We start from the raw sequence: 57671 nt of genomic DNA, 5'->3' as shown, positions 1-57671 counted from the left end.
GAAGGGCAAGCGGGTCGGCGACTTCCTCGCCGGGACAGTGGTGATCCGGGAGCGCGCGCCGGAGGTCACCACCGCCGCCATCAGCATGCCTCCTTCGCTCGCCGGCTGGGCCGCGCAGCTCGATCTGTCGAACCTGCCGGACGACCTCGCGCTCGCCGGGCGCCAGTACCTCGGCCGCTACGGCGACCTCGGCGAGGCCGCGCGTGAGCAGCTCGGCCACCGGCTCGCGATGGAGGTCGCGAACCGCATCGGAGCACCGGTACCGGCCTGGGTGCCGCCATGGGCGTATCTGTCCGCAGTGCTGGTCGAGCGCCGGAACCGGGAGTACGCAGGGCGATACGCCCGGCCGTCCGCACCCCAGCAGGTCCCGCCGCCACAACAACCCCAGCCGCCAGCCGCCCCGCCTGCCGCGCCAGCTGGCCCGACACCGCCGGACAACGACAACCCGTTCACTCCGCCCGGCTGAGCGCGCCTGGAAGGTCGCGGCGGACCAGGTCCTCTATCGTCTGCAGCCGTGCGCACACAGCTCGCCCGCTGGGGGACCGTGCTCGTGTCGGTGGGGCTGTTCGCCGTGCCGGTCGGGCAGGTGGACGCGGGTTCCACACTGGACGTCGAGATGAAGGTCGAACGGGCAGGCGGTCTCGCGGTGACCGAGACCATCACCGCGCCTCCCGGCCTGGAGCTCTCCCGGGTGACCTCGCTGGTCGAGCCCGCAGGCGACGGCCGCGAGCGCCGGTACCGGGTGCGCGGGGCGGTGGTCGCCGGATCCGGCAGCGTCGAGGTGGCCGACGACGAGCTCCGGGTGGTCGTCAGGGGCAACGCCACAGTCTCGTACACAGTGGACGGAGCGGTGGCTGGACTGCCGGGAAGGCAGGAGGTCCGCTGGCGAGTCGCGGACGGCTGGAACACCGGCCTCTCGTCGGTACGTGCCTCCTTCGTCGCGCCGGTACAACGCGCCTCGCCGATCACCTGTCTCGCCGGAACTCCGGGGTCGGGCAGGCAGTGCGGCCTGGCTGAGGTGGACCACACCGGCGTCGTACGTGCCGAGCAGGCCCCGCTGGCAGCGGGGGAGCGGATGGTGCTCGCCGTCGGGCTGCCCTCCGCCACCGTCACGACGACGGCCGAGTTCGTTCCCACCGGCCGCACCTGGCCATGGCTGCTGGCGCTCGCGCTCGGCGGCCTGCTCGCGTTCGCGCTCGTGGCCGGTGGCCTCGTGGTCCTGCTGGCTCGCAGGCGCGACGCACGCGCCTTCGGCGTGGCCGAGCCGGTGGAGGTCCTGCTGCGGGACGGGGATCGGGTGCGGTTCAGCTCGCCGGACGGCGTGCTGCCCGGTCAGATCGGCACCGTCATGGACGGCGTCGTGGATGTCGCCGACATCAGCGCGACCGTGCTGGATCTGGTGGTACGGCGCTATCTCGACGTGCGCTCCGACGACGCGGACAGCTGGGAGATCGTGCTGCTCAACGCGGCCGATGCGGATCTGCACGACTACGAGCGGACTCTGCTGGCAACCCTTCTGCCCGATCCGGCCCGTGCCCTTTCGCTGTCCCGGTCGCACGGCAGGGATCTTGACCTGACTCCGGTCATCGACGCCATGTACGACGACGCGGTGCGGCAGGGCTGGTTCTCCCGCAGACCGGACCGTGGCAGGGGACTGCTGCCACCCCGGACCGCGCGCGGCAGGCTGCTCGCAGGACAGGTGCGGGGCTTGCTGGACCATCTGAATTCCCTCCGCCCTGCCGGCCTTCCGCTCGCGGACCGGGAACTGGTGTTCACCCGTTCCCTGCCCTACGCCCTGGTACTCGGCTGCGTCGAGCACTGGGTCGCTGCCTTCGCCGAGGACGAGCGGCTGGCCGGGCAGGGCAGGGACCTGAATGCCTTCCTCGTCGATCTGTCCGGTGTCCTCGCCGAGTCCGAGCACCTGACCGGGCGGCAGAAACGGCGGAGTGCGAGGTCGCGGTGAGGGGTGGCGTGCGGCCGGCGAAGTTCCGCTGTCGCGGCGGCGGGGCGTTACGAAGCAGAACCGGAGTTCTCGCCTGCGTGCTCATCGCCCTTCTCGCGGTGACCCCGGTTCCCGCGGCAGCGTGGCCCGCGACGCCGCCCCTGCCCACGTTGCCGCGCAGCGTCGAGGTCGAACTGATCGTGCGGCGGGACGGCGCGCTCGCGGTGACCGAGGTGGTCTCGGTGCCACGGGGAGAGCGGATGGTGCGGGAGGTGTCCCTGCGAGTTCCGGTCGACGAAGCTCGGGAACGGCTGCTGACCGTGCGCGATGTGCGCATCGAGGGGACCGGCCAGGCCGAGACGTTCGCCGACCGGTTCACCATCCGGCTCGGTGGCGGGACAACGGTCGTCCGGTACACCGTGGACGGTGCGGTCGAGCATGGAGGTGCCGGTCGCGCGTTGGTCTACTGGCAGCCCGCCGGTGACTGGGACACGGATCTGGTCCTGGTGCGGGGTTCGTTCGCCGCGCCGCGGATCCCGGCGGCAGTGCGGTGCGCGGTGGGAGCGCAACCGGCCGGATTCGGCGACCGGCCGTGCCTCGCCGCCCAGATCGGGCACGACGGGCTCACCCGGTTCAGCCAGCGTGACCTGCCGTCCGGGGAACGGTTGCGGCTCAGCGTGGAGTTACCGGCTGGCACCGTGCCCGTCGATCCACGGATCCGGCCCGCGGGGACCCTGGCCGGGGCGTTCCTGGCCACCCCGGCGGTCCGGTGGGCATGGGGCGCGCTCCTGGTCCTCGTGGCCGGGGCCGCGCTTGTCGTCGGACGCGCCAGACGCGGGGATCGGCGCGTCACGCCGCGTGGCCCCGGGCCTCGGCGGGGCTTGCCGCCGGGGCTGCGTCCGGGACACGTCGGCCCGCTCGTCGTCGGCCGGGTTGACGCCGTGGACCTCGCAGCGGCGCTGCTCGACCTCGAAGCACGGGCACCGCGGGGCGAGTTCGAACCCCTGTTGCTGCGGCAGGTGCGTGCGGGGCACCGCCTTGATCCGCCCGCGCTACTGGCCGCCGCCCGCGCCGACCTCGTGCGACTGGGCTACCTGCGCGGCAACCGGCTGCGCGGTGCGGGGCTCAGGGTGATCGGCTACGGCATCTTTCTCACCCTGCTGCTCACACTGACCAGTGGCCACGCCCAGCTCGGAGTGGTGCTCGCGCTGGCGGGCGCGACGGTGGCCGCGGGAGCTTCCCTGCTGCCGGAACGCACGGCGGCAGGCCGAACGGCGTTGGCGCAGGTCTTGGCGCATCGGGTGGTCGCCGCCGAATGCCCGCCAAGCCGGGCCTGGGCCGTGGCACTGGGCCTGCGGGAGGGCAGGGGTGACACCGCCTCCGTCGCGGAGATCCGGCAGCTCGTCGGCACCCTGACCGTGAGCATCGCCGCCGCAGGCCACACCCCGTAGGGTGGCCGCATGGCCGTACCCGAGCTACACAGACTCACTCTCGACAACGGCCTGCGGGTCGTGCTCGCCCCCGACCGCACCGCACCGGTGGTCGGCGTGAGCGTGCACTACGACGTGGGCTTCCGCTCCGAGCCGGAGGGGCGAACGGGATTCGCTCACCTCTTCGAGCATCTGATGTTCCAGGGCAGCGAGAGCCTGGAGAAGCTGGCCCACTTCAGACACATTCAGGGCAGCGGCGGCACGTTCAACGGCTCGACGCACCCGGATTACACCGACTACTTCGAGGTGCTGCCCTCGGCGGCACTGGAGCGGGCGCTGTTTCTCGAGGCCGACCGGATGCGGGCGCCCAAGCTGACGCAGGAGAACCTGGCCAATCAGATCGATGTGGTCAAGGAGGAGATCCGGCTCAACGTGCTGAACCGGCCCTACGGCGGGTTCCCGTGGATCCTGCTGCCGCCGGTGCTCTACTCGACGTTCCCGAACGCGCACAACGGTTACGGCGACTTCACCGACCTGGAGCAGGCCACGCTCGAGGACTGTGCGGCCTTCTTCGACACCTACTACGCCCCGTCGAACGCCGTACTCACCGTCGCCGGTGACATCCAGATCGACCACGCACGGGAACTGATCGAGAAGCACTTCGGCGACGTGCCGGTGCGGCCCCGGCCCGCGCGGCCGTCGTTCGCCGAACCGCGCCCGGAAAGGGAGCTGCGCGAAACGCATATCGATCCGCACGCACCGCTGCCCGCGCTGGCGGTCGGCTACCGGATGCCGGACCCGGTCAACGAGGTCGACGGCTACCTGGCCCACCTGGTGCTGGCCGGTCTGCTCGCCGACGGTGACGGATCGCGGTTGCAGCAGCGGCTGGTGCACGCCGAACCACTGGTCACCGACATCAATGCCGGTGCCGGACTGTTCGGCCCGTTCGAGGCCCGCGACCCGGACACGTTCTCGGTGACGGCCGTGCACCCGCCAGAGGTGTCCGCCGACCAGGTGCTGGGCGCACTCGACGAGGAGCTGGACAGGCTGGCGGCCAACCCGCCGGACGAACAGGAACTGGCCAAGATCACGGCCCGCTGGAGTGCGAGTCTGCACGCCGAGCACGACCGCCTCGTCTCGCGGACGCTCGCACTGGGTTCGTTCGAGCTGCTCTACTCCGATCCCGCACTCGTCTACGGGATCGCCGATCGTATCGCCGCCGTAACCGCCGACGACGTGTCCGCCGCGGCCAAGGGCCTGCGCCCGGATTCGCGCGCCGTGTTGGTGGTTCAGCCAGAGGGGGGAGCCCAGTGACTTCAGCTACGCACCGTACGGCCGAGGAGATCGGCCGCACGTCACACGGGCCCCGCGAGGTACCGCCGCTCGGTGATCAGGGCGTGGCGGCAGATCTGTCGCATGTGGACACGGTACTCGGAAACGGTCTGCGGGTGCTGGCCGTACGCAAGGCCAATGTCCCGTTGGTGGAGCTGCGGCTGTCCATCCCGTTCGCCGGCAGCGACCCCATGCATCCGGCGACGGCGGAGGTGCTCGCCGAGACGCTGCTGACCGGTACGGCACGACGCGACCGCGTCGCCATCGACACCGAACTCGCGCTGATCGGCGGCGAGCTCGGCACCGTGGTGGACCCGGAACGACTCGCGATCAGCGGCAGCTCGCTTGCCGAAGGCCTGCCGACGCTGCTCGACGTGCTCGCCGACATCCTCACCAGCGCGTCCTATGCGGACACCGAGGTGCGCAGGGAGGCCGAGCGCATCGGCGAGCGTCTGGCCGTCGCCAGGACACAGCCGAGGGTGATCGCGCGGGAGGCGCTGCAGCGCCGCCGCTACGGCGACCACCCGTACACCAGGGAGATGCCGCAGGCAGAGGACGTCGCCGTGGTCGAGGCCGCCGGCGTGCGGGAACTGCACACGGGCGCGGTGTTGCCGCGCGGCGCGACGATGGTCATCGTCGGTGACGTCGACCCGCAGTCGGTCATCGGCGATATCGAGAAGGCGTTGCGGGACTGGGCATCCGAGAGCTCGGCCTCGGTGTTGCCGCCGCTGCCCGAGGTCGAGGGCGGAGCCTTGCTGCTGGTACCGCGCGCCGGTGCTGTGCAATCGCAGATCCGGCTGTCCGGGCAGGCGCTGCCGCGCACCGACCCGCGTTATCCGGCACTGCAGCTGGCGAACCTGACCTTCGGTGGGTACTTCTCCTCCCGGCTCGTGGAGAACATCCGGGAGGACAAGGGATACACCTACGGGGCTCACTCCGGGTTCGAGTTCACCGGCAACACCGCGACCGTGCAGGTCGACGCGGACACCGCCAGTGAGGTCACCGTCCCGGCGCTGCTGGAGACCCGCTACGAGCTCGGCAGGCTGGGGCTCGTCCCGCCGTCGGAGTCCGATGTGGAGTCTGTGCGGCAGTATGCGATCGGCTCCCTGCTGATCGCCACGTCCTCGCAGCACGGCCTGGCCAACCAGCTCTCCGCGCTGGCGTCGGTCGGGCTCGGTGCGGACTGGCTCGCGGCCCACCCGGCGCGCCTCGCCGAGGTGACGACGGAGGAGGTCGCGGAGGCGGCGCTGGACTTCTTCGCGCCCACCCGGTTCACCGGGGTGGTCGTCGGCGACGCCGCGAGCCTCTCCAGGAAGCTGGCGGCGCTGGGCGATGTGGTCGTGGAGGAGTGACTGACGCGTCGCGCGGGAACGTCGGCCGCGTGTTGGAGATGAACACAGAGATGGATTCAGAGTGAGCGCTCCGTTCGAATTCGGTGCGCTGCCCGCACTGTCACGTTCGGGCGCGGACCGGCAGGAGACTCTGCGCGGAGATCGGGAGCGGCTGCGCGACCGCTGGCCGGACGCTCGGGTGGTGCTGGTCGGCCAGGCCGGCCGGGCCCCCGTGCGGAAGGTGTCCGATCAGGACGGTGGGCAGTTCGCGCTGAGCACCCGCAAGGCGCAGTCCTTCGGTGACGAACCGCCGGAGGACGCGCTGTTCCTCGGCGAATGGGACGGCGCGGACTACTGGACACTGCCGGGTGAACCCGCCGACACCGGGGAGACGATCCGGGTGCGCGGCGGCTGGGGGTACTGGGAGGAAGTGCCCTCCGCGGACGGCGAACTGTGGGTCGAACTCCGGGGCCACGGCCACAAGCTGGACGATGCCTCCGCCGGACTGCTCACCACCGCGGTGGCGCTGCGCAGCTGGCACCGGCGGGCGCGGTTCTGTGCGCAGTGCGGGGAGACCACGTCACGGACGCAGTTCGGCTGGGCGTCCTGGTGCGCCTCCTGTGAGCGGGAGGAGTACCCGCGCACCGATCCCGCGGTGATCTGCCTGGTGCACGACGACGTCGGCACCAACGGCGAGCACGTGCTGCTCGCCCGCCAGCCGATTTGGCCACGCGGGCGCTACTCCGTGCTGGCTGGTTTCGTGGAGGCCGGCGAGTCGCTCGAGGGCTGTGTGCAACGGGAGATCCGTGAGGAGGTCGGTGCCGAGGTGTGGGGCATCCGGTACCTCGGTAGCCAGCCGTGGCCGTTCCCTCGCTCGATCATGCTGGGGTTCGCGGCGAGGGCCGACGCATCGGCCCCGCTGTGGCCAGCGGACGGCGAGATCGAGGAGGCCAACTGGTACAGCAGGGCCGAGGTGCGCGCCGCACTGGCGGCGGACGAGGTCCACGAGCCCGGATTCGAGCCCGAGCCCGGCGCCCTGCTGCTGCCGGGTAACTCCTCCATCGCCAAGGTGATGCTGAACGCGTGGGCCGCCGCCGAAGCGTGATTCAGAGTGTGTCGCGCTCACCGACTGCGTCGAGGGCGAGCTGGACGATTTCGTCCGGGCCCAGTGCGAGATCGACGGTCAGCCCGTCCTCTGTGGCGGCGAGCGGTTGCAGGTCGGCCAGCTGGGAGTCGAGCAGGGACACCGGCATGAAGTGTCCGGAGCGGGTCTCCATCCGCTTGGCGATGAGTGCGCGGTCGCCGTGCAGGTGCAGGAACCATGCCGGTCCGCCCGTCCGCAGGATGTCGCGGTAGTCGCGTTTGAGTGCGGAGCAGGTCACCACTCCACCGGTCTCGGCGTGCTCGCCGATCCAGTCCGCGATCGCGCGCAGCCACGGCCACCGGTCCGTGTCGGTCAACGGCGTCCCCGCGGTCATCTTGTCGATATTGGCCTGCGGATGGAACGTGTCGGCCTCGGCGTACTCCACCCCGAGCGAGTCGGCCAGTGCCGTGCCCACGGTTGTCTTGCCGGACCCTGAGACGCCCATTACAACGATCACGCGCATGGCAGCAGAGTCAACCCCAAAAGTAGTACTTAATCAAGGCTTAAAACGTACTTAATCCGGTCCAGCCGTGTAATCTCCTCGATCCGGGGGAGCTGGCGCCCGGTGATCGGAGGGGTACCCGTGGCGGACGCACGGCATGCGCGAATGCTGGACGAACTGGGCGTCGAGATCGCCTGCGGCACGCTCCAGCCCGGCACCGTCCTGCGCGTCGAGCAGTTGCAGATCCGGTTCGACGTGTCCCGCACGGTCGCCCGCGAGGTGGTCCGCACGCTCGAGGCCATGCGCCTGACCACCAGTAAACGGCGCGTCGGCGTCACGGTTCGCGATCCGGCGGAGTGGAATCACTACGACCCGAGGCTCATCCGCTGGCAGCTCGACGGCGAGGGACGCGCGGCGGCGCTGCGCAATCTGACCGAGTTGCGCTCCGCGGTGGAACCCAGTGCGGCCCGGTTCGCGGCGCTGCGGGCCGGACCGGAGCAGCGCGGCAGGCTGAGCGCGCTGGCCGACCATCTCGCGGGCACGGCGAGGGCCGCGGATCTGCGGGCCTTCCTCGACCACGACATCGCCTTCCACCACCTCGTGCTCACCGCCTCGGGCAACCCGATGTTCGGCCAGCTCTCCGAGGTCGTCGCCGAGGTGCTCACCGGCAGGACCGGACACGGGCTGATGCCGCCGCGACCGCAACCGGCCGCGGTCCGGCTGCACGCCGAGGTCGCCGTCGCCATCGCCGCGGGACAGGCCGACCGGGCCGAACGGGCGATGCGGGACATCGTCGTGCAGGCCCGCGAGGAAATGTTCGAACTGATCGAGTAGACCTCGTCCCCGCGCCTCCCGCGAGTTCGGTACGGTCGTCGCAGTACTGGGAGGTGGCCGCGGGCGAATCGGGGGCGGCCGGAAACGGCGAGCGGGGAGCCACAGGTGAGTGCGGCGCGAGCTATTGGACTGCTGCTGGGTGTGCTCGCCGACGGTGCGATCGGTGATCCCCGGCGGGCCCAACCCTCGACCCGTTTCGCGGCGCTGTCCCGAGCCGTGGAATCCCGTGTCTACGCCGATCATCCGCTGCCCGGTGCGCTGCACACCGCGGGCCTCGCCGGAGCGGCGGTGCTCGCCGGTGTCGCCACCGAGCGATTCGGCCGCCGCGGCCCGGTACTGCAGGCCACGGGCACCGCGGTGGTCACCTGGACAGTGCTCGGCGGGGCCCGGCTCGCCGCGCAGGGCACCGAACTCGCACGTGAGCTCGAGACCGGCGACCTCGACGGAGCACGGCACACACTGAGCGGCCTCGACCAGCGCCGCACCGCAGGACTCGAGGTGATCGGGCTGTCCCGCGCTTCGGTGGAGACCGTCGCCGAACACACGTCCGACGTCGTGGTCGCCCCACTGCTGTGGGGCGCGATCGCGGGTGCTCCTGGGCTGCTCGGATCACGCGCGATCACGATCCTGGCTCGCGGCGCGGGCAGGCGCGTGCCGCGATACCGGCGGTTCGGCTGGTGTGCCGCCCGGCTCGACGAGTTCGTGAACCTGCTGCCGACCCGGGCTGCCGCCGCGCTGACTGTCGCCGCGGCACCGGTGGTCGGTGGTTCCGCATCGGCGGCGTGGCGCGCCTGGCGCAGGGACACCCTCGCCCACCCCAGCCCCAACGAGGGCAGGGTGGAGGCCGCGTTCGCGGGCGCACTCGAGGTCCGGCTCGGTGGGCGGACGGTCTATGAGCACGGGGTGGAGGAACTCCCCGTGCTCGGCGACGGCCGCAATCCTGACACCGGGCACGTGACCAGGGCGGTCGAGCTGTCCAGGGTCGTCGGCTGGCTGGCCGGACTCAGCTCCGCCGTACTCGCGCTGCTGGTGGGGTTGCGCCGTCGCCGCAGGAGTTAGGGCGTGTCTGACGGATCCGCTCGCACGGAGGAGATCCATCAGACACGCCCAAGTGCGGCGAACCGGTCAGCCGCCGACGTACTCCGCGAGGTGCTTTCCGGTGAGGGTGGAGTGCGCGTCCACGAGCGCCTGCGGTGTTCCCTCGAAGACGATCCGGCCGCCGTCGTGCCCCGCACCGGGGCCGACGTCGATGATCCAGTCGGCATGCGCCATGACCGCCTGGTGGTGCTCGACGACGATGACCGACTTGCCCGCGTCGACCAGCTGGTCGAGCAGGCCGAGTAGCTGCTCGACGTCGGCCAGGTGCAGGCCCGTGGTCGGCTCGTCCAGCACGTAGGTGCTGCTGCCGCCACCCTTCTCGGACATGCGGGTGGCCAGTTTGAGCCGCTGCCGCTCGCCGCCGGAGAGCGTGGTGAGCGGCTGGCCGAGGGTGAGGTAGCCCAGACCGACGTCGGCCAGTCGTTCGAGAATCTTGTGCGCCGCGGGTGTCCGCGCCGCACCTTCGCCGAAGAACCGCTCGGCCTCGGCCACCGGCATCGCGAGTACCTCGCTGATGTCCTTACCGGTGTCCTTGCCGCCGAGCCGGTACTTCAGCACCGAGGCCTGGAATCGCTTCCCCTCGCACTCCTCGCATGTGGTGGCGACCCCGGCCATCATCGCCAGGTCGGTGTAGATGACCCCGGCGCCGTTGCAGGCCGGGCAGGCGCCCTCGGAGTTGGCGCTGAACAGTGCGGGCTTGACGCCGCTGGCCTTCGCGAACGCCTTGCGGATCGGGTCGAGCAGTCCGGTGTAGGTCGCCGGATTGCTCCGCCTTGAGCCGCGGATGGCGGTCTGGTCGATCGAGACCACGTCCGTGCCCGCCGGAATCGATCCGTGCACGAGCGAGCTCTTGCCCGACCCGGCGACTCCGGTGACGACGACAAGCACCCCGAGCGGGATGTCGACGTCGACGTCTCGCAGGTTGTGTGTGTTCGCGCCACGGATCTCCAGCGTGCCGGTAGGCGTGCGCACCGTCTCCTTCAGGGCGGCCCGGTCGTCGAGATGCCGGCCGGTGATGGTGTCGCTGCGCACCAGTTCCTCGACCGTGCCCTCGAAACAGACGGAGCCGCCAGCCGAACCCGGGCCGGGGCCGAGGTCGACGATGTGGTCGGCGGTCGCGATCGTCTCCGGCTCGTGTTCCACGACGAGCACCGTGTTGCCCTTGTCCCGCAGCCGCAGCAGCAGGTCGTTCATCCGCTGGATGTCATGGGGGTGCAGGCCCGTGGTGGGCTCGTCGAAGACGTAGGTGACATCGGTCAGCGAGGACCCCAGGTGCCGGACCATTTTCGTGCGCTGTGCCTCGCCGCCGGAGAGCGTGCCCGACGGCCGGTCGAGGGAGAGGTAACCGAGTCCGATCTCGACGAACGAGTCGAGAGTGCCGCGCAGCGCCGTCAGCAGCGGTGCCACCGTCGCCTCGGATTCATCCACCCCGCGCACCCAGTCGGCCAGATCGCTGATCTGCATCGCGCAGGCTTCGGCGATGTTGATCCCTTCGATCTTCGACGACCGTGCCGTCTCGCTGAGTCGTGTGCCCGCACATTCGGGGCAGGTGGTGAAGGTGATCGCCCGGTCCACGAACGCCCGGATATGCGGCTGCATCGCCTCGCGGTCCTTGGCGAGGAACGACTTCTGGATCTGTGGGATCAGGCCGAGGTAGGTCAGGTTGACCCCATCGACCTTGATCTTGGTCGCCTCCTTGTAGAGGAGGTCGTTCAGTTCCTTCTTCGTGTACTTGCGGATCGGCTTGTCCGGATCGAACCAGCCGCAGCCGCGGTAGATGCGGCCGTACCAGCCGTCCATGCTGTAGCCGGGGATCGTGAGCGCGCCCTCGTTGAGCGACAACCTGTCGTCGTACAGGGCGGACAGGTCGAAGTCGGTGACCGAGCCCCGGCCCTCGCAGCGCGGGCACATACCGCCGAGGATGTTGAAGCTGCGCCGCTCCTTCACTGTTCTGCCGCCACGCTCGAGTGTCACCGCGCCCGCACCACTGATCGAGGCGACGTTGAAGGAGAACGCCTGGGGTGAGCCGATGTGCGGCTGCCCGAGCCGGCTGAAGAGGATGCGCAGCATGGTGTTGGCGTCGGTGGCCGTGCCGACCGTGGAGCGGGGGTCGGCCCCCATTCGCTCCTGGTCGACGATGATCGCGGTCGTCAGCCCATCGAGAACGTCGACCTCGGGCCGGGACAGCGTCGGCATGAAGCCCTGCACGAAGGCGCTGTAGGTTTCGTTGATCATCCGCTGCGACTCGGCGGCGATCGTGCCGAACACCAGCGAGCTCTTACCCGACCCGGAGACGCCGGTGAACACCGTCAGCCTGCGCTTCGGGATCTCGACACTGACGTCGCGGAGGTTGTTCACGCGCGCGCCGTGCACGCGGATCAGGTCGTGGCTGTCGGCAGCGTGCGGCTCGGCCGATTCCGCAGATGCGCGAGCGCTTCGCTTTGTCGCCGGGGTGTCCGTCCTCGTGCCCATGCTTATCGATTCTCCAGGTATGTGGTCGCGGCCATCGCACTTTCGGTGGAAAACGCCACGGTCACGGACGGCTCAGCTGACCTCGAAGATGCGGATCATATTGCCCGCGGGATCGCGGAACGCGCAGTCGCGAATCCCCCACGGCTGATCGGTCGGTTCCTGGACGACTTCGGCCTGGCTCCCGTCGGCCTGCAACCGTGCGAAGGTGCCGTCCAGGTCCTTTGTGGCGAGGTTGATGCCCGCGTAGGTGCCCTTGGCCATCATCTCGGTGACGGTGCGGCGTTCGGCATCGGTGATACCCGGGTCGGCGGCGGGTGGGGTCAGGACGATGGATGTGTCGGGTTGGTTGACGGGGCCGATCGTGATCCAGTGCATTCCGCCGTACTCAACGTCATTGCGGACCTCGAAGCCGAGGGTGTCGCGGTAGAAGGCCAGTGAGGCGGCCGCGTCGTTGTGCGGGAGGAAGCTCTGGTGAATGGTGATGTCCATGGCGATCAGGCTATGTGCGGCCCGGAGCGCGTGCTTCTCGATTCCTGATCGGTCTGGTCACCTGCTTCGCCACGCACGGCGGCATCCCCGCCGTCGCCCGGGTCACGTCGCGCCGGTAGGTACTGGGCGGCACACCGACGAGTTCGGTGAAGCGGGTGCTGAAGGTGCCCAGCGACGAGCAGCCCACCGCGAAGCAGATCTCGGTGACGCTGAGATCGCCGCGGAGGAGTAGCGCCATCGCGCGCTCGATGCGCCGTGTCATCAGATAGGAGTACGGCGATTCCCCGTAGGCGAGCCGGAACTGACGGCTGAGATGCCCGGCCGACATGTGCACGCCGCGAGCGAGTGCCTCGACGTCCAGCGGTTGTGCGTACTCCCGGTCGATGCGGTCACGAACGCGGCGCAACCGCGCGAGGTCACGCAGGTGGTGCGCAGCCGACGATGCTTCCCGTTGCTGGGCGCTCGTGGCCGAGGATGTGCTGCTCACCCGCAAGATCGTGCCACGGTGCGGCGAAGTTGCCCAGCTGTGGCGGATGGGGCGAAGGGCCGTGGAGTCAGGAAACGGCGGCTTCGTCCTCGGCGAGCATCTGCGCGACCGACTTGCGGCGGTTGGGCCTGGGTTCCTGTTCAGCCAGCACGCCGCCGGGCTTCAGTTCGCGCACCGTGAAGTACAGCCAGCCGAGCAGCGTCATGGTGCCGAAGGCGATCCACTGCAGGGCGTAGGAGAGGAATGGGCCCGCCTCGACCTGGGGCAGTGGCAGCGTCCCCAGCGCGCCGGGCTGGCCCGCGTCCAGTTGCAGGTAGCCGGGGCGGATGTCCAGGCCGGTGGCGGCGCCCACCAGCTGCGAGTCGACGCTGTAGGTGTGCAGCCTGCCGTCGGTGGCCTCGTTGGCGAACACCGGTCGCGCGTGCGGGTCGGTCTCGTCCACCCGAACCCGGCCGACGAGTTCGACCTGGGTCTCCGGCGGTGCCGCGTAGGAGGGCACCCGGCTGCGCTGATCCGGCTGCAGGTAGCCGCGGTCGACCAGGACGACCTGCCCTCCGGTTGTCCGGAACGGCGCGAGCACCTCGAATGCGGGCTCGCCGAGCACGGTGCGCAGGCGGGCGATGACCTCGTCCTCCGCCAGGTAGGTTCCGGTCACCGAAACCCGGCGCCACTCGGCGCCCTCGTCCGGCGCGGTGCCCGCGGGGAGCACCTCGGCCAGCGGTCGCGGCTCGGAGACGAAGGACTCCTGCAGGGCGGCGTTCTGCACCTGCCGTTCGGTGTGCCTGCTGAACTGCCATGGGGCCAGCAGCGTGTAGCACGCGATGGCGAATGTGAACACCACCAGCGTCAACGCCAGCCAGCCTGGCTTGAGCAGGAACTTCAACCGCACCCTTCAACGGTAAGCGGTCCCCGAGTCGCGCGTGTCGTCGGGCGGGCCGTGGTGTATCGCACCTAACGCGCCCGCAGCGCCTCCTGCGCGGCCGCGAGCGCCTGTCGCGCATAGCCCCCGCCGAAGAGCACGGCGTGCACCAGCAGGAAGTGGAGCTGGTGCAGGCCGGTCCGTTCGCGCCTGCCTGGTGCCAGTGGGGATCCCGCGGCCGCGGCCTCGTCCTCGTATGCGCCCAGCACCCGGTCCAGGTGCGGGAGGCCGAACACCGCGAGCATGGCCAGGTCGGTCTCCCGGTGGCCGCCGTGCGCCGCGGGATCGATCAGCCAGACCTGTCCGTCGTGACCCCAGTGGATGTTGCCGCTCCAGGTGTCGCCGTGCAGGCGTGCGGGTGGTTCCGGCGGGCCGGCGAGATCCGGTAGCCGGGCGCGGACCTCGTCGAACACCGCGACCTGCCGTGCCGAGTAGAGCCCCTGCTCGGCGGCGGTTCGCACGTATGGGGCGATCCGGTGCGTGGCGAAGAACGCCGGCCAGTCAGGGCAGGGCTCGTTGCGCATCGGCGCGAGGCCCATCCAGGCGTCCGCGGGGCCGTCCGGTGGTGGTGAGCCGAACGCCGGTGCCCCGCGCAGATGCAGCCAGGCCAGACCGCGGCCGAACTCCTCGGCGGCCCCCGCGCTCGCGCTCCCCGGCGGCACGTACTCGCTGAGCAGCCAGTCCTCGTCGCTGCCGAGGACCGCGGGCACGGCGACGTCGCCGCTCTCGCCGGGCCAGCGCAGCCCGGCGGCTTCGGCCGCGACGGCCGTCCGGCCCGACCCGCGCTTGGCCACGGCCGTTCGTCCGTCGCCCAACGTGACCTCGAAGACCGAGCCGCCAAGCGGGCGGGTGCCGGTGACCTGCTCCCCGGTGAGCCGCTCGGCGGCCGTGACCGCTTCCGCTGGGTTCATCGGTTCGCGCGGATCCAGTCGAGCAGGCCGGGCATGCTCCGTTCGATCATGCCGAGCACGATGTCGAAGCCGTCGGACCCGCCGTAGTAAGGGTCGGGCACCTCCGCGTCCTCGGGTGCCGTGGGGTCGAACGAACGCAGCAGCCGGACGCGGCCGGGGTCGTCGACCAGTTCGTGCAGTGCGCTCAGGTGCCCGGTGTCGGCGACCAGCAGCAGGTCGGCGGCGAGGTGTTCCTCGCCGACCTGGGCCGCGACGTGCTCGATCCGGTACCCGTGCCTGCGCAGGGTGGTAACGGCGCGGGCGTCCGCGGGCTCACCGACGTGCCACGGGCCGACTCCCGCGCTGCTGATGCGTACGTCGTCGGCCAGCCCCGCATCCCGCAGGTGCCGTTCGAGCACGAGGGCCGCCATCGGGGAGCGGCAGATGTTGCCGGAGCAGACGAAACAGAGGTGCAGCGGTGCCATGTCCACAGTGTCGCTGATCCACACCAGCCGTGCCCCTTCCGAGGATGTCCCCAATGTGGCATTGGGGACGTTGAAGTTCCCGAATGCCGCATTGGGGAACTTCTCCCGGGGGCGCATGCGAGGAATCGGCGGCAACAAGGGCTTCGAAACTCGCGCCATCCGCAGCGACTGGAAGTAGTGGCCTACACCCCGGCTGCGCGGAGCATGTCCCGCAGGCCTGGCCGTGCCCCGGACCGGTCCAACAGTGTCACTGTTCGCCGCAGGCTGTGCCGCGCCCGGCCGGAGGTCGTCTGGCTCAGGTGCAGCATGACCTCTTGCGCGACGTCCTCGGCCTCCGTCCACGCCCCGGCACGCACCGCCCCTTCCAGCAGCAGCGCCCGGCACCCGTTGTGGCCGCGCCGGTCGTGGGTGTAGCCCTCCACCGCCTCGGCCAGCTCCGGCAGTGACCGCGACCAGTCACCCAGGGCCGCGTGAGCCATTCCCTCATGCCAGGTCATCTCCGTCGGGAGCATCCACCACGTCCATGCCGGGTCGCGACTGGTGACGTTGTTGTCCAGCAGGGACCGCGCCCGCGCGAACTCCGCGCGGTGTCCGGCGTCGTCCCCCAACGCAGCCAGGGCGCGTGCCCGGCGCAGGCTGACCAGTGCCGCTACCCGGCCTGGGAGGTTGTCCCGCTCTTGCATTTGGCTGGTGACGCGTAGAGCCTCGTGGGGGCGGCCGGTGTGCACCGCGCCCATCGCCAAGTTGGTCAGCAAGAACCACTCCATCGGCAGGTCCACGGATGTCCGTACCAGAGCCAGCGCATCCAGGTTGACCTGCCGGGCCTCGTCTTGGAGTTCGGCGTCGTAGAGCAGCCATCCCGACAACACCCCGAGTTCAGCCGTCGCGGCCTCCAGGTCTCGCTCCACGCTGGGCCGGTAGCGGCCGCTGGCGAGGGTCCTCTGCGCGGTCCGGAGCTCGGCCACCGTCAGTCGGGCGATCTCGTCTCCGCCGACAGTGTTGTTCAGCGCCACGATTCGCTCCACGGTCTCCCGGAGGGAGTTCACGTAGTCAGCGTCCACAGGAGGTCCCAGCTCATCGGGGACAGCCCACTCAAATGCCTCGCGGGTGACGAGCTCGCCTGCGCGCCGCGTCGGCGCGGTCCGGACAGGGCGACGATTCGCGGAGGAGGGCTGGAAGCCCAGTTCCGATTCCGGCCGGTTGCACACCGCGGCGAACGCGGACCGATAGTCGGCGTCCGGCCAGCGAATCTTGCCGCGCTCCAGCCGGGCCACATAGTGCTCGTCCACCACGGCATGCCGGTCGGTGTGCGCCACCAGCCAGGCGTTCACTGCGTCGGCCAGCTCCGGACGGCTCATCGCAGCACCAGGATCATGCGGGGACGGGGTCGACTCCCGGGCAGCCCGTAGTCGGTCGTTCGGCTCTCGGCCGTTCTCCCTCACTTCACCAATTCTGCCCCCTGAGCCCGCCCCCAGGAACCGCCCTGGTAATCAGCCGTTATCAGCGGAGCGTGACCACCCACGACACCCGAGTCGGCAGCGCTGCACCCCCTCCGAGGATGTCCCCAATGTGGCATTGGGGACGTTGAAGTTCCCGAATGCCGCATTGGGGAACTTCTCCCGGGGGCGCATGCGAGGATCGGCGGCATGTCCGAGTCACCGTCCGCGACCGTTACCGTGTCCGAGATCGTCACCGCGCTGGAGACCGCCTACCCGCCCGAACTCGCCGAGTCCTGGGACGCCGTCGGGCTGGTGTGCGGTGATCCGGCTGAACCCGTCCGGCGCGTGCTGGTCTGCGTCGACGTCGTGCAGGCGACGGTCGAGGAGGCAATCGAGTTCGGTGCGCAGCTGATCGTCGCGCACCACCCGTTGTTGCTACGGGGCGTGCACGGAGTCCCCGCGGACACCACGAAGGGCAGGCTGATCCACCGGCTGATCCGGGCGGGCGTCGCTCTCTACTGCGCGCACACCAACGCCGACTCGGCCAGCCCCGGAGTCTCCGACGCGCTCGCCGAGGCCATCGGCCTTCGGGTGCTCGCCCCGCTGTCCCCGCACGCCTCGGCCGAACACGGAGCGACCGGCATCGGCCGCATCGCTGAGCTGCCCGCACCGGAGCCGTTCTCGGCCTTCGTCAGCCGAGTCGCCGGCGCACTTCCCGCGACCGGACCGGGGGTGCTCGGCGCGGGTGATCCTGACCGTCCGATCAGGACCGTCGCGGTGTCCGGCGGGTCGGGCGACAGCTACCTCGGTGCCGCCACGGCCGCCGGCGTGGACGCCTACGTCACCGCGGATCTGCGACACCACCCCGCGGGCGAGCACCTCGAGTCGGTCGCCGAGGTGCCCGCGCTGGTCGGGGTCACCCACTGGGCCAGCGAGTGGCCGTGGTGCGGGCAAGCCTCGACGGTGATCGAGGTGGCAACGGCGGGTACGGTCGAGGTTCACATCTCCACGCGGAGCACCGATCCGTGGAATTTTCGAGCTGGGTGAGGGAGAAACAACACGTGAAGGCAGATCCAGCCGTGCAGCGGCAGCTGCTCGACCTCGCCAAGGTCGACGCCGAGCTGTCCCGTATCGCGCATCGCCGTCGCACACTGCCCGAGCTGGCCGAGATCGCCGAGTCGGAGAAGACCCTGCGCGAGCGCAAGGACGCGCTCGTGTCCGTGCAGACGAAGGCCTCGGACATGGACCGGGACGTGGCGCGGCAGGAACGCGAGGTCGAGTCCGTGCGGGCGCGGGAGGACAAGGACCGCAAACTGCTCGCCTCCGGCTCGGTGTCACCGAAGCAGCTGACCGACCTTGAGCACGAGCTGTCGACGCTCGAGCGCAGGCAGGCCGCGCTCGAGGACGACCTGCTGGAGCTGATGGAACGCAGGGAGGCGCTCGAACTCGACGCCCAGCGCACCGGCGCGGAGGTGGACAAGGCCGAGCAGGAGCTCGCCGAGGCCGCCCGCAGGCGCGACGACGTCCTGGCCGACCTGGACACCACGGAGGACCGCCGCACGACGGACCGCAAAGCCCTCCTGCCCCGTTTCCCCGAGGACCTGCTGAGCCTCTACGAGCGGGTGCGGGCCCAGAAGGGCATCGGCGCGTCGCTGCTGCGTGCCCGCAAATGCGGTGCCTGCCAGCTCGAGCTGGACCGCAACACCGTCGCCGAGATCAAGGCGACCGCGGAGGACGAGGTCGTCCGCTGCGACAACTGCGGCGCGATTCTCGTGCGGACTCTGGAGTCAGGCCTATGAGTGTGAGTTGGGGACGGTCTGCGGAAGAGGTCCGCACCATTGGACGCTGCCGGACTCTGGAGTCGGGCCTATGAGTGTGAGTTGGGGACGGTCTGCGGAAGAGGTCCGCACCATTGGACGCTGCCGGACTCTGGAGTCGGGCCCATGACGGATCGGGTAGTCGTCGAGGCGGACGGGGGCTCTCGGGGTAACCCGGGGCCCGCAGGCTACGGCGCCGTGGTCAAGGACGCCGAGACCGGCGAGGTGCTCGCCGAGCGCAGCGAAGGGCTGGGCATCGCCACCAACAACGTGGCCGAGTACCAGGGGCTCATCGCCGGGCTTGAGGCGGCGGCCGAACTCGGCGCGTCCACAGTGGAGGCCATGCTGGACTCGAAGCTCGTCGTCGAGCAGCTGTCCGGGCGCTGGAAGATCAAGAACGCCACACTGCAACCGCTCGCGCAGCGTGCTCGCGAACTCGTGGCCGGTTTCGACCGGGTGCGGTTCGAGTGGATCCCGCGTGCGCGTAACGCCCATGCCGACCGCCTTGCCAACGAAGCGATGGACACTCAGGCCGGTATCGCACCGAAGCGCAGGTCCGAGCCGGACGAGGCGGATCCGGACTCCGACCGGGGTCCGGCCCGCTGGTCCGGCGCCACCGGCACGCCGACGCGGCTGCTGCTCCTGCGGCACGGCCAGACCGCGATGTCGCTGGATCGGCGTTACTCGGGCCGTGGTGACGTCCCACTGACCGATGCCGGGGCCCAGCAGGCGGCCGCGGCCGCGAAACGGCTCGCCTCGATGGACGGTCTGGTCATTGGTGGCGAGGCTGCGCCGATCGTCGCTTCGCCGCTGCTGCGAGCGAGGCAGACGGCGGAAGCGGTGGCCGACGCACTCGGCGGCCGGGTGAGCACGCACCCCGGCCTGCTGGAGACCGACTTCGGTGACTGGGAGGGGCTGACGTTCGGCGAGGCCGCTGAGCGGGACCCCGACCTGCACGGCAAGTGGCTGGGTGATCCCGCGCTGGCCGCACCGGGCGGCGAGAGTTTCGACGCCGTGCACCGCAGGGTGCGCCGTGCCCGCGACGAGTTGCTGTCGACGTACGGGGGCCGGACGATCGTCGTGGTCAGTCACGTCACGCCGATCAAGTCCCTGCTGCGGATGGGTTTGGACGCGGGTCCTTCGCTGCTGTTCCGGTTGCACCTGGACCTGGCCTCGCTGTCGATGGTCGAGTTCTACCCCGACGGCAACGCCTCGGTGCGCCTGGTGAACGACACCTCCCACCTGAGCTGACGGCGAGGTAGAAGTTCCCCAATGTGGCATTGGGGAACTTCAACGTCCCCAATGCCACATTGGGGGCATCCCGGCGCGCTCCGCGGCGAGGTGGCTACCCTTGTCGATGCGGACGAGTTGGCAGGGCGGTCGCGACGCCGCGCTCCGGCGCGGTTTCGAGGAAAGTCCGGACTCCGCAGGGCAGGGTGGTTGCCAACAGCAACCCGGGGTGACCCGCGGGACAGTGCCACAGAAAACAGACCGCCTGGCGCGCGAGCGGCAGGTAAGGGTGAAACGGTGGTGTAAGAGACCACCAGCGCCCCGGGTGACCGGGGCGGCTAGGTAAACCCCACCCGGAGCAAGGCCAAGAGGGAGCTCAGGCTCCTGCGCAGACGTTCGAGGACGGCCCGTCCGATGTCTGCGGGTAGGCCGCTAGAGCCTGTCGGCAACGGCAGGCCGAGATGGATGGCCGCCCATCGCGGCTCCGCTTCGGCGGGCCGCGGGGACAGGATCCGGCTTACATGCCAGCTCGTCCGCACTTCCTTTCGCACTTTCCCGGGAAAGTGCGAAAGGGCACGGGGCCCTCGGGTAGGTTGCCGAGCATGGATCAGGACGACGCCAGCAAGGTCGCTTTCCGGTGCAACCGAGTGCTGGAGCCCCTCCACTCGATGGTCTATTTCGCACCCGAGGCGGAGCAGTTCTACACCGAGGCCGGTCTGCGGCCGGGCCGGATGGGTTACTTCGCCAGCCGCTCGGCGCCGCTCGGGCCGGTCGGCCCGGGGACCGTCGCCGCGACGTTCTTCAACTTCAATCCGGAGCTGGTCGCCCGGCACATTCCCCGTGCCTGGACGCTGGCCACTCCGGAACGGGTACTCGAAGCCCGGCTCGCCGCGGCCGACGCCGCACTGCGCAGGCTGCTCGGCGCGGACGCTATCGACTCCGCCGAACTCGCCGAGACCGCGAACCTCGCCAGGCAGGCCGCCGAGGGCTGCCTGCCTGAGGGGCGCCCGCTGTATGCCGCGCTCGCCGACCTGGACTGGCCGGAGGAGCCCCACCTCATGCTCTGGCACGCGGCCTCACAGCTGCGTGAGTTCCGCGGCGACGGGCATATCGCCGCGCTCGTCGCAGCTGGTTTCAACGGCCTCACCGCCATCGTCACCCACACCGCCACCGGCAAGGGCTTCCTCGAACCCATCGCGAAAAAGCTACGGGGCTGGTCCGACGAGCAGTGGGCAGGTGCGATCGATCACCTACGGGAGGCCGGGTTGCTCGACGCGGACGGCGAGCTGACCGAGCAGGGGGCGGCGCTGCGCGCGGAGGTCGAGGCGGTGACCAATCGCGCGTCCGCCGTGCCGTGGTCACTGCTGGGCGCGGAGAGGTGCGAACGCCTGCACGAGCTCGCGCGCGGACTGAGCCGGGCGGTCGTGTCGGCCGGCGCGTTCCCGGACGGTGTTTTCGCCGGCCGCTGAGGGCTGAAACGTATGGGAATGCAAATTCCCCCACACCAGTTTTCGGTGACTCACCGTCACTGAAATGGCGCAATCACGGCATTCAGGTCGGTACCCCCTCCTCCTTCGGATGATCGATTTCCTGCCATGGCAGCACGCAGGCGGTCACAGACCGGAGGCCGATGCCGCCTCCTTTCGGGGCATGGTTCACTGGTTACATCGCCATTGACGCCGAATACCGGGTACCCAGAGTGAGTTTGATCCTCGCGACCGGGTGAGTCCATTGGCACACTACGAAATCCGGGTGGAGTGCCTCGATACTGAGTGGATTCACGGCGATGATGGAGAGCGACGAGTTGAGTGAGAATCGGCCGTAGTGTGCGCCGGGCCGGAACGCCACGGTCACCCAACAGCCCTTTGACCACTACCCCATGTAACGCCATGATGTTGTGTGAACACGGCAAGTGTCGGAACCACAGTGGGGCGCACGGTGGTGCGCTCCGCACAACCACGCTCCGCGCCCTTTGGAGTAAGCGATGACGATCATGACCCTTGCGGCACTGGCGCAGGACGGCGAGCTCGGAACGGGCGGCGTCCGCACCTGGCTGCTCGACAACGTGGTTCCGCTGGTGCTGCTCGCCGTGGCGCTGCTGCTGCTTTGGCTGGGCGGCGGCAAGGGCGACAACGCCGGAGTCATGCGCCGCCTGGCCGGTGTGGTGGTCGCACTGGCGATCATCGGCCTCGCGGTCAGCGGCGCGGGTGTCGACGTCGGCGAATGGATCGCCGGCTTGTTCACCGGCTGAGGTGCTTCGGCCTTGCGAATCAGAACCGATGACGACGTCTACCGGGTCGATGCCGTATGGCTCGGTCCGCCGAAAGCGACCTTCCCGTGGCGGGCCAGGTACGTGGCCTGGGGTGTCGGCGTCCCGGTGTTCCTGCTGGTGTTGACCGTCGAGCGGCAGATGGGTTTCAGCTTCGGCTTCTTCTCCACTGCCTGGGCCTTCGTCATCACCATCGTCATCACCAGGTTCATCACCGCCAAGATCAGCCACGAGCGCCCGCTCGGGTCGGTCATGACGATGTGGGCCAGGGAGCTGCGAACACCCCGGGAACGATCCGGCGGGACCGGTGGTGCGGTCAGCGCCAGCAAGGTGCGGGTGCGTACCGAGCGGCCGCGACCCAAATCGAGGACGAGAGGGCCGAGAACGAGAGGGGCCTCACCACACCCGGCAACCCAGCACAGCACAGCACGAGCGCGCCGCGGCCGGTCTCCGGCCCCGGTCGGGAGGTAGTCGTTGTTCGGTCGCGGCGAAAGCCGGCAGAAGCGGGAGCAGGACCTGCCCCTGGCCGCCAGTTCCTGGCAGCCTCAGCAGCCTCAGCAGCGCCCGGTGCCGGCACAGTCGAAGGCTGCGCAGAGGGCCGCGCAGTCCAGGTCAGCACAGGCGAAGAAGGCCAACTCGGGTAAGAAGGGCAGGCGCCTGCCCGGCGAGCAGTCGGTCCCGACCTACACCCCCTCGATCGCGGCGAGGAGCATCGACGGCCACTTGCTGCGCACCGGGCATGAGGTCTACGCCTGGTACCGGCTCGCGCCGCAGCGCTGGTCGTTCCGTTCGGACTCCCAGCGCCGTGACCTCATCGCGGCCATCGCGGGGCAGTACGCGGAGTTGCAGGGCCGCTGGCTGCACCTGCGCGTGACCAACCGGCCGTACCCGATCCGGATGTGGGCCGAGTCCCACGTCTACAACGCCGTCGGCCGCCCGCCGGACAGCCCCGGCGCCCTCTCCTTCGACGAGTACCTGATCGGCGAGCAGCAGCAGCTGATGGGCCGGTCGATGGCGGAGAAGGAGGTCTACATCGGCGTCCAGGTGCAGACGCGGGGCGTGATGGACCGCGCGGTCGAGCGCGCCGCACCGCTGCTGCGCAAGATCCTGCCCGAGGCCGTGGACGCCGAGCTGACCGCACTCGACTCCGAGGTCGAGCACCTCGACCAGGTGATCGGCTCAGCCGGTCTGGAGGGCAGGCCCGCGCACGCCGAGGAGATGTCCTGGCTGATGCACCGGTCCTGCTCGCTGGGCCTGCCCGCCCCGCGCAATCTGCCCGCCGTGCCCGGCGCCGCTTGGGAACCGGAGGACCTGGCCAGTTTCACCGACGCCGCCGACTTCCACTCCGAGCCGTACGCGCCGACGGTGACCGTGCGCGGGCGAACGGGATCCAACGCGGGTGTGTCCCGGCACGTCGCGGTGCTCACCGTCGGCCAGATGCACGGTCTGCAGATCCCGGAGGTCGACGACCCCTGGGTGCAGCACGCCGACCGGCTCGCCGGTGCGGTCGAGTGGTCCGCGCGGATCTACGTGCGCAGGCCCGAGGAGGTAGCGGGCGAGCTGCAGCGCCAGATGAACAAGGTGCGCTCGCAGGTCAAGCACTACACCGACGAGCACGAGCTGGAACCACCGCAGTCGCTGGCCAGGCAGGCATCCCGCGTGCTGGAGATCGACGACGAGATGACGTCGGGCTTCACCGCGCTGGCCACCAGGGTGCGGTCCTGGTGGCGGCTGGCGGTGTCCGGCCCCACCGAGCGGGACGCACTGCGCCTCGCCCAGCAGCTGCTCGACCTGTACAAGCCGAAGATCGCGATCGAGCACCCCGAGGCGCAGTACGCGATGGCCAGGGAGTTCATCCCCGGCGAACCGCTGGCCTCGGCCGCCTACATGCGCCGCGGTTCCGTCGTCTGGGCCGCGTCGTCCGTGCCGACGGCCACGGCGGAGGTCGGTGACCGCCGGGGCATCCTGCTCGGCGAGACCTGCACCGCGACCCGCAGGCCGGTGGCCTGGGACCCGTGGATGGCGCAGGAGATCCGGGACGGCTCCGGTCTGACGGCCATGGTGGCCGGCCTCGGTGGCGGCAAGTCCTTCCTCGGCGGTGGCATCGTCTACAAGACGCTGCGGTCCGGGGCCCACTGGACGATCCTGGACCCTTCGGGGCCGCTGTCCCGGCTGTGCGATCTGCCGGAGATCCGGCCTTATGCCCGGCCGATCAACCTGCTCAACGCCCAGCCCGGCATCCTCAACCCGTATCGGGTGGTGGCCGAGCCGCGGCTGGACCACTTCCTCGACGAGGAGGACCCGGAGCGGGCCTGGCGGCGTGAGCGGGCATTGGCCGGGGCCACCCGGCGCCGGCTCGTGCTCGACGTGCTCGCCGGTGTGCTGCCCTATGAGGTGTCTCGTATGGCGCAGACCCGGATCGTGCTGCTGCGCGCGGTCCGTGCGGTCGGCGGCCGTTTCGATGCCGATCCAGGGCAGGTCATCGACGCCCTGCGCAGGGATTCCAGCGAACATCACGAGCACGCCGTGGTCGTGGCCGACTTCCTCGACGAGATGCGCGAACGCATGTCGTTGCTCATCCCGGAGTCCGGCGCCGACCCGTACTCCGAGACCCGCGACGACCGGCTGACCGTGCTGACCATGGCCGGGCTCACCCTGCCGAAGGACAATGTGGGCAGGGAGCACTGGACCGACGCGGAGGCGCTGGGCGTCGAGATGCTCAACCTGGCGGCCTGGCTCACCCAGCGCTCGGTGTACGAGAAGCCCAAGGACCTGCGCAAGGGCGTCTGGATCGACGAGGCGTTCTTCCTGTCGGAGGTGCCGACCGGCCGGGTGCTGATGAACCGGTTCGCCCGTGACTCCCGTAAGTGGAACGTCCGGGTGCTGCTGTCCTCGCAGATTCCGGCCGACTTCCTGAAGATCCAGGGCTTCGTGGCGCTGCTCGACTCGGTGTTCGTCGGCAGGCTCGACGACGACGAGGCGCAGGCGGACGCGCTGCGCCTGCTCAAGGTGCCCGTCGGGGTCGGTTACGAGCAGGTGGTCGCGGCGCTGGGCAGGCGACCTGGTGCCCAGCGCGGTGGTCTCGAGCGGGACCGCGAGCCGCGGCAGTTCATCTTCGGTGACGGTGCCGGTGGCGTGGAGCGCATCCGGGTGGACTTCTCCGGCCCGCACCTGGAGCACCTACGGGCCGCGATGGACACCACGCCGGGGTCGAAGGACGCACGTACGGCCGATGGCGGGCGCGTCCCCGGATCGGACGCCGCCGAGGAAGGGCAGCGGCCGCACGTTGCCACGCCGCCGGAGGAGGACTTCGCCGGTGGCATGGAAAACGAACTCGAGGAGGACCTCGAGCGGGCAGCCGAACTGGAGGTCGGCCTCACCGAGGACCAGGTTCTCAACACGCCGGGCGCGCAGCAGGAGGATCGGCCATCGGAGCGTCCGGAGCAGCACTCACCGAACGGGCGCGAGCAGCAACACGCGGGAGCGGGAAAAAACGGTACGGGCCGGGACGCGGCATGAGCAAACCTGCAAGGGGTGGCGCGGGAGAGCTCTGCGGTGAGGGGCGAATGCCCTGCACGCGGAGCGGAGCGAGGCCGGGTGACACAGCATGAGCAAACCTGCAAGGGGTGGCGCGGGAGAGGTCTGCGGTGAGGGACGCGGTGATATGCCGTGATCACGATACTGACGGTGCTGTCGCTGTTGCTCGCCGCACGAGCCTGGCAGCTGGTTCGGCGACGCCGGCGTCTTGGTGAGCCGATTCTGGGCGGGCTGGGCAGGGGCAGTGCGGCCACGCAGCGGCGATCCGCGCTGCTGCTGGTGGTGGCGATCCTCGGGCTGCAGGCGTTGTTCCTCGGGCCACCGGCCGCTGCCGCGGCCTGTGGCGAGGCACCCAATCCCGAGCGGCCGGGGTCGGGGATGGTCGGCGCGCTGGACCCGGCCCACAGTCAGGGCGAGGCGGGCAGTGCCTACTTCGACTACAGCTACGCCGGTGCCGTATGGCACGTGTTCGAGACCGACTGCGGGCCGTTGTCGGGCATTACCGATCCGAACTCGACGATCGACACCTGGGCGGGCAACCAGCTGTTCAACCTCGGCAAGAACATCGTCGGGGCGACCAACTCGCTGCACTACACGGTGATGGAGGGCGGGTTGCTCACCCCGCTCTACGACGCCGTGCGCTCCGGTGCGGAAAAGGTCTACAACAACATCTACGGCCAGCTGTTCGGGCTGGCCGCGCTGCTGCTGGCGATCCTGATGTTCCGCAACATCTGGCGCGGAGACCTGTCCGCGGTCAGTAAACGGGCGCTGTACGCGCTGGCCGGGGTGTGGCTGGCCGCTTCGTCGTTCGCGATGCTGCGGTTCTACGACGAGATCGACTCCGCGATCGTGCAGACCACGACCAATATCCAGGCCGGGTTCGTGGACGAGTCGGACAACCGGGTGATCCGGCACGTACTTCCGACCAACCTGCACAACGAGGTCGTCTACAAGAACTGGTTGCGCGGCGAGTTCGGCTCCCCTGACGCGCCACAGGCCGAGCAGTTCGGCAGGCCCCTGCTGGACGCGCAAGCCTTCACCTGGGCCGAGGTGCGCGACGGCGCGGATGCGGACCAGGCGGTCGTCGACGGTAAGAAGGCCGAGTTCAAGGAGATCTCCACGCAGCTCGGCCCGGCCACCGGCTACTTCACCGGAGAGGACGGCAGCCGCACCGGTTCCGGGCTGCTGGCCTTCCTGCAGAGCCTGGTGTACTCGCTGTTCCAGCTCTTCGCCAAGGCCGCGGTGTTGCTGGCGCAGGTGCTGGTACGCCTGTTCACCCTCACGGCGCCGCTGATCGGGCTGGTCGCCCTGCTGCACCACGACATCCTGCGCAGGGTGGCAAAGGTGGCCGGCGCGGTCGCCTTCAACCTGGTGGTGCTCTCGGTGCTCGCCGGCGTGCACGCGCTGCTGCTGCAGGCGATCTTCGACGCGGGCAGTGCGCTGTCGATGCTCACCCAGATGGTGATGGCCGGACTGGTGACGATCCTGCTGTTCCTCGTCGGCAGGCCCGGCAGGCGGCTCTGGCAGATGGTGGAGATGTCCGTCGGCATGGTCGGTTCGGCCGTGCCGTCGCCGAGGAGCGGGCTGCTCTCCCGCTTCCGTAAACAGCAGGAGGGGCCCACCCCGCAGGACGAGTTCTGGCAGAACGTCCGCGACACCGATGACGTGGCAGGCAACGCCGAGAAGCGCGGTCCGCTCGGGGCGACGGTCGGCGGCAGGCGGGCCCGCCCGGAGGCGAGCACGGTGTTCGCGAGTTCGCAGCGGATGGACGGCGCGGCCGGGACGCAGCGGCCCGCGGCTGCCTGGTCGGGTGCGTGGCCGGGTGGCGCGGTGGCCGGCTCGGGCGGACGCCCCGGGCTGCCCGCGGCCGGCGGGCCCGCCGGACACCCGACCTTCCAGCCGGTGTCCCGTGCGCCGGGGGACTACGTGCCCGCCGGCTCGGTGGGCCAAGGTGCGGGTTTCACGGCGGCTTCGAGCAGGCGGGTGGACACCGCGCCGGTGTCCGATCGCCGCTGGGACCGTGGCGATGACCCCGATCCCGTCGTGGTGCCCTCCCGGATGTCCTCGGTGGGAGCCGAGACCGGCGGATACCAGCGCTCGGCGGCACAACCCGCGTACACCCCGGATGTCCCGCCACCGAGGACCGGGCCACGGCGGGTGGACCCCGAGGTGGTCGCGGGCAAGCCGGTGTTCGTGCTGTACCGGCCGTCCCGGGGTCTGGAGGTCCGGGAGGACTTCAGGGATACCGACCGCGTGGTGCGGGGGTAGCCGATGCCGATCCGGACCAACCGCGGCAGGGCCGCGGTCTATCGCAAGCTGTGGGGCTGGCCGTTGCGCTCGCCCGCCCACCTCGTTGGCACCCTCGTCGTACTGGTCGCCGTCGTGGTGACGCTCGGCATCGTGGTGCCCCAGCTACCCGGAGGTGCGGGTGGCTCCGGTCCGAACGCCGCGACCGGCGAGACCTCACGGGACGCGGGCGATCGGACCACCGGTTCGGGCTCGGACGAATCGGATTCGGACAGCACGGGGCCGCTGCCGACGCGGCTGACCGAGCCGAGGCAGACTCCGACCCCGGACGACCCTGACCCGGCGGCGTTGCGCGTCGCGGAAGAGTGGGCCACGGCGTGGGTTAACCACCCCGAAGGTATGACCATCGAGCAGTGGTTGGACGGCCTGCGGCCTTACACCACCGAGGAGTACCTCCCGGTGATGTCTTCGGTGGACCTCGCCAACATTCCGGCCACGAAGGTGGCCGGCGAGGCAACGGCTGCCACCGCGTTCACCAGTTCGGTCGAGGCTGAGGTGCCGACCGACGGGCCCACACTCAGCCTGACCGTCGTGCGGACCAACGCCGGGTGGCGGGTCGCGCACTACGACGAGGCGGGTTAGGTCGTGACCGGCAGGTGTTTGCGGGCTCTCCACCAGGGGGTGGGGTAGGCGATGCGCATCGGGATTCTGGTCGGGGTGATCGTCGCCGCGATGTTCGCGACGCTGCTGGCCACGGGCACGGTGGCCAAGGTGGTGGGCGACCAGGCCCAGCTGGAGGCTCAGCTGGACGCGCAGGGGGTGACCAACCTCAGTTGTGAGGCCGCGGTCGGTCCTTCGCAGCCGGGGCAGGGCAATGGTGAGGTGGACGCGGCCAATCTCGAACAGGAGCAACTCGCGATCGTCGCGCTGATCATCTCCATCGGCAAGCAGCGGAACATGTCGCCGAGGGCATGGCAGGTCGCCATCCAGGCGGGTATGACCGAGTCCGGTCTGCGCAACCTGAACTACGGTGACCGGGATTCCCTCGGCATCTTCCAGATGCGACCTTCCATGGGCTGGGGCACACCCGCACAGGTGACGAACCCGCCGTACCAGGTCAACAAGTTCTACGACGTGCTCGAGGCCATTCCGGACTGGGAGAGCCTGCGTCCCGGGGCGGCCGCGCAGGCGGTGGAACGGTCCGCCTTCCCCGACCGCTATCACAAGTGGGAGGCCATGGCCGTCCACCTGGTGGAGAACCTGGGGCAGGTCACCGACGCCGCGGGATGCGGCGAGAGCGCGGGCGCGGTGCTTCCGCCGAACGAGGCGGCGGCCGCGGCGATCCAGTTCGCCCTGCGGGAGCAGGGCAAGCCGTATGTGTGGGGTGCCACCGGCCCCAACTCCTACGACTGCTCCGGACTCATGCTGCGCGCCTACGAGGCAGCGGGCATCATGCTGCCTCGGGTGTCCCAGGACCAGTACAACGCGGGGGCGATGTTGCCGGTCGAGGAGGCGCAGCCGGGAGACCTGCTGTTCTGGGCCTACGACGAGTCGAACCCGAAGACTATTCACCATGTTGCGATGTATCTGGGCGACGGGAAGATAGTGGAAGCGCAGCAATCTGGTGTGCCGGTGCACACCAGGTCGGTCTCCTGGGATGAGGCCGAGCTCGTCGCGCAGGCCATCAGGCCCGGCGTCTGAGAGCGTGTTCGCAGAACCGGGCCGGAAGCGGCGGTGTTCTGGGACAAGCACTGGAAGGGACTATGGCGAAGAAGTTCGGTAAGCGGGGCAAGCCACGGGGCCAGCAGCTCCCGGAGGACCCGCGGAACATGTTCGGTCCCCCTCAGCTGCCCCGGCCCTCGGGGCCGCCCGCGTCCAGCACACCTCTCGCGGACTACCTCGCCCACGGCTGGCCCGGGGTGGACGCCGGTTACGTCGTGCTCCCGCGCTCGCTGGCCGAGGGCATGTCGTTGCCGTGGCAGCAGCAGCTCGTGCACCTGCTGGCGCAGTTCCACGAGCAACACGGCAGGCTGAGCTGGCCCGTCTACCGAGTCGTGCCCTCACGCTATGAGCGACTCATCGACCTCGACGAGGAACAGCTCGCTGAGGCCGGCTACCTGGTGGAGATCGACGTCGGCGGCGAGATGGTGTACCGCGAACGCAGCGGGCGCAAGGTCGAGGACCCGGACAACACCACGGTGCTGGTGTCCTGCCTGGACCCCATCGTGCCGCCCGTCGCCCGCAGGCAGCCCAGTCAGGGCGCTCCGGCAGGGCCACCGGACCCGGGACCGCCGTCGGGCCCCCTTCCGGCGCAGCCGCAACCACAGCAGTCGTGGCAGTCGCCGCCACCGCCACAGCAGCCACCACCACAGCAGCCGCCACCGCAACCCCGTACGCCCGCGCCGATGAACATCGGCCCGCAGCCGGTCTGGCACACCACCGAGAGCAAGCAGGCTGCCCAACCGCCACAGCCACCCGCGGCGCCTGAAACACCGCAACCATCGCGGCAGCGCCCGCCGCAGCCGCAGCAACCAGGAGAGTCGCGGCAAACACGCGAGCCACAGCAACGGCCGCAGGCGTCGCCCCCTGCCTCGCCACCCGCTCCGCCGTTCCAGCCCGAACGGCAGGAGCCGGAGACTCCGCCGCGCGGCGTGGCGCGGCCCTCCACGGACGCGGCGGGCGCCAGGGGCTGGTTCGACGAGCTGTCCGAATCCGCGGGTACCGCCGAGGCGCCGGAGACAGAAGGCGGCCAGTTCGGTCCTACCGGGGACCCCACCGAGATTCCCTACCGCTACCGCCACTGAAAGAGCCACCACTGGTGTGGCGCAGGCTGGCCCCGGCGGCGCATCGGTGCGAGGCTCGTGGCATGGCACGAGGAAGCGATCCGAATCCGGACACCGGGTGGTACTACAACACGCGAACCGGCGAGGTGGAGCATCTCGAACGGTCCCGCGCGATCGATCTGCTCGGCCCGTATCCCGACGAGGCGAGCGCGCGTCGCGCGCTGGAGATCGCCAGGGAGCGGACCAGGAAGGCCGACGCCGAGGATGCCGAGTGGGGCTGAGCCCCGGTTACCGCTGACGCCTGCCTGTTCTGGTCAGCCCTCGCGGGCACCGGCCAGCAGCCGCGGACCGGGGACGAAACCGGGGTCGACCTGCGCCGCGAGGTCCGCACCCGCACGGTCGTTGCCCCAGGCCCGCGCGTTGCGCAGGTGGAACTCCACCGCCTGGTCCTGGTAACGCTGCCAATCCCTGGTGCTCTCGTCGACCAGGGAGAGCATCGCCGCCAGCACGTCCAGGTTGTGTGGCTCGAGTTCACTGATCGGTCGCGGCCTGCCTCGTTCGGCTGCCCGCACGTGCCCCGAACTGGTGATCCAGCCCAGCAGGTTCGCCCCCACGTGTTCGCGCAGGAAGTCGATGTCGTCATCCTCGGTGACCTTGTTGCCGATCACCGCGAGCCGGACGCCGAAATCCCGGGCGTACTCGGCGTACTGCCGGTACACGCCGAGACTGCGCACGGTTGGTTCGCAGACCAGGAAGGTGATGTCGAACCGGGTGAACAGGCCCGAGGCGAAGGCGTCCGCGCCCGCGGTCATATCCATGATCACGTACTCGCCCGCGTCGTCGAGCAGGTGGTTCAGCAGCAGTTCCGCGGCCCCCACCTTGGAGTGGTAACACGCGACACCGAGCTCGTCGTCGGCGAACTTGCCGGTGACCGCGAGGCGGGCACCGCCGACCTCCCGGAAGCACGCATCGGAGATGGGGCTGTCCTCCATCGGCCCCAGCAGCCGCGATCCGCGCCCCGGCGGGGTGGTCTTGATCATCGCCTCGGCGCTCGGGATCAACGGGTTGTCACCTCGCAGGTGTTCCTTGATCAGCGGCAGATGGTCGCCGAGGGTCGGCAGGGCTGCCGCCTCCTCCTCGGAGGCGCCCAGTGCGACGGCGAGGTGCTGGTTGATGTCGGCGTCGATGGCCAGAACGGGGTGTTGCGACGCGGATAGGTAGGCCGTGAAGAGCGAGGCCAGGGTGGTTTTCCCGCTGCCGCCCTTCCCGACGAAGGCAGTCTTCACGCGAGGACTCCAATATTCAGCCGAAAGTGGAAGTGGTTTTCATTGCCGATGGGGGCAAGGTACACCGTTCGGCCCACTCTCGATCGGGCGATACTGGGCCTGGCCGTGACTGCCGGCCGCAGGTGAGGTCCGGGCAAGGACCGCACGTCGGCGGTGAAAAACCCGGCTTAGGAGATGGACACCGGGTTAGGGTTGGTGTGTGGCTTCTCTCGTGATCCGTGCCCACGATGCCGGCGGTGACTTCGCGGCCCTGCGCACGGAGTTCGACCTGCCCGAATCCTTCCCCGCCGAGGTGCTGGCCGAGGCCGAGCAGGTCGCGGGCGACCCGGTGGACGTCGACGGTGACCGCGAGGACGCCACCGATCTGCCGTTGGTGACCATCGATCCACCCGGATCCAAGGATCTCGATCAGGCACTCCTGATCGAGCGATTGCGATCAGGCGGGTTCCGGGTCCACTACGCGATCGCCGACCTCGCGGCCTTCCTGCCGCCGGGAGGCGCCATCGACCAGGAGGCCCGCAGGCGCGGGCAGACCCTGTATCTGCCGGACGGCAGCGTGCCCATGCACCCGCCCGAGATCTCCGAAGGAGCCGCGAGTCTGCTGCCCGGCCAGGTCCGGCCCGCGGTGCTGTGGTCGATCGACACCGACAGTGGCGGTGAGCCGGTTGACGCCCGAGTACGCCGCGCGCTGGTCCGCTCGACGGAGCAGTTCGACTACGAGACCGTGCAGGCCGCACTGGCCGAGGGCAGGCCGCATCCCGCGGTGGCGGCGCTGCCCGAACTCGGCAGGCTCAGGCGCGAACTCGCGGTGCGCAGGGGCGCGGTGGAACTGCAGCTGCCGGAGCAGGAGATCGGCTCCGACACCGACGGCGGGTGGGTCCTCACACAACGGCCCCGGCACGATGTCGAGGCGTGGAACGCGGAGATCTCGCTGCTCACCGGCATGACGGCGGCCTCGATCATGATCGAGGCCGGGGTCGGCGTCCTGCGCACGCTGCCCGATCCGGAACCCGAAGCCGTCGACTGGCTGCGCCGCTCCGCCGCCGCGCTCGGTATCGACTGGCCCGGCGAGCTCAGCGTGTCCGAACTGCTGGCCGGACTCGACGCGGGCAGGCCGGAGTCGCTCGCCCTCTACGCCGACACCACGCGGTTGCTACGCGGTGCTGGCTATACGGCCTTCGACGCCACTGCGCCCGAATTGGCCACCCACGCGGGGATCGGCGGCCCCTACGCACATGTGACGGCGCCGATCCGCAGACTGGTGGATCGCTTCGCCACCGAGGTCTGCCTTGCCGTGACCGCGGGCCGGGAGGTGCCGGAGTGGGTGCGCGCCGCGTTGCCCGACCTGCCAGGCCTGATGAGTACGTCGGACGCACTGGCGGCGCGGGTCGAGAAGGCCTGTCTCGAACAGGTCGAGGCGTGGATCCTCGCCGAGCATGTCGGTGGCACCTTCAGTGCGGTGGTGTTGCGGGCGGAGGCGAACCGGGCGGAGATCCTGATCGAGGACCCGCCGGTCATCGGCAAGTGCACGGGGGTGGATCTGCCGGAGGGGGAGCGGATCACCGTCCGGCTGACGGCGGTGGATCCGGAGCAGCGCAAGATCGCCTTCGAGCGGGCGTGACCGCGATGCCGAAGCAAGCACAGCCCAGCCTGCCCGAGTCGGCGAAACGATGGAGTTCGCAGGAACGGGAGATCGCCGAGTCGGTCCTCGCGGGCCGCTCCGCGCTTGTGAACGTGCGCAAGTCGGGGCCGCATCGCGATCTGGTGCCCTGGTTGGCGGATTCCGGGCTCATCGTCTACATCGGTCACTCCGGAAACCGGCACTCTTGGCCGGAGTCCGACTTCGCCAATCCGTTCGTCCGGGAGGGAAAGACCGACAGGGCGGCCATGGTGCGGCACTATCGCGAGTACCTCGAGGGCAGGCCGGACCTGATCGAGCGGATGCGCTCCGGCGAGCTGAGTGCGAGGGCGCTCGGATGCTGGTGCGCGCCTGCGCCGTGCCATGGCGACGTCCTGCTCGAGCACATCGACGACACGACACAGAACCGGGCGGAGAACCGATGAGGCAGGTGCTGTTCGACGATCTCGGCGAGGAGGTCGCGATTGAGGGAGACGCCCGTCGGGTCGTCTCGCTGGTTCCTTCGCTGACCGAGGCCGTCGAGGTGAGCGCACCCGGTCTGTTGGCCGGAGTCACGGACTACTGCACGCACCCCGCTGGGCTGGACGTGACGCGGGTGGGCGGGTCGAAGTACCCGAAAGTGGACGAAGTCATCGGGTTGCGTCCGGACCTGGTGCTCGCGAACTCGGAGGAGAACCGGCCGGAGGACGTGCAGCGTTTACGCGCCAACGGGTTCCCGGTCTGGGTGATGGAGGCCGCGCCCACGGTGCCCGCGGCACTTGGCTCGTTGCGCAGGATGCTCACCCAGGCGCTCGGCGTGTCCGAACCGGACTGGTTGGTGACCGCGGAGGAGCAGTGGCGCGAGGTCGTTCCCGAGCGGGCCAGGGCGGTGGTGCCGGTCTGGCGCAAACCGTGGATCGTGCTGGGCAGGGAAACCTTCGCCGGCGACGTGCTGCACCGGCTTGGGGTGTCCACTCTGTACTCCGACCACGAGGACCGCTACCCGAGGCCGAAGCTGGACGAGCTGGCCGCTCGTTTCGACAGCGGCGAGGCGGACCTGCTCGTGCTACCGGACGAGCCGTATGAGTTCACCGCTGATGACGGTCCGCAGTTCTTTCCAGGAGCTAGGTACGCACTGGTGTCCGGGCGGTACCTGACCTGGTACGGGCCCTCCCTTGTGGACGCGCACCGCGAGCTGGGTGCCGCGATCGACGCCGCCCTGCGGGATTGACGGCCGGTTCAGCGCTGATTGCGAGGGGTGTCCACCACGAGTAACGCGATCGGGGAGTCGCCGCACCGCCGCAGAGTCGTGCCGTCCTGGTCGAGTACTTCGGCACCCGAACTCCACCAGGCGGGGATGTCGATCTCCCGCACGAGTGAACCGGTACTCCGGCGCACGGTGTTGGACACGATCACCCTGCCCTGGGCGTTGACGAGCGTCGCCCGTCCCGGCAGGTTCCGCAGCCGGGGAAGGAGCCGGTGTTCCCATTCGCGGACGTACACGTCCGCCCCCACGACCCCGGCGAGGCCGGCCGAAGCCGGTACGGGGACGGTGAAGGTCATCGTGTACTCGTCCGTGCACAGGTAGTCCACATAGGGCCCGGTGATGTGCCTGCGCCCGGTGTCCCGCGGAACGGTGAACCAGGACTGGCGGGTGTAGTCGAGGAAGTGCTCGCTGGCCGGATCGAGGCTGATGAACAACTGGACCGGCGTGCCGTCCTCGCCGCGAGTCCACCACTCGAAGCCGAACTCCTGGTCGGTGAGCACGTTCGGGGCCGCGACGAAACCGGCGCCGACCACGAGGCGGTCACGGTCGGCGAGAGTCTGGACGACCTGGTCGCGCAGGACCGCCAGTTCCCCGCCCGTGACACCGGCCGTCTCTCCTGCGGCACCGAACAGAGCCAGTGTCCGCTCGCGCAGAGGCGCGAGACGGTCGAACACTCCCTCGGTGAGTGCGGAAACCTGCTCGACGACCTCGTCACCGACCAGAGTGCGCGTGTTCTTCACGTGGAACCACCTTGTTGCCGTAGCGGTCGCAGCAGCATAGGACTCAGGACTCCATCAGGCCTAGATGCAACTCCGCCAATCGGTCGATGGCGTCGAGTATGTGCTCCTCGGTGAGCCTGCGGGCGAGGTCTCCGTCCGCCTTCTCGATGGCAGCGGTAATCGCCCTGTGCTCGTCGAGCGCCGCCGACTGCGCGCCGTCGTGACCGGCAGGCAGCCAGAGCAGTGCACCGAGTTCGCCCTGCAACTGAACCTCCTGGTGGGTCAACCGTGGTGACTGCGCTGCCGCCGCCACTTCGAGATGGAAGTGCCGCTCGGCCCGCGAGGCCTCGGTTCCCGTTGCCGTGCGCAGGTCGTCGGCGGCCAGGTACAGCCGCTCGACGTCCTCTGCCGAGCTGCGTTCGGCGGCCAGCCTGGCAGCCGCACCCGCGATCGCCACGTATTGATCGCCGACGTCGCGCAGGTCGCTCAAGGTAACGGCACGGAGGCGTTCCCGCCACCAGCCACCCTCTGCATCCTGCGGTGCCCGGACGAAGCTGCCGCCGCTGCGTCCGCGTCTGGTCTCCACGAGCCCCTGCTGACGCAGTGCCATCAGGGCTTCCCTGACCGTCACCGTGGACACCCCGAACTGGCTCGCCAGTTCGGTCTCGCTGGGTAGTTGCTCGGCATCGCCCAGCAGGCCCAGCGTGATGGCGTCCACCAGCCGTCTGGCGACCGTCTCTGCCCGCCCGGTCTGGTCGAGAGGCGCGAACATGGCCGTTCGCGCGCTGTGGGAGATCCGCCTGCGCATCCGTTCCCTCGGTTCCGTGCCCATATGCCGTTGCCCATCCTGCGCCATCACCGGGCCAGTCCGCCCCCCGATAGAAGCAATCTTGCCAGAAAGGCTTGGCATATTAACTATGAGGTTATATGTTTTGCGCCATTCCAACCAGCCCCACCGAACGAGGAGCGACCCCGTGCAGCAGCTCAGGCACTTCGTCGGCGGCGAATACACCGCCGCGGCAGATGGCGACGTCGCCGAGATCATCGATCCGGTCACCGGTTCGCCGTACCTGCTCGCGCCCGTCGGCAGTGCGGCCGACGTCGATCACGCCGTCCGTGCCGCCGCCAAGGCGTTCGACGGGTGGCGCGACACCACCCCCGCCGCCAGGCAACTCGCCCTGCTGCGGATCGCGGACGCGCTGGAGAACCGAGCCGACGAACTGGTCCGGGTCGAGTCGGCAGATACGGGCAAGCCACTCGCGCTCACCGCTGCCGAGGAGTTCCCCATGCTCCTCGACCAGCTCCGGTTCTTCGCCGGAGCCGCGCGCGTGCTGGAGGGCCGCTCGGCAGGGGAGTACATGGAGGGACACACCTCGTGGATCCGCCGCGAGCCCGTCGGGGTGTGCGCCCAGGTGACTCCGTGGAACTACCCGTTGATGATGGCGGTCTGGAAGATCGCCCCAGCGCTCGCGGCGGGTAACACCGTGGTGCTGAAGCCCGCCGACACCACGCCCGCGTCCACATTGCTGCTCGCCGAGATCTGCGCGGAGTTCCTGCCGCCGGGCGTGCTCAACGTGATCTGCGGCGACCGGGACACCGGCAGGGCGCTGGTCGAGCACCCGGTCCCGGCGATGGTGTCGATCACCGGTTCGGTGCGCGCTGGCACAGAGGTCGCGGGTGCCGCGGCCGCCGATGTCAAACGGGTGCACCTCGAACTGGGCGGGAAGGCCCCGGTACTGGTCTTCGCCGACGCCGACATCGAGGCCGCCGCCACCGCGATCGCCGAGGCCGGTTTCTTCAACGCGGGACAGGACTGCACCGCCGCGACGCGGGTGCTGGTCCACGAGTCCGTGCGCACGGACTTCGTCGCGGCGCTGGCTCGTGCGGCGCGGGCCACGAAAACCGGCGCCCCCGACGACCCCGACGTCGCGTACGGCCCGCTGAACAGCGCGGCGCACCTGGCGAAGGTCAGCGGCTTCATCGACCGGTTGCCGGACCGGGCGGTCGTCCACAGTGGCGGACATCGGGTCGGGGAGCGCGGGTACTTCTACGCGCCGACGGTTGTCGACGGACTGCGCCAGGAAGACGAGATCATCCAGCACGAGGTGTTCGGCCCGGTGATCACCGTCCAGGAGTTCGGCAGCGAGGCCGAGGCGCTCACCGCGGCAAACGGTGTTCCCTACGCGCTCGCGTCCTCGGTGTGGACCTCCGACCACGCCCGTGCGCTGCGGCTGTCCAGGGATCTGGACTTCGGCTGCGTCTGGATCAACACCCACATCCCGCTCGTCGCCGAGATGCCGCACGGCGGATTCAAGAAGTCCGGCTACGGCAAGGACCTCTCGCTGTACGGGCTAGAGGACTACACGCGGGTCAAGCACGTGATGAGCGCGTTCTGACCGCGGCAACAGCGAATACGGAAAGGCAACCGCCCATGTCGCCGAACCAGGCTCCCGCACTGCCACAGCCGAGCACGACCGCGAACACCGCGGCGCGCGGCGAAGGTAACCGACCCGCTGTCCGGCTTCGCGGACTGCGTAAGGATTTCGGGCAGGTGTGCGCCGTCGACGGAGTGGATCTCGACATCGCCGAGGGGGAGTTCTTCTCGATGCTCGGTCCCTCGGGCTCCGGGAAGACGACCGTGCTGCGCATGATCGCCGGCTTCGAGTTGCCGTCCGGGGGAACGGTCGAGCTCGGAGGCAGTGACGTCAGCAGGCTCGCTCCGTTCCAGCGGGACGTCAACACGGTGTTCCAGGATTACGCCCTGTTCCCGCATATGAGTGTTCAGGCCAATGTGGAGTACGGGTTGCGCGTCCGGCGGGTGCCGCGAGCGCAACGGGCCGACCGCGCGCGGGAGGCGCTGCGGACGGTAAGGCTCGAGAACTTCGCCGAACGCAGGCCGGGCCAGCTCTCCGGCGGACAGCGCCAGCGCGTCGCACTGGCCAGGGCCTTGGTCAACCGGCCGAAGGTGCTGCTGCTCGACGAACCGCTCGGCGCGCTCGACCTGAAACTGCGCCAGGCGATGCAGATCGAGCTCAAGCAGATCCAGCGAGAGGTCGGGGTCACGTTCGTCTTCGTCACCCACGATCAGGACGAGGCACTGACCATGAGCGACCGGATCGCCGTGTTCGACAACGGGCGCATCGAGCAGGTCGGCACCCCCGTCGAGGTTTACGAGCGGCCCGCGAGCGCGTTCGTCGCCGGGTTCGTCGGCACGTCGAACCTGCTCGGCGGGCAGGCCGCGCGTGCGGTGATCGGCGAGGAGGGCACGTTCAGCATCCGGCCGGAGAAGATCCGGCTCGACACCGAGGTCGCCGCGGCGGCCGGAGCGGGCGAGACCAGCGCGACCGGGGTTGTCTCAGGCGTTGTGTACGCGGGTGCCTCGGTGCGTTACGAGGTCGTGCTCGATGTGGGCGGACAACTTTCGGTGGTGCGGCAGAACGAGGCGGACGAACCGCTGCTGCCCTCCGGCACGCAGGTGCGGCTGGTGTGGCCGCAGGAACACAGCTTCCGCGTCGCGGAGTGAGCCCGGCGCACAGAACTGGCGTCGTCACAGGTGGAGAAAGGATCAACATGAGGAACGCAAGAAGCATCCGTCTCCTCGCGGGACTGGTGTGTGCCGGAACGGCCGTCGCCGCGTGCGGCACGGCGAGCGAGGACGGGTCACAGGCAGCCCAGGCCGGTGCGGGTTTCCAGCCGCCCGCGCTGGAAGCCATGACCGAGCTCGGCGAGCCGGAGGGTGAGCTGAACATCCTCGCGTGGCCCGGGTACGCCGAGGACGGGTCCAACGATCCAGCGGTGGACTGGGTGACCCCGTTCGAGAAGGCGACGGGCTGTCAGGTCAACGTCAAGCCGTTCGGCACGTCGGACGAAGCGGTCAACCTGATGAAGACCGGGCAGTACGACGTCATCTCCGCCTCGGGGGACGCTTCGCTGCGGCTCGTCGCGGCGGGAGACGTCGAGCCGGTGAACACCGAACTGATCACCAACTACGGCGACGTCTACCCGTTCCTCAAGGACAAGCCGTGGAACAGCGTCAACGGCAAGTCCTACGGTGTGCCGCACGGCTGGGGCGCGAACGTGCTCAGCTACCGCACGGATCTGGTGCAGCCCGCACCGGACTCATGGTCCGTGGTGTTCGACAAGGACTCCGAGTACAAGGGCAAGATCACGGCCTACGACTCGCCGATCTACATCGCCGACGCCGCGATGTACCTGATGAAGCACCAGCCGGAGCTGGGCATCCAGAACCCGTACGCCTTGGACGACAAGCAGTTCCAGGCCGCGGTCGACCTGCTCAAGCAGCAGCGCCCGATGGTCAGTGAGTACTGGTCGGACTACCTGAAGGAAAGTCAGGCGCTGAAGAACGGCGATGCCGTGGTCGGCACCGCGTGGCAGGTGACGGTGAACCTGACCGAGTCCGAGGGAGCTCCCGTCGCTTCAGTGCTGCCGTCCGAGGGTGCGACCGGCTGGTCGGACACGTGGATGGTTTCCGCCAAGTCGCCGAACAAGACCTGCGCCTACAAGTGGCTCGACCACATCATCAGTCCGGAGGCCAACGCTCAGGTGGCCGAGTACTTCGGTGAGGCGCCCGCCAACCCGAAGGCGTGTGAGCTGACCGAGGACAAAGGACACTGCGACGCCTACCACGCCGGCGACGCCGAGTACGCCTCGCAGATCTGGTACTGGACCACGCCGATCGAGCAGTGCCTCGACGGCAGGACCGACGTGAAGTGCAAGGACTACGGCGAGTGGACCCGCGCCTGGACCGAGATCAAGGGCTGAGGCGGCAACAAGACCGGGAGCGGTGCGGGGGACTGCCCTGCCCCGCACCGCTCCTTCCACAAACCAGAGGGATACCCCGCGATGACGAGCACACTCGAGCGGCCCGCGCCACCGGAGCGGCCGCGTACCACCGCGCTGGACGCGGCGTCGAGCTTCCTGCGCCGCAAGCCCCGGCTACGTCTGGGCCTGCTGCTCTCCGCGCCGATGTTCTGGCTCGGCCTCGCATATCTCGGCGCGCTTGCCGCGTTGTTCGTGACCGCGTTCTGGCGTACCAACACCTTCACCGGCCAGGTGGTGCGCGAGTGGACGCTGGACAACTTCGTCACCCTGTTCACCAACGAGGTCTACCGCACGATCACCATCCGTACCCTGGGCATCGCCGCACTCGTCACCGTGATCTGCGCGGTGATCGCCTTTCCGATGGCCTTCTACATGGCGAAGTTCGCCTCGCCGCGAGCCCAGCGCATCCTGGTGATCGCCGTGATGACCCCGTTGTGGGCCAGCTATCTGGTCAAGGCGTACTCCTGGCGCGTCATGCTTTCCGGCAACGGCGTCATCGACTGGCTGCTCGCACCGTTCGGATTGAACAGTCCGGGTTACGGCCTGCTCGCCACGGTGCTCACCTTGTCCTACCTCTGGCTGCCGTACATGATCCTGCCGATCTACGCGGGACTGGAACGCCTGCCGAACTCCTTGGTGGACGCGTCCGGAGACCTGGGTGCCCGGCCATGGCGCACATTCCGTTCGGTGGTGCTACCGCTGACCTTTCCGGCGATCGTCGCGGGTTCGATCTTCACCTTCTCGCTTTCACTCGGTGACTACATCTCGGTGAAGATCGTCGGTGGCACGAACCAGATGCTCGGCAACGTGGTGTTCGACAACATCGGGGCCGCCAACAACCTGCCGTTCGCCGCCACGGTGGCCACCGTGCCGGTCGTGATCATGCTGGTCTACCTCGCCGCCGTGCGCCGCACCGGAGCACTGAACAATCTCTAGGAGTCTGCCGTGACCGTGTCCAGGACCACGAGGACCGCCCTGCTCTGCGCGCTCGTGCTCGGGCTGGCCGTCATCTACTTTCCGCTACTGGTCGTACTGTTGAACTCGGTCAACGCCGACACCACGTTCGGCTGGCCGCCGTCTCGCTTCACCCTGGAGTGGTGGAGCCGCGCCGCCACCAACGAGGGGGCGTTGAGTGCACTGTGGACGAGTGTGCGAGCCGGGCTCGCCGCCACCGGCATCGCACTGGTGCTGGGCACCATGGCCGCGTTCGCACTGCAACGTTACCGGTTCTTCGGCCGCGACTCGGTGTCGTTGCTGATCATCCTGCCGATCGCGCTGCCGGGAATCGTCACGGGAATCGCGCTGAACAACGCGTTTCGCACGGTGCTCGGGGTGGATCTCGGCATGTTCACCGTCATCGTCGCGCACGCCACGTTCTGCATCGTCGTGGTGTTCAACAACGTCGTCGCGCGACTGCGCAGGATGGGCGGCAACCTGGAGGAGGCGTCGATGGACCTCGGCGCCAACGGACTGACCACCTTCCGCCTCGTCACGTTCCCGATGCTGCGTTCGGCGCTGCTCGCCGGCGGTCTGCTGGCGTTCGCCCTGTCGTTCGACGAGATCATCGTGACCACGTTCACCCTCGGCACCGGGATGGAGACACTGCCGATCTGGATTCTGAACAACCTGTTCCGGCCCAATCAGGCCCCGATCGTGAACGTGGTGGCGGCGGTGCTGATCCTGGCCTCGACCGTGCCGGTGTACCTGGCCCAGCGGCTGTCCGGCGGCGACACGGCCGCTGGGGGCAGGCTCTAGTCGCGGGCGAAGGAGTCGGTCGCCGCACGCAACGCGGCGAGCACGCCGGGGTCGTTCACCGCATGTCCGGCTCCGGGCAGGATCGACAGTGCCGAACCCGGCCACGCCTGGTGCAACTCGTATGCGGTGGACGGCGGGCAGACCGCGTCGTAACGGCCTTGCACGAGTATCCCGGGAATCCCGGCCAGCTTGCCCGCTTCGCGAATGAGCTGGCCGGGTTCCAGCCAGGATTCGTGGGCGAAGTAGTGCAGCGCGATCCTGGCGAACGGCACGGCGACGGCCGGCCTCGCGTAGCTGTTGCGGAACTGTTCCTGCGGAACCACGGACACGATGGCCCCCTCCCACGCGCTCCAGGCGACGGCGGCGGGCTCACTGACCGCGGGATCGGGATCGATGACGAGGCGGCGGTACGCGGCGACCGGGTCACCGCGCTCGGAGTCGGGCAGCGGCGCGAGGTAGTGCGCCCACTCCTGCGGGAACAGGTGCGCGGCACCGCCGTTGTAGATCCAGTCGATCTCGCTCTGCCGCGCGGTGAAGATCCCCCGCAGCACGATCTCACTGACGCGCTCGGGATGGGTCTCGGCGTAGGCGAGGGCAAGGGTGGCACCCCAAGACCCACCGAACAGCTGCCAACGCTCGATCCGCAGCCGCTCGCGCAGCAACTCCATGTCCGCGACCAGGTGCCAGGTGGTGTTCCGCGAGAGGTCGGTGCCGGGAGTGCTGACGTGCGGCGTGCTGCGGCCCGCACCACGCTGGTCGAAGAGCACGATGCGATACACGGTGGGGTCGAAGTGCCTGCGCGTCAGCGGGGCGCTGCCACTGCCCGGCCCGCCGTGCAGGACCACCACCGGCTTGCCGTTCGGATTCCCGCTCACCTCCCAGTACACGAGGTTGCCGTCGCCGACATCGAGCATCCCCCACTCGTGTGGCTGGATCGCCGGATACAGGTCGTCGTCCATGCCGCCACTCTGCCGGAGCGGGTTCCGCGCCGTCCGCGGGCCTGGGGTTCCCCAATGCCACTTTGGGGAACCTCAACGTCCCCAATGTGGCTTTGGGGAACCTCAACGTCCCCAATGTGGCTTTGGGGAACTCGGACGTCCCCAATGTGGCATTGGGGTACTCCAACGTCCCGAATGCCGCATTGGGGAACTTCGCTATGCCCGCACCGGGGGATCCGGACGTCAGTGGAAGGTGTGCTCCGCGGCTGGGAACTCACCGCGGCGGACATCCTCGGCGAAGTCGGTCGCCGCCTTCGACAGCACACCGGCCATGTCCGCGTACCGCTTCACGAACCTGGGCGCCTTCCCGCGGCGCAACCCCGCGAGGTCCTGCCAGACGAGCACCTGCGCGTCACAGTCCGGGCCGGCGCCGATGCCGATCGTGGGGATTCGCAGTTCGTGCGTCACCTGCTTGGCGACTTCGGCCGGCACCATTTCCATCACCACCGAGAACGCGCCTGCCTCCTGCAGTGCGAGCGCGTCGGCGATCAGTGCCTCGCCGGTGTCACCGCGGCCCTGCACCCGGTAGCCGCCGAGGATGTGCTCGCTCTGCGGGGTGAACCCGATGTGGCCCATGACCGGAATTCCGGCCGAGGTCAGGGCCTGCACGTGCGGCGCGAAATGGCGGCCGCCCTCGAGCTTCACCGCGTGCGCCCTGCCTTCCTTGAGGAACCGCACCGAAGTCGCCAGTGCCTGCTCGGGCGAGAGCTGGTACGAGCCGAAGGGCAGGTCGGCCACCACGAGGGCGCGTTTGACCGATCTGGTGACCGCCCGGACCAGTGGCAGGAGTTCGTCGACCGTCACCGGCAGCGAGGTGTCGTACCCGAATACGTTGTTCGACGCGGAGTCGCCGACAAGCAGTACCGGGATTCCGGCTTCGTCGAAGAGTTCGGCCGTGTACATGTCGTAGGCGGTGAGCATCGGCCACGCTTCGCCGCGTTCCTTGAGCTCGCGCAGGTGGTGAATGCGCACCTTCCGTCCCGAAGCGGACTGAGCAGGCTGCGTGGACTGAGCCGAGGGGCCGGAACCGTACGGGGCCACCACCTCGTCCGAAGTGCTGTTGCCAGGGGTTGACATCGTCGTCGACCATCCTTCCCTCGAGGCCCTTACAGGGTCCCCGGGTCTGAGGTTGGGTGCACCTCGAAGCGTGGCACCCCGCGTCGGGTTACCCAAGGTCGTGCGACCAGCTTCACATGCTCCACCGTGGCCGCCGGGCGCGTCCACACGCGATACTCGGGAGGTGAACGGCCAGTGACCGGATGTCCGTTGACAGTCACTACGTCCGGCGTGATACATAAAGCCCCCCAATGAAACATTCGGGTTCTGGCACACTGACCCGGGTACGAGATGGATGATCGGTTGGTATCACTTCCATGTCTGCCGCTGTTTCCGTCCGGCCTCTCGTTCGGATGAGCCGCGGAGTCCGGGCCGCCCGACTGCTGGCCATCACCCTCATGGTGATCGGCGGCTTGGCGTACTCGGGTTGGGTCCTGCAGTTCTTCCTGCCTGCCGGAGAGCTCTCGCCGATCCACGCTCACGTCGCCGAACTCACCGCGGACGGGCAGCCCTACCAGCACCTGTTCCGGATCTCCGACGTCGTGGCAGGTGTCGCGTTCATCGCGATGGTTCCTCTGTTGCTCCGGCTGGTGCCCGCGCAGATGTGGCCGCGGCTCTCCGTTGCCGCGATCGGCGTGTTCGGCGTGAAGATGCTGATCGGCGCCGCGTTCACCCTGGACTGTGCGCCCTCGGCCGACCAGGCGTGCCGGCAACGGTTGCTCGCCGGTGACTTTTCCGTCGACCACTCGATTCACCTGGTGGTTTCCACCGTCACCGTGGTGCTCTACCTGGTCAGCACCACCTGTGCCGGGCGCTGGTGGCCGCCGGGAGTGTGGCGTAACTCCGCACGGATCGCGCTGGCGCTCGTGCTCACCAGCACGGCGGGCATGATCGTCCTCGAAGTGGCGGCCGAAGGCAGGTTTGTCGGCGTGCTCGTTCGCCTGCAGCTGGTCACGATGGTGGTGCTGCTCTTCGTCGGCGCGTTGTACCTGCTCAGCGCCGCCCGGCTGCGCGTTCCCTGAGCGCCGCCACTACAGGTCGAACAGCGCCGGTTCCTCGGCGCGGGCGCCCTCGATCGTGAGCATTCGCAGTTTCGTCGCCGTGCCGCCGCCCGCGGAGAAACCACCGGTTCCACCACCCGCCGCGAGTACCCGGTGACACGGGACGATCGGGGCGAACGGGTTCGACCCGAGTGCCTGCCCGACCGCGCGGGCAGAGCCCGGCGCGTTCAGCCGGTGAGCGATGTCGCCGTACGTCAGCGTGCTGCCGGGCGGGATCGTGCGGGCGACCTCATAGACCCTGCGGTGGAAGGCGGGCACTCCTTCGAGATCGAGCTCCACTGCCGAAAGGTCCACGGCGCTGCCGCGCAGCAGGTCGGTCACCCCGTCGATCGCCTGTTGTGTGGTGGCCGGAGGCACCGATTCGGCGACATCGGGAAACCGCCGGTGCAGCCGGTCCAGTGTGGGCTGTCTGCCGCCCTCCGGGAGCTGGGCACCGACGATTCCGTGTGCCCCCCAGGCGATCCCGCACCAGCCGATCGCCGTGTCGAACACCGCGAAACCCAGCGCAGCCATGACACTCCCTGAAGTTCGTCACCGAGCGAACTCATCGTAGCTCGCGGGTACGACAGTCTTCCGAACTCGCGTTCGGGCCTATGGTGCGAGCCGCCAGTACTGCCGCTGGCCCCGTTCCTCGATTCCCATCCGTTCCCCAGTTGTCCGCGCTACCCAGGCGCGGGTCAGTGCCCTTCGCGCCAGGCGCTGGTGATCGGCAGCCTGCGATCCCTGCCGAACGCCTTGAACGTGATCTTGGTACCCGGCGGGTACTGCCTGCGCTTGTACTCGGCCTTGTCGACCATCCGCACGACACGGTCGATGACCTCGGGGTCGAATCCGGCCGCGAGCAGGTCGTCGAAGCCGCGGTCGCCCTCGACGTAGTCGTCCAGGATGTCGTCGAGCAGGGCGTAGTCGGGCAGCGAGTCGGAGTCCAGCTGGTCCGGCCGGAGTTCCGCCGACGGCGGCTTGGAGATCGAGTTCTCCGGGATCGGCAGGGTTTCGCCGCGCTTCTCGGCCTCCGCGTTGCGCCAGCGGGCCAGCTGCCACACGTGGGTCTTGAACAGGTCCTTGATGGGGGCGAAACCGCCCACCGCGTCACCGTAGATCGTGGAGTAGCCCACGGCGAGTTCGGTCTTGTTCCCCGTGGCGAGCACCAGGTGGCCCTCGAGGTTGGACAGCGCCATGAGCAGCATTCCGCGGGCACGGGCCTGGATGTTCTCCTCGGCGAGTCCGGTCCCCGCGAGCTTCAGCTGGTCGACGTACACCGCCACCATGTCCGCCACCGGCTCGAGCCGGTAGTGACAGCCCAGTCTGCGGGCCAACTCGGCCGCGTCGGACTGCGAATGCTCGGAGGAGTACTTCGACGGCATCGCGACGCCGTACACGGCGTCGGGGCCGAGTGCGTCCACCGCCAGCGCGGCGACGATGGCGGAGTCGATGCCGCCGGAGAAACCGAAGGTCACCGAGCGGAAACCGTTCTTGCGCGCGTAGTCCCGCAGCCCGAGCACCAGCGCGGACCACACCTCGGCCTCGTCGGACAGCGGCTCGCTGAGGACGGGCGCGGGCTCGGGCCGGTACGCAGGGAGCGGTTCGGCGCTGAGCACGGTGCGCCGGACGTGCAGCCCGGCCAGCTCCCCTTCCGTCACATGCTCGCCGGCCCGCAGGTCGAGATCGACCACGAGCAGGTGCTCGGTGAACTGCGGTGCCCTCGCGAGTAGTTCGCCATCGGCGCCCACGAGGATCGAATCGCCGTCGAACACGAGATCGTCCTGCCCGCCGACCTGGTTCGTATAAGCCACGGGGGCGCCAGCCTCGGCCGCTCGCCGGGCCACCAGCGGCACCCGGATGTCGTCCTTCGACCGCTCGTACGGGGACGCGTTCGGCGCGACCACCAGATCCACGCCCGCCGTACCCAGCGCGGTGATCGGGCCACCCTCCTGCCAGAGGTCCTCGCAGATCACCATGCCGATGTCCACTCCGTGCAGGCGCAGCACCTCCAATGTGTCACCCGAGGTGAAATAGCGGCGCTCGTCGAACACCCCGTAGTTGGGCAGGTGGTGCTTGTACTGGCGGGCCACGACCTCGCCCCGGTACAAGGCCGCCGCGGCGTCGCGCGGGCCCGCATCGTCCACGTCGAGGTAGCCGACATAGGTCAGCACGTCCCCGCAACCAGAGTCGGCCAGCCGTCCGGCGAGGTCCTCGATGGCGCGGCGCGATGCTTTGCCGAAGGTCTCCCGCAATGCGAGGTCCTCGACCGGGTAACCGGTCAGCGACATCTCGGGGAACACCACGACGTTGGCGCCGGCCTCGGCCGCCTTACGGGTCCACTCGAGTGCCTGCTCGGTGTTGCCGGTGAGGTCGCCGACGGTCGGATTGATCTGGGCCAGTGCGATGCGCAATTGCGGCATGCGGCCATTCTCGCGTACGCCCGTGCTCACCGCCGAGACGGTGCGAAGCTGCCGCCGCACGTCGCAGCTGGGCAGGCACTACTCCGTCGGCCGCGGCGACGACGTGGGCAACTGCTCCGAACGGCGGGACGTCCTGAGCTGCCGGCAAAGTAAGGTGCACGTCGTCAGTTCATGACACACACTCGCCTGTTCACGCGAAGATCCAACCCTGCTGTCGGCTACGCGTGATGAGGGCCGGGCGAGAGGCGTCGGCGTGGACTCCCGCCGTCCCCTGCGGGGCGGGAGTCCACGGCGTCGCGATCCGCGATGCTCAGCTCCGCTTCTTGCGCAGCATGCCGCGCACCTTCTTCAGCGCCTGCTCCGCGTCGGAGTCGAAGGGGTTGTCGTGCACCAGGTAGGTCCACGTCGACGTCGGCCTGCGGACCCCGGAGGCGGCGAGGTCGATCCCTCCGTCGCGTACCTCCGCCGCGGCCAGCGTCTTCGCCGCACGTTCCCGCGCCTTCATCGCGATCTTGCGGAACTCGGGGATGGCGGCACGGTGGAATTCGTCCAGCGGCGTCTCCCGTGCCAGAGCGCGCAGGTGAATGCTCTCCCGCACCTCGGTCAGGAACGCCAGATGATCTGCCCACAGCTGGTCCAGGTGGTACAGCAGGATCTCCCGGCTCACCTGCTCCAGCCGGTCCTCGCCGAGGGTTTCGGCGAGTTCGGCGTACTTCTCGGACTCCGCCTCCTTGAGCACCTCGCCCGCGAGATCCGTGCGCAGCGCGTCGTCGCGATAGGCGAGGACCTCCTTGCGCTGGTGCTCGATCAGCCGGGTGTAGCGCCAGGTGTTGCGGTGGATCTCCAGGTCGACCCCCTCGGCGACCCGCTGTGCGTGATTGATCTGCCGGTGCGCGTGTTCGGAGGTGATCTCGCCGGTCTCGTCGTCGGCGGGAATGCCATCCGGAATGTCGGGTGCGTAGCTCAGTACGAGCTCGTCGTTCAGGCTCGCGAAGAACACGGAGCTGCCGGGATCGCCCTGACGCCCGGCGCGGCCGCGCAGCTGATCGTCGAGCCTGCTGCTCGGGTACCTGGCCGTGCCGATCACGTGCAGCCCGCCGAGTTCGGCGACCCGCTCCCGCTCGCTGCCGCCCTCCGCGCCGCCCAGCCGGATATCGGTACCCCGGCCCGCCATCTGGGTGGACACCGTAACCGCCTCGAAACGGCCCGCCTCGGCGATGATCGCGGCTTCCTCCGCGTCGTTGCGCGCGTTGAGCACGACGCAGGGCAGATCGGCCTTCGCCAGCTTCTCCGCCAGTTCCTCGGATTCCGCCACGTCCTGGGTGCCGACGAGGATCGGTCGCCCCGTAGCGTGCACCTCGCGGATCTCCTCGACGATCGCCCGCAGCTTGTGCGAGGGCGAGGCGAAGATGCGGTCGGCATGGTCCTCGCGGATGTTCTTCGTATTCGGCGGGATCGCCGCTACCTCGAGCTCGTAGAACTCGCGTAGCTGTTCCGCGACCGCGACCGCGGTACCGGTCATGCCCGCGACCTGCGGGTAGCGGGCGATCAGCGCCTGCACGGTGATCGAATCCAGGATCTCGCCCCGGTCCGAGGGCGGCAGCTGTTCCTTGGCCTCGACCGCGGCCTGCAGCCCGTCCGGCCACCGCTGCAGCTCGGCGACCCGGCCACGGGAGGCGTTGATCAGCTGCACCTTGCCGTCGCGGACGAGGTAGTCCACGTCCCTCGTGAGCAGTGCGTGCGCGTGCAGCGCGATGTTCACCGCGGCGAGCCGGTTGCCGTCGCCGGATCCGCTCGCCCGCTCGGCCGACGCGGCCGTGTCGCCGGTTCCGGTGCTGTCGGCGGTCTCGTCCTCGCCCTCGCGGGGCTCGCTCTTGCTCGTGCCGCCGCCGTAGAGGTCGATGCCGCCGAGGGCCTTCTCCACCACGGACGCACCCGCCGCGGTGAGCCAGGCGTTTCGGCCGTCGGAGTCGGTTTCGTAGTGCAGGTTCAGCCGCAGCCGCCGGACGATGTTGGCCACTTCTTCGTCGGCGACGCCCGCGTCCACCGAACCCGCCATCACCAGCGGCACCCTGGCCTCGTCGACCAGCACGGAGTCCGCCTCGTCGATGATCGCGACCTCCGGCTCGGTCTGGACGAGATCCTCGGGGCGCGTGACGAGCCGGTCGCGCAGCACATCGAAGCCGATCTCGCTGACGGCGCCGTGGCAGACATCCGCCTGGTACGCGTCGCGGCGTTCGGCGTGGGTGAGTGCGGGGTCGACCCAGCCCACCGACACCCCGAGCAGGTCGTAAACCGGCTTCATCCACTCGGCGTCGCGCCGGGCGAGGTAGTCGTTGACCGAGATGACGTGCACCCGCTTGCCCCGCAGCGCGTGCCCGGACGCGGCCAGTGCCCCGGCCAGCGTCTTGCCCTCACCGGTGGCCATCTGCACGACGTGGCCGGTCAGCAGGCCCATCGTGCCGAGCAGTTGCACGTCGAAGGCGCGCTCGTCCAATGCCCTGCGTGCGGCCTCGCGTCCCAGCGCGCACACCTCGATCAGCTGCTTGTCGCCGAACTCGGCCTCGAGCTTCAGCTTGGCCGCAGCCTCGGTGAGCTCGGCGTCCGTGAGCTTCTCCAGCTCCGGTTCCCGTTCACCGATCGCGGGCAGCAACTTCTCGTACCGGGTCAGTTCCACGCTGGCCGGTCGCTGGATGATCCGGCGCAGCCGTCTGCTCATCCGGTCGATCAACACTGCCACCCGTGGCCTCCTTAGTCCTATCTGTGAACTCGGGTCCGCGATCGAGTCGCCAGGGCTCCGACTCCCAGGGATTGCCCGGTTCTGCTGGTTGACGCCCTGCCGCCTCGATAGCGGGACTTCGCCGGCCGAGTTCCACGGATCACCGTGACCTCGCAATCCGTAGTTCTCAGTCCTGACTCCGAGCCGTCCCGACGGTGCCGATCCGGCCGGATGGCACCATCGTCGGTGTGCGCCTCCTCAAACGCTACCGGTCCGCTTGTGTAGCCGTCGTGGGTCTGCTGGCCGTGGTACTGGCCAGTTGTACATCCGGCGAGCCCGGGCAGGAGGTTGCCGCGGCGGCGACCGAGACCAGAGGACCCGCCGGTGCGGTCCCCGCGGGGCTGGAGCGGTTCTACTCCCAGCCCCTCGAATGGGGAGAGTGCGCGCCCTACGCCACCTCCGAGGACGCCGAGTCGGTCTTCGGCTCCACCGCTCTGCAGTGCGCGCGGCTCACGGTGCCGCTGGACTACGCCGAGCCCGACGGCGAGACGATCACCGTCGGGCTGTTGCGCTCGCGCGCGGGCGAGTCCGAGCAGCGCATCGGCTCCCTCGTGATCAACCCCGGTGGGCCGGGCGCCTCCGGCATGGTCGCGGCCGCTTCAATCGCCGGTCAGGTCTCCGGGACAGAGATCGGGCAGAAGTTCGACCTGGTCGGTTTCGACCCCCGTGGGGTAGGAGCCAGCGAGCCACAGGTGGAGTGCCTCACCGACGCCGAACGGGACGCCGACCGGGCGAGCGACTCCGAAACCGACGGTTCGGCTGCCGGCGTGCGCGCGCAGGAGGCAGAGGAGAAGGAGTTCGCCGAGCGCTGCACCAAGCGCACCGACCACGGTGCGCGGATGCTGGCCGCGATCGGCACGCGCGACGTCGTCAAGGACATGGATGTACTGCGCTCGGCACTCGGCGACGAGAAGCTGACGTACGCCGGCTACTCCTACGGCACTCGGATCGGTTACACCTACGCCGAGGCATTCCCGCGGAACGTGCGCGCGCTCGTGCTGGACGGCGCGCTGGACCCGGAACAGGACCTGGTCGAGTCGCTGGTGGCACAGGGTGAGGGGTTCGGGGTCGCCTTCGACGAGTTCACCTCGTGGTGCGTGCGGCAGCAGGACTGTGCGCTCGGGACCGGCAAGGCCGAAGCGACAAAGGCATACCAGGATCTGGTGCAGCCGCTGATCGAGGACCCGGTGGACGCCGGGGACGGCAGGCCCCTTTCCTACGAGGACGCCACCACGGGCACGATCCAGGCGCTGTACTCACAGCAGTTCTGGGGGCAGCTGAACTCCGGGCTCAACGAGTTGCGTGAAGGGCGCGGAGCCACGCTGATGGCACTCGCCGACATGTACAACCAACGGGGCAGCGACGGCGAGTACGCCTCCACCCAGGACGCGTTCACCGCTATCCGGTGTGTGGACGATCCGCGGGTGACCGACAAGGCCAAGATCCTCGAGGCCCAGCGCAGGTACTCCGAAGCAGCGCCGTTCCTTGACGATGGCAGGCCGGACGGTGCCGCACTGGACGCCTGCGCGTTCTGGCCGGTCCCCAACACCTCACAACCGCATCTGCCCAATGTGGACGGGGTACCGCCGGCGCTGGTGATCTCCACGACGAACGACCCCGCCACTCCGTATGAGGCCGGGGTGAACCTCGCCAAGGCGATGGGCGGGGCGTTGCTCACCTACGAGGGCACCCAGCACACCGTCTTCCTGCAGGGCGTTTCCTGTGTGGACGAGGTGGCCACGGATTATCTGGTCGACGGAGCGCTGCCGGCGGGGGACACCCGCTGCTCCTGACCGACTCCGGCGGTGCTGTCCGGGCGCGCGCTCCGGCCGGGCCCTGACCGGGCATCAGCGCGTGGGGCGCCGGACACCGGGGCGTTGTGCTCGGACAGTGCGAGTTCGAGCATCACAGCGCCTTCCTTCGGCTGCTGCGGGGGAATCTGCATCCACAGCCGGACCAGCGCGTGCGGCTGCTGCCTGTCGACCCAGAACTTGACGTTCACGTCGGACCGGATGCCCGGAACCAGTACGGACACGACCTCCGCCGGAACGGACCCGTTGATCCGGAAGGTGGACACCTCCTCTATGTCCTCCTTGCCCTCGGTCTCCAGCCCCGTCGTGCGCCGCATCAAATCGGCAAGGCCGTGGTCGGCGTCGAGGAACGCGGCCGGGTAGTACGGCGCGGGCACGGGCCGTTCGGTGACGTCGCCCTGTTCGTCGGTCAGCCGTACGGACTCACCCCGCAGGAGGAACTCGACCTGCTCGCGTTCGGTGACATGCTGCAGGTCCGCCTCGCCACGAGCCCAGCCGAAGCGGCTGCCATCGACCACGGCATGGCCGGTGACCTCGCGGATGTTCAGGCCGGGGATCGTGCCGCTCGTGCCGAAGGCGAACCGGACGCTGCGCAGTTGCTCGACGAACTCGGCTGATTCCTGCACGAGCCGTGTGCCGTCCGGCAGTGGTCCGGTCGTGTCGGGTGCGGGGGAGCAGGCCCCGGTCAGTCCCAGCGCGAGCACGGTGACCAGCGCGATTCGACGGCGAAGCATGGGCGTTACGTTAACGCGACCTGGCTGGGGGATTCGCGAAGGTCCGGCGATATGCCAGTGGGGACACACCGATCGCGGAGTTGAGGTGCTGGCGTAGCGAGGCCGCCGTGCCAAGACCCGCTTCGGCGGCCACGCGGTCCACGGTGAGGTTCGTCGTCTCCAGCAGGTGCCGTGCGTGCTGGACCCGCTGCTGAATGAGCCAGGCCCGAGGGGTGAGACCGGTTTCGGCGCGAAATCGCCTGCTGAAGGTCCGCAGGCTCATGCGCGCGTGAGCGGCCAGCGTGGGGACGTCGAGCGCCTGTCCGAGGTGTCGTAGTGCCCACTCCCGGGTCGCCGCGGTGCTGCCCGAGTCGGGATCGGGCAGTGGCCGGTCGATGAACTGCGACTGCCCGCCGTCGCGCCAGGGCGGGACGACGCAGTAACGGGCGGCCCGGTTGGCGACCTCGCTGCCGTGGTCCCTGCGCACCACGTGCAGGCACAGGTCGGTTCCCGCGGACAGCCCCGCCGAGGTCAGCACCTGGCCGTCGTCAACGAACAGCACGTTCTCGTCGAGCAGCACCTTCGGATACAGCCGCCGGAACTGTTCGGCGTGGGCCCAGTGAGTGGTTGCCCTCCGCCCGTCGAGCAGGCCGGCCGCGGCGAGTACGAAGGCGCCCGTGCAGATCGACATCAGCCGCGCGTGCCGGGGAATCCTGGCCAGCGCGTCCGCCAGCGCGTCCGGCAGAACGCCGTGCCAGCGGGGCCCGCTCACCGTGGTTCCGGGGATGACGACGGTGTCCGCCGTCTCCAGCGCCTCCGGCCCGTGTTCGAGTACCGCCGTGTAGCCCGCGGTGAGTCGCACCGGCTGTTCGTCGACGCCACAGATGCGGACGTCGTAGCGATCCTGTCCCGCCGCCCCGAAGACCTGCGGCGGTATGTGCAGGTCGTAGCCGATCACCTCGTCGACGGCCAGGATCACGACGCGGTGCGGTCCGGGAACACTTGCGGCAGCCATGGCAGAATTCTTGCACATATTGGCGTTTCGGCCACTCGTTCTCCTTCCCGATACCGGGCAGGCTCCTCGCGTGACCGAACTGCGGGAGCGAGTACCAGGGGACCGATGGCCGCGCGTGCCGGGCGGGCTGCGCAAACCGCACTGGGCGTGGCTCGTGGCGATCGCAGCGTTCGTCGCGCTGGTGGGCGCGGCGGGCTTCCGCGCGGCGCCGAGCGTGCTGATCGATCCGCTGCATGCGGAGTTCGGCTGGTCGCGCGGGACGATCTCGGCGGCGGTGTCGATCAACCTGCTGCTCTACGGCCTCATCTCGCCGTTCGCCGCCGCGCTGATGGAGCGCTTCGGAATGCGCAAGGTCGTCGCATGGGCGCTGTTGCTCGTCTCGGCGGGCAGCGGGCTCACCGTCTTCATGACCTCGAGCTGGCAACTGTTGCTGTGCTGGGGTGTGCTGGTCGGCGTGGGCACAGGATCGATGGCGCTCGCGTTCGTGGCCACGGTGACCAGCCGGTGGTTCGTCCGGCACAAGGGACTGGTCAGCGGTGTTCTCACCGCGGCGGGGGCCGCGGGACAACTGGTGTTCCTTCCGGTGGTCGCGATGCTGGCCACCGACCACGGCTGGCGTTCGGCCTCGCTCGTCATCTCGGCCGCCGCGCTCGTCGTGGTCCCGATCGTGTTGTTGCTGTTGCGCGACAACCCAGCCGACGTGGGCACCACGGCACTCGGTGCGCCCGAAGACGCCCCGCCCGAGCCCGCGCCCGCCACGGGGAATGCGGCGGCGCGCGCGGTGCAGGTGCTACGCGACGCCGTTCGAAGCCCGACCTTCTGGCTGCTGGCGGGCGGCTTCGCGATCTGTGGTGCCTCCACGAACGGGCTGATCGGTACGCATTTCGTTCCGGCGGCCCACGACCACGGCATGCCGCACACCACGGCCGCCGGGCTGCTGGCGCTGGTCGGCATCTTCGACGTGGCGGGCACCATCGCCTCTGGCTGGCTCACCGACAGGGTGGACCCGCGCAAGCTGCTCGCGACCTACTACGTACTGCGGGGCGCGTCGCTGCTGGTGCTGCCGATGCTGTTCGCGCCGACCACGGAGCCGCCCATGTGGGCGTTCATCGTGTTCTACGGCCTGGACTGGGTGGCCACGGTGCCGCCGACCGTGGCGCTCTGCCGGGAGCGGTTCGGCAACGCGGCCGGGCCGATCGTCTTCGGCTGGGTGTTCGCCTCGCACCAGGTCGGTGCCGCCATCGCCGCGTTCGGCGCCGGGGTGACCCGGGACCAACTCGGTAGCTATGACCTCGCCTGGTACGTCGCGGGCGGGCTCTGCGCCGTGGCCGCGCTGATGTCGATCTCCATTCGCCCTGACGGGGCGAAGGGAGGGTTGTTCACAAGTCATTCGGCGGAGGCCGCCCGGAGGGTGGCTCGCGACGACTGACTGCAGGTGCGATGGGAGATCGAGGAGATTGTCCGTGGTGAACGAGCCGAACTTTGGATAAGGCACCGGAGAATCTCCACCCTGAAACATCGAAGTAACACAACACGCATACGCTGCGCTCATGGATCGCCAGCAGGAGTTCGTGCTGCGCACGCTCGAAGAACGCGACATTCGTTTCGTCCGGCTCTGGTTCACCGACGTACTGGGCTTTCTCAAGTCGGTCGCGGTGGCTCCCGCCGAACTCGAGGGTGCGTTCAGCGAGGGCATCGGGTTCGACGGATCGGCGATCGAGGGGTTCGCCAGGGTCTACGAGTCCGACATGGTCGCCAAGCCGGACCCCGGCACGTTCCAGGTGCTGCCGTGGGAGACCCCGGAGGGCGGGCACTACTCCGCGCGGATGTTCTGTGACATCGCCATGCCCGACGGATCTCCGTCCTGGGCGGATCCCCGTCATGTGCTGCGCAGGCAACTGTCGAAGGCGGGGGAGGCGGGGTTCACCTGCTACGTCCACCCGGAGATCGAGTTCTTCCTGCTCTCGACCCTGCCCGACGACGGCACCGAACCGGAGCCCGCGGACAACGGTGGCTACTTCGACCAGGCCAGCCACGCGACGGCGACGCACTTCCGGCGCCACGCCATCGAGACCCTCGAGGCCATGGGGATCTCGGTCGAGTTCAGCCACCACGAGGGTGCGCCGGGCCAGCAGGAGATCGACCTGCGCTACGCCGACGCGCTCACCATGGCCGACAACGTCATGACCTTCCGGTACGTGGTCAAGGAGGTGGCGCTCACCCAGGGCGTCCGGGCCACGTTCATGCCGAAGCCCTTCACCGACCAGCCCGGGTCGGGTATGCACACCCACGTGTCGCTCTTCGAAGGTGACCGCAACGCCTTCTACGACCCCGAGGATCCGCATGAGCTGTCGGAGACCGGTAAGGCCTTCGTGGCTGGCGTGCTGCATCACGCCCGGGAGATCTCCGCGGTCACCAACCAGTGGGTGAACTCCTACAAGCGGCTGATCAGTGGCGGGGAAGCCCCGACGACCGTGTCCTGGGGCAGGTCCAACCGCTCGGCACTGGTCCGGGTGCCGATGTACTCGCCTGGCAAGGCCTCGTCGCGGCGGGTCGAGATCCGCACCCTGGACTCGGCGTGCAACCCCTATCTCGCGTACTCGGTGATCCTCGCGGCCGGATTGAAGGGCATCGAGCAGGGTTACGAGCTACCCCCGCCCGCCGAGGACAACATCTGGTCGCTCTCGGACGCGGAGCGCAGGGCCGCCGGTTATGCCCAGCTGCCGCAGAACCTGGGGGAGGCGCTCGCCGAGATGGACCGCTCCGAGCTGTTGCCGGAAGCACTCGGGGAGCACGTCTACGACTTCTTCCTGCGCAACAAGCGTGCGGAGTGGAACAACTACAGGAGCGCGGTCACTCCCTACGAACTGCGCACGCTGTTGCCGGTGCTCTGAGTCGCGACACCTTTCCGACCCGCGGGTGATGAGTGGCGGCAGCCCGCGCCACGCGTGTGCGGACACGCTCTGCCCAGGAAGGCGGCCAGGTATGCCGAGGGACCACGCCACCGCGGCCACCGTGGCCACCACGGCCATCGCGGCTCCCGGCTCGGCCGCCGCTCAACGTGCTGGTCGTTCGCCGGCTCAGCGGTGCTCCCTCGCCCCGGTGGGCATCGGCCGGACCCGGCCTCGGTCCGATCAGCCGGGTGCCAACCCCCGTCGACTCGCAGCAGAAAGCGCCGCTGCCGGTCGGTCTGTCGTTCCTCGCGGGCTGGTTGGCGGACGCCGAATGCCCTCTTCCGCCGCCGCGTACGAGCGGTTCGCGGACGCACGCTGGGCCGCAACCACTGTCCTTCGGTCAGAAAATGCGGCCTGACCTGCGGTTAAGCCGTTAAGGCACCCCCCTGTTTTCGGGGTCTTCCCAGGCATGTAATCTTCTCTTTGTCGCCAGGAACACCGGGCCGACGGGGAAGAGAACCGAGAGGAACTCGCCCCTGAAGGACCGGATGGCGGCCGAGAGAACTCGGTGAAGTACGCTTCAGCGAGAACTTGGCCCCCGGGTCGAGCGGGTTGACACCGCGAATCGAACCGGGTAACGTTCTGCGACGGCCCTGAGGTGGGGCACAACCTCCGACTTGAGTCTTCGGACTTTAAACGGCGGATACGGCTTGCCTCGGGATAATAACAAGCTTTTCGCGTAGTGGTGTGTTGCTTGAGAACTCAACAGTGTGCTAGTGAACTAAGCCAGTAGAGCTTATGTATGAGAATACCCTTTGTGGGTTTCTTTGAGTGATTG

General features: G+C 69.2%; 51 protein-coding genes and 1 other RNA gene (1 of these 52 running past the window's edge). 34 read left to right on the top strand and 18 right to left on the bottom strand.

Annotated elements, in window-relative coordinates; genetic code table 11:
* The 6 genes from D0C15_RS14100 to nudC all read left to right on the top strand — a co-directional run.
* On the top strand, positions 1–466 hold the 3' portion of the coding sequence (locus D0C15_RS14100; protein WP_116045146.1) for an RDD family protein. It extends 413 nt beyond the left edge of the window; the window shows 466 of its 879 coding nt (coding positions 414–879); its start codon lies beyond the left edge, outside the window; the stop codon is at positions 464–466.
* Between the two features lie 48 nt (positions 467–514).
* Complete coding sequence (locus D0C15_RS14095; RefSeq protein WP_116045143.1) at positions 515–1963, top strand: DUF2207 domain-containing protein; 1449 nt, start codon at positions 515–517, stop codon at positions 1961–1963.
* Between the two features lie 77 nt (positions 1964–2040).
* Positions 2041–3393, top strand: coding sequence for a DUF2207 domain-containing protein (locus D0C15_RS14090; RefSeq protein ID WP_162830076.1), 1353 nt, complete (start codon positions 2041–2043; stop codon positions 3391–3393).
* 9 nt (positions 3394–3402) lie between these two features.
* A complete protein-coding gene (locus D0C15_RS14085) occupies positions 3403–4686 on the top strand; it encodes a M16 family metallopeptidase (RefSeq protein ID WP_116045137.1) in 1284 nt (427 codons plus the stop codon).
* Positions 4683–6056 (top strand): M16 family metallopeptidase, encoded by a 1374-nt coding sequence (locus D0C15_RS14080; protein WP_116045134.1) that lies wholly within the window; start codon positions 4683–4685, stop codon positions 6054–6056. Before D0C15_RS14085 ends, D0C15_RS14080 begins: the two co-directional genes overlap by 4 nt.
* A gap of 61 nt (positions 6057–6117) precedes the next feature.
* Positions 6118–7140 (top strand): NAD(+) diphosphatase, encoded by a 1023-nt coding sequence (gene nudC, locus D0C15_RS14075; protein ID WP_116045132.1) that lies wholly within the window; start codon positions 6118–6120, stop codon positions 7138–7140.
* Between the two features lies 1 nt (position 7141).
* Here nudC and D0C15_RS14070 read toward each other — a convergent pair whose 3' ends face one another.
* A complete protein-coding gene (locus D0C15_RS14070) occupies positions 7142–7642 on the bottom strand; it encodes a gluconokinase (RefSeq protein WP_116045130.1) in 501 nt (166 codons plus the stop codon).
* A 144-nt stretch (positions 7643–7786) separates the two neighbouring features.
* Between D0C15_RS14070 and D0C15_RS14065 the strand changes: the two genes are divergently transcribed.
* The gene (locus D0C15_RS14065; RefSeq protein WP_116045318.1) at positions 7787–8455 is read left to right on the top strand and encodes a FadR/GntR family transcriptional regulator; all 669 of its coding nucleotides are present in this window, start codon (positions 7787–7789) and stop codon (positions 8453–8455) included.
* Between the two features lie 105 nt (positions 8456–8560).
* Positions 8561–9514 carry a cobalamin biosynthesis protein CobD/CbiB gene (locus D0C15_RS14060; RefSeq protein WP_116045127.1) on the top strand — a complete coding sequence of 318 codons (954 nt, stop codon included), beginning with the start codon at positions 8561–8563 and terminating at the stop codon, positions 9512–9514.
* A gap of 66 nt (positions 9515–9580) precedes the next feature.
* Here the strand turns inward: D0C15_RS14060 and D0C15_RS14055 are convergent, their stop codons facing one another.
* The 6 genes from D0C15_RS14055 to D0C15_RS14030 all read right to left on the bottom strand — a co-directional run bounded on the left by D0C15_RS14055 (position 9581) and on the right by D0C15_RS14030 (position 15295).
* Entirely contained in the window at positions 9581–12025 is a 2445-nt protein-coding gene (locus D0C15_RS14055; RefSeq protein ID WP_116045125.1) for an excinuclease ABC subunit UvrA, read from the bottom strand.
* 72 nt (positions 12026–12097) lie between these two features.
* On the bottom strand, positions 12098–12514 hold the full coding sequence (locus D0C15_RS14050; RefSeq protein ID WP_211323193.1) for a VOC family protein: 417 nt from the start codon (positions 12512–12514) through the stop codon (positions 12098–12100).
* A 10-nt stretch (positions 12515–12524) separates the two neighbouring features.
* Positions 12525–13001, bottom strand: coding sequence for a helix-turn-helix transcriptional regulator (locus D0C15_RS14045; protein WP_211323192.1), 477 nt, complete (start codon positions 12999–13001; stop codon positions 12525–12527).
* Positions 13002–13068: 67 nt separating this feature from the next.
* Entirely contained in the window at positions 13069–13890 is an 822-nt protein-coding gene (locus D0C15_RS14040) for an SURF1 family cytochrome oxidase biogenesis protein (protein ID WP_116045121.1), read from the bottom strand.
* A gap of 62 nt (positions 13891–13952) precedes the next feature.
* Positions 13953–14831, bottom strand: coding sequence for a fructosamine kinase family protein (locus D0C15_RS14035; RefSeq protein WP_116045119.1), 879 nt, complete (start codon positions 14829–14831; stop codon positions 13953–13955).
* Positions 14828–15295, bottom strand: coding sequence for a low molecular weight protein-tyrosine-phosphatase (locus D0C15_RS14030; protein ID WP_116045314.1), 468 nt, complete (start codon positions 15293–15295; stop codon positions 14828–14830). The genes D0C15_RS14035 and D0C15_RS14030 overlap by 4 nt, the downstream gene beginning before the upstream one ends.
* On the opposite strand from D0C15_RS14030, the gene D0C15_RS34120 reads away from it, so the two are divergent.
* Positions 15294–15473 (top strand): hypothetical protein, encoded by a 180-nt coding sequence (locus tag D0C15_RS34120; protein ID WP_162830075.1) that lies wholly within the window; start codon positions 15294–15296, stop codon positions 15471–15473. The genes D0C15_RS14030 and D0C15_RS34120 overlap by 2 nt on opposite strands.
* Positions 15474–15477: 4 nt before the next feature.
* Here D0C15_RS34120 and D0C15_RS14025 read toward each other — a convergent pair whose 3' ends face one another.
* Positions 15478–16653, bottom strand: coding sequence for an NsdA family TPR-like regulatory protein (locus D0C15_RS14025; protein WP_116045117.1), 1176 nt, complete (start codon positions 16651–16653; stop codon positions 15478–15480).
* Between the two features lie 288 nt (positions 16654–16941).
* Between D0C15_RS14025 and D0C15_RS14020 the strand changes: the two genes are divergently transcribed.
* From D0C15_RS14020 to D0C15_RS13955, 13 genes are all read left to right on the top strand, one after another.
* Complete coding sequence (locus D0C15_RS14020) at positions 16942–17781, top strand: Nif3-like dinuclear metal center hexameric protein (protein WP_116045115.1); 840 nt, start codon at positions 16942–16944, stop codon at positions 17779–17781.
* A gap of 14 nt (positions 17782–17795) precedes the next feature.
* On the top strand, positions 17796–18533 hold the full coding sequence (locus D0C15_RS14015) for a zinc ribbon domain-containing protein (RefSeq protein WP_116045312.1): 738 nt from the start codon (positions 17796–17798) through the stop codon (positions 18531–18533).
* A 144-nt stretch (positions 18534–18677) separates the two neighbouring features.
* Entirely contained in the window at positions 18678–19802 is a 1125-nt protein-coding gene (locus tag D0C15_RS14010) for a bifunctional RNase H/acid phosphatase (RefSeq protein ID WP_116045112.1), read from the top strand.
* A 113-nt stretch (positions 19803–19915) separates the two neighbouring features.
* An RNA gene (gene rnpB / locus D0C15_RS14005) (RNase P RNA component class A) lies at positions 19916–20317 on the top strand.
* 66 nt (positions 20318–20383) lie between these two features.
* Complete coding sequence (locus tag D0C15_RS14000; protein WP_116045110.1) at positions 20384–21250, top strand: SCO6745 family protein; 867 nt, start codon at positions 20384–20386, stop codon at positions 21248–21250.
* 515 nt (positions 21251–21765) lie between these two features.
* Positions 21766–22032 (top strand): hypothetical protein, encoded by a 267-nt coding sequence (locus tag D0C15_RS13990; RefSeq protein ID WP_091675374.1) that lies wholly within the window; start codon positions 21766–21768, stop codon positions 22030–22032.
* Between the two features lie 12 nt (positions 22033–22044).
* A complete protein-coding gene (locus tag D0C15_RS13985; RefSeq protein ID WP_116045106.1) occupies positions 22045–22521 on the top strand; it encodes a hypothetical protein in 477 nt (158 codons plus the stop codon).
* A gap of 3 nt (positions 22522–22524) precedes the next feature.
* Entirely contained in the window at positions 22525–25569 is a 3045-nt protein-coding gene (locus tag D0C15_RS13980; RefSeq protein WP_116045104.1) for an ATP-binding protein, read from the top strand.
* A 150-nt stretch (positions 25570–25719) separates the two neighbouring features.
* Positions 25720–27855, top strand: coding sequence for a magnesium transporter (locus tag D0C15_RS13975; protein ID WP_116045102.1), 2136 nt, complete (start codon positions 25720–25722; stop codon positions 27853–27855).
* Positions 27856–27858: 3 nt separating this feature from the next.
* Positions 27859–28476 carry a hypothetical protein gene (locus tag D0C15_RS13970; RefSeq protein WP_116045100.1) on the top strand — a complete coding sequence of 206 codons (618 nt, stop codon included), beginning with the start codon at positions 27859–27861 and terminating at the stop codon, positions 28474–28476.
* 51 nt (positions 28477–28527) lie between these two features.
* Positions 28528–29535 (top strand): C40 family peptidase, encoded by a 1008-nt coding sequence (locus tag D0C15_RS13965; RefSeq protein ID WP_116045098.1) that lies wholly within the window; start codon positions 28528–28530, stop codon positions 29533–29535.
* A 62-nt stretch (positions 29536–29597) separates the two neighbouring features.
* The gene (locus D0C15_RS13960; protein WP_116045095.1) at positions 29598–30638 is read left to right on the top strand and encodes a hypothetical protein; all 1041 of its coding nucleotides are present in this window, start codon (positions 29598–29600) and stop codon (positions 30636–30638) included.
* A gap of 62 nt (positions 30639–30700) precedes the next feature.
* Positions 30701–30898, top strand: coding sequence for a hypothetical protein (locus D0C15_RS13955; protein ID WP_116045093.1), 198 nt, complete (start codon positions 30701–30703; stop codon positions 30896–30898).
* Between the two features lie 33 nt (positions 30899–30931).
* On the opposite strand, the gene D0C15_RS13950 is transcribed toward D0C15_RS13955, so the two are convergent.
* On the bottom strand, positions 30932–31903 hold the full coding sequence (locus D0C15_RS13950; RefSeq protein WP_116045090.1) for an ATP-binding protein: 972 nt from the start codon (positions 31901–31903) through the stop codon (positions 30932–30934).
* Positions 31904–32114: 211 nt separating this feature from the next.
* On the opposite strand from D0C15_RS13950, the gene D0C15_RS13945 reads away from it, so the two are divergent.
* Genes D0C15_RS13945 through D0C15_RS13935 form a run of 3 tightly spaced genes read left to right on the top strand, consistent with a single transcriptional unit; the run spans position 32115 to position 34752 of the window.
* Positions 32115–33524, top strand: a complete 1410-nt coding sequence (locus D0C15_RS13945) for an RNB domain-containing ribonuclease (protein ID WP_116045310.1) — start codon at positions 32115–32117, stop codon at positions 33522–33524.
* A 5-nt stretch (positions 33525–33529) separates the two neighbouring features.
* A complete protein-coding gene (locus D0C15_RS13940) occupies positions 33530–33967 on the top strand; it encodes a DUF4326 domain-containing protein (RefSeq protein ID WP_116045308.1) in 438 nt (145 codons plus the stop codon).
* Positions 33964–34752 carry a helical backbone metal receptor gene (locus D0C15_RS13935; protein ID WP_116045087.1) on the top strand — a complete coding sequence of 263 codons (789 nt, stop codon included), beginning with the start codon at positions 33964–33966 and terminating at the stop codon, positions 34750–34752. Before D0C15_RS13940 ends, D0C15_RS13935 begins: the two co-directional genes overlap by 4 nt.
* Positions 34753–34760: 8 nt before the next feature.
* Here D0C15_RS13935 and D0C15_RS13930 read toward each other — a convergent pair whose 3' ends face one another.
* Positions 34761–35528, bottom strand: coding sequence for a cache domain-containing protein (locus tag D0C15_RS13930; protein WP_116045084.1), 768 nt, complete (start codon positions 35526–35528; stop codon positions 34761–34763).
* Positions 35529–35571: 43 nt separating this feature from the next.
* Complete coding sequence (locus D0C15_RS13925; protein WP_162830078.1) at positions 35572–36315, bottom strand: FadR/GntR family transcriptional regulator; 744 nt, start codon at positions 36313–36315, stop codon at positions 35572–35574.
* A gap of 166 nt (positions 36316–36481) precedes the next feature.
* Between D0C15_RS13925 and D0C15_RS13920 the strand changes: the two genes are divergently transcribed.
* The 5 genes from D0C15_RS13920 to D0C15_RS13900 all read left to right on the top strand — a co-directional run bounded on the left by D0C15_RS13920 (position 36482) and on the right by D0C15_RS13900 (position 42104).
* A complete protein-coding gene (locus D0C15_RS13920; RefSeq protein WP_116045082.1) occupies positions 36482–37903 on the top strand; it encodes a gamma-aminobutyraldehyde dehydrogenase in 1422 nt (473 codons plus the stop codon).
* Between the two features lie 35 nt (positions 37904–37938).
* Positions 37939–39030, top strand: coding sequence for an ABC transporter ATP-binding protein (locus D0C15_RS13915; RefSeq protein WP_116045080.1), 1092 nt, complete (start codon positions 37939–37941; stop codon positions 39028–39030).
* A 47-nt stretch (positions 39031–39077) separates the two neighbouring features.
* Complete coding sequence (locus tag D0C15_RS13910; protein ID WP_116045077.1) at positions 39078–40289, top strand: ABC transporter substrate-binding protein; 1212 nt, start codon at positions 39078–39080, stop codon at positions 40287–40289.
* Between the two features lie 204 nt (positions 40290–40493).
* A complete protein-coding gene (locus D0C15_RS13905) occupies positions 40494–41285 on the top strand; it encodes an ABC transporter permease (protein WP_425455393.1) in 792 nt (263 codons plus the stop codon).
* A gap of 9 nt (positions 41286–41294) precedes the next feature.
* Positions 41295–42104 (top strand): ABC transporter permease, encoded by an 810-nt coding sequence (locus D0C15_RS13900; protein ID WP_116045071.1) that lies wholly within the window; start codon positions 41295–41297, stop codon positions 42102–42104.
* On the opposite strand, the gene pip is transcribed toward D0C15_RS13900, so the two are convergent.
* Together pip and panB are read right to left on the bottom strand one after the other, a co-directional pair.
* Entirely contained in the window at positions 42101–43063 is a 963-nt protein-coding gene (gene pip, locus D0C15_RS13895) for a prolyl aminopeptidase (RefSeq protein ID WP_116045069.1), read from the bottom strand. The two genes, D0C15_RS13900 and pip, sit on opposite strands and share 4 nt — an antisense overlap.
* 222 nt (positions 43064–43285) lie before the next feature.
* On the bottom strand, positions 43286–44179 hold the full coding sequence (panB, locus tag D0C15_RS13890; RefSeq protein ID WP_116045066.1) for a 3-methyl-2-oxobutanoate hydroxymethyltransferase: 894 nt from the start codon (positions 44177–44179) through the stop codon (positions 43286–43288).
* Positions 44180–44511: 332 nt separating this feature from the next.
* Between panB and D0C15_RS13885 the strand changes: the two genes are divergently transcribed.
* Positions 44512–45180 carry a DUF998 domain-containing protein gene (locus D0C15_RS13885; protein WP_162830074.1) on the top strand — a complete coding sequence of 223 codons (669 nt, stop codon included), beginning with the start codon at positions 44512–44514 and terminating at the stop codon, positions 45178–45180.
* A gap of 9 nt (positions 45181–45189) precedes the next feature.
* On the opposite strand, the gene D0C15_RS13880 is transcribed toward D0C15_RS13885, so the two are convergent.
* From D0C15_RS13880 to secA2, 3 genes are all read right to left on the bottom strand, one after another.
* Entirely contained in the window at positions 45190–45732 is a 543-nt protein-coding gene (locus tag D0C15_RS13880; RefSeq protein ID WP_116045061.1) for a methylated-DNA--[protein]-cysteine S-methyltransferase, read from the bottom strand.
* A gap of 164 nt (positions 45733–45896) precedes the next feature.
* A complete protein-coding gene (locus tag D0C15_RS13875) occupies positions 45897–47621 on the bottom strand; it encodes an NAD+ synthase (RefSeq protein WP_116045303.1) in 1725 nt (574 codons plus the stop codon).
* A gap of 310 nt (positions 47622–47931) precedes the next feature.
* Entirely contained in the window at positions 47932–50340 is a 2409-nt protein-coding gene (secA2, locus tag D0C15_RS13870; RefSeq protein WP_116045301.1) for an accessory Sec system translocase SecA2, read from the bottom strand.
* Between the two features lie 248 nt (positions 50341–50588).
* Between secA2 and D0C15_RS13865 the strand changes: the two genes are divergently transcribed.
* Positions 50589–52193 (top strand): alpha/beta hydrolase, encoded by a 1605-nt coding sequence (locus D0C15_RS13865; protein WP_425455390.1) that lies wholly within the window; start codon positions 50589–50591, stop codon positions 52191–52193.
* Here the strand turns inward: D0C15_RS13865 and D0C15_RS13860 are convergent.
* On the bottom strand, positions 52145–52945 hold the full coding sequence (locus D0C15_RS13860) for an LppX_LprAFG lipoprotein (protein ID WP_116045058.1): 801 nt from the start codon (positions 52943–52945) through the stop codon (positions 52145–52147). The genes D0C15_RS13865 and D0C15_RS13860 overlap by 49 nt on opposite strands.
* A 10-nt stretch (positions 52946–52955) precedes the next feature.
* Positions 52956–53939: a GlxA family transcriptional regulator gene (locus D0C15_RS13855; RefSeq protein WP_245975772.1), complete on the bottom strand. Its 984-nt coding sequence runs from the start codon at positions 53937–53939 to the stop codon at positions 52956–52958.
* Positions 53940–54009: 70 nt separating this feature from the next.
* On the opposite strand from D0C15_RS13855, the gene D0C15_RS13850 reads away from it, so the two are divergent.
* Both D0C15_RS13850 and glnA read left to right on the top strand, forming a co-directional pair.
* Entirely contained in the window at positions 54010–55368 is a 1359-nt protein-coding gene (locus tag D0C15_RS13850; RefSeq protein ID WP_245975770.1) for an MFS transporter, read from the top strand.
* A gap of 121 nt (positions 55369–55489) precedes the next feature.
* Positions 55490–56833, top strand: coding sequence for a type I glutamate--ammonia ligase (glnA, locus tag D0C15_RS13845; RefSeq protein ID WP_116045038.1), 1344 nt, complete (start codon positions 55490–55492; stop codon positions 56831–56833).
* Positions 56834–57671: the final 838 nt, after the last annotated feature.

Source organism: Amycolatopsis palatopharyngis, assembly GCF_003385185.1.
Lineage (GTDB): Bacteria > Actinomycetota > Actinomycetes > Mycobacteriales > Pseudonocardiaceae > Amycolatopsis > Amycolatopsis palatopharyngis.
Note: the sequence above shows the minus strand (reverse complement) of the source record. Positions and strands in the feature narration are given on the sequence as shown.

Bases quoted from the DNA above. Each gene is read 5' to 3' on its own strand.
- D0C15_RS14020 (WP_116045115.1), top strand. From the start codon at position 16,942: ATGTCCGAGTCACCGTCCGCGACCGTTACCGTGTCCGAGATCGTCACC.
- D0C15_RS13965 (WP_116045098.1), top strand. From the start codon at position 28,528: ATGCGCATCGGGATTCTGGTCGGGGTGATCGTCGCCGCGATGTTCGCG.
- D0C15_RS13860 (WP_116045058.1), bottom strand. From the start codon at position 52,945: ATGCTTCGCCGTCGAATCGCGCTGGTCACCGTGCTCGCGCTGGGACTG.
- D0C15_RS14055 (WP_116045125.1), bottom strand. From the start codon at position 12,025: ATGGGCACGAGGACGGACACCCCGGCGACAAAGCGAAGCGCTCGCGCA.
- D0C15_RS13915 (WP_116045080.1), top strand. From the start codon at position 37,939: ATGTCGCCGAACCAGGCTCCCGCACTGCCACAGCCGAGCACGACCGCG.
- D0C15_RS13940 (WP_116045308.1), top strand. From the start codon at position 33,530: ATGCCGAAGCAAGCACAGCCCAGCCTGCCCGAGTCGGCGAAACGATGG.
- D0C15_RS34120 (WP_162830075.1), top strand. From the start codon at position 15,294: ATGTCCACAGTGTCGCTGATCCACACCAGCCGTGCCCCTTCCGAGGAT.
- D0C15_RS13990 (WP_091675374.1), top strand. From the start codon at position 21,766: ATGACGATCATGACCCTTGCGGCACTGGCGCAGGACGGCGAGCTCGGA.
- D0C15_RS14010 (WP_116045112.1), top strand. From the start codon at position 18,678: ATGACGGATCGGGTAGTCGTCGAGGCGGACGGGGGCTCTCGGGGTAAC.
- D0C15_RS13970 (WP_116045100.1), top strand. From the start codon at position 27,859: ATGCCGATCCGGACCAACCGCGGCAGGGCCGCGGTCTATCGCAAGCTG.
- D0C15_RS13855 (WP_245975772.1), bottom strand. From the start codon at position 53,939: ATGGCTGCCGCAAGTGTTCCCGGACCGCACCGCGTCGTGATCCTGGCC.
- D0C15_RS13905 (WP_425455393.1), top strand. From the start codon at position 40,494: ATGTTCTGGCTCGGCCTCGCATATCTCGGCGCGCTTGCCGCGTTGTTC.
- secA2 (WP_116045301.1), bottom strand. From the start codon at position 50,340: ATGAGCAGACGGCTGCGCCGGATCATCCAGCGACCGGCCAGCGTGGAA.
- D0C15_RS14025 (WP_116045117.1), bottom strand. From the start codon at position 16,653: ATGAGCCGTCCGGAGCTGGCCGACGCAGTGAACGCCTGGCTGGTGGCG.
- D0C15_RS14050 (WP_211323193.1), bottom strand. From the start codon at position 12,514: ATGGACATCACCATTCACCAGAGCTTCCTCCCGCACAACGACGCGGCC.
- D0C15_RS14030 (WP_116045314.1), bottom strand. From the start codon at position 15,295: ATGGCACCGCTGCACCTCTGTTTCGTCTGCTCCGGCAACATCTGCCGC.
- D0C15_RS14085 (WP_116045137.1), top strand. From the start codon at position 3,403: ATGGCCGTACCCGAGCTACACAGACTCACTCTCGACAACGGCCTGCGG.
- D0C15_RS14070 (WP_116045130.1), bottom strand. From the start codon at position 7,642: ATGCGCGTGATCGTTGTAATGGGCGTCTCAGGGTCCGGCAAGACAACC.
- D0C15_RS13910 (WP_116045077.1), top strand. From the start codon at position 39,078: ATGAGGAACGCAAGAAGCATCCGTCTCCTCGCGGGACTGGTGTGTGCC.
- D0C15_RS13935 (WP_116045087.1), top strand. From the start codon at position 33,964: ATGAGGCAGGTGCTGTTCGACGATCTCGGCGAGGAGGTCGCGATTGAG.
- D0C15_RS13925 (WP_162830078.1), bottom strand. From the start codon at position 36,315: ATGCGCAGGCGGATCTCCCACAGCGCGCGAACGGCCATGTTCGCGCCT.
- D0C15_RS14035 (WP_116045119.1), bottom strand. From the start codon at position 14,831: ATGAACCCAGCGGAAGCGGTCACGGCCGCCGAGCGGCTCACCGGGGAG.
- D0C15_RS13960 (WP_116045095.1), top strand. From the start codon at position 29,598: ATGGCGAAGAAGTTCGGTAAGCGGGGCAAGCCACGGGGCCAGCAGCTC.
- D0C15_RS13955 (WP_116045093.1), top strand. From the start codon at position 30,701: ATGGCACGAGGAAGCGATCCGAATCCGGACACCGGGTGGTACTACAAC.
- D0C15_RS13875 (WP_116045303.1), bottom strand. From the start codon at position 47,621: ATGCCGCAATTGCGCATCGCACTGGCCCAGATCAATCCGACCGTCGGC.
- D0C15_RS14000 (WP_116045110.1), top strand. From the start codon at position 20,384: ATGGATCAGGACGACGCCAGCAAGGTCGCTTTCCGGTGCAACCGAGTG.
- panB (WP_116045066.1), bottom strand. From the start codon at position 44,179: ATGTCAACCCCTGGCAACAGCACTTCGGACGAGGTGGTGGCCCCGTAC.
- D0C15_RS14065 (WP_116045318.1), top strand. From the start codon at position 7,787: ATGCTGGACGAACTGGGCGTCGAGATCGCCTGCGGCACGCTCCAGCCC.
- pip (WP_116045069.1), bottom strand. From the start codon at position 43,063: ATGGACGACGACCTGTATCCGGCGATCCAGCCACACGAGTGGGGGATG.
- D0C15_RS13880 (WP_116045061.1), bottom strand. From the start codon at position 45,732: ATGGCTGCGCTGGGTTTCGCGGTGTTCGACACGGCGATCGGCTGGTGC.
- D0C15_RS13885 (WP_162830074.1), top strand. From the start codon at position 44,512: ATGAGCCGCGGAGTCCGGGCCGCCCGACTGCTGGCCATCACCCTCATG.
- glnA (WP_116045038.1), top strand. From the start codon at position 55,490: ATGGATCGCCAGCAGGAGTTCGTGCTGCGCACGCTCGAAGAACGCGAC.